At 63.0% G+C, this 57,671-nt stretch carries 46 protein-coding genes and 1 tRNA gene (1 of these 47 running past the window's edge); 27 read left to right on the top strand and 20 right to left on the bottom strand.

Annotation, left to right across the window (positions count from 1 at the left end; all coding sequences use genetic code 11):
* Both ACFCU0_RS08695 and ACFCU0_RS08690 read left to right on the top strand, forming a co-directional pair.
* Nucleotides 1-517: the 3' end of a DUF1152 domain-containing protein gene (locus ACFCU0_RS08695; RefSeq protein WP_434973273.1), read on the top strand. The gene continues 680 nt to the left of window position 1, outside the view; the window shows 517 of its 1,197 coding nt (coding positions 681-1,197); its start codon lies beyond the left edge, outside the window; the stop codon is at nt 515-517.
* Between the two features lie 112 nt (nt 518-629).
* Nucleotides 630-1,241, top strand: a complete 612-nt coding sequence (locus ACFCU0_RS08690; RefSeq protein WP_434973272.1) for a class I SAM-dependent methyltransferase — start codon at nt 630-632, stop codon at nt 1,239-1,241.
* A 16-nt stretch (nt 1,242-1,257) separates the two neighbouring features.
* Here ACFCU0_RS08690 and ACFCU0_RS08685 read toward each other — a convergent pair whose 3' ends face one another.
* From ACFCU0_RS08685 to ACFCU0_RS08660, 6 genes are all read right to left on the bottom strand, one after another.
* The gene (locus ACFCU0_RS08685; protein WP_434973271.1) at nt 1,258-2,322 is read right to left on the bottom strand and encodes a hemin-degrading factor; all 1,065 of its coding nucleotides are present in this window, start codon (nt 2,320-2,322) and stop codon (nt 1,258-1,260) included.
* Nucleotides 2,323-2,457: 135 nt separating this feature from the next.
* Nucleotides 2,458-3,282: a heme ABC transporter ATP-binding protein gene (locus ACFCU0_RS08680; protein WP_434973270.1), complete on the bottom strand. Its 825-nt coding sequence runs from the start codon at nt 3,280-3,282 to the stop codon at nt 2,458-2,460.
* Nucleotides 3,283-3,387: 105 nt separating this feature from the next.
* Nucleotides 3,388-4,446 carry a FecCD family ABC transporter permease gene (locus ACFCU0_RS08675; RefSeq protein WP_434973282.1) on the bottom strand — a complete coding sequence of 353 codons (1,059 nt, stop codon included), beginning with the start codon at nt 4,444-4,446 and terminating at the stop codon, nt 3,388-3,390.
* A gap of 239 nt (nt 4,447-4,685) precedes the next feature.
* Nucleotides 4,686-5,612, bottom strand: coding sequence for a heme/hemin ABC transporter substrate-binding protein (locus tag ACFCU0_RS08670; protein WP_434973269.1), 927 nt, complete (start codon nt 5,610-5,612; stop codon nt 4,686-4,688).
* 125 nt (nt 5,613-5,737) lie between these two features.
* On the bottom strand, nt 5,738-6,397 hold the full coding sequence (locus ACFCU0_RS08665) for an HmuY family protein (protein WP_434973268.1): 660 nt from the start codon (nt 6,395-6,397) through the stop codon (nt 5,738-5,740).
* A gap of 72 nt (nt 6,398-6,469) precedes the next feature.
* Nucleotides 6,470-8,602, bottom strand: coding sequence for a TonB-dependent receptor plug domain-containing protein (locus tag ACFCU0_RS08660; protein WP_434973267.1), 2,133 nt, complete (start codon nt 8,600-8,602; stop codon nt 6,470-6,472).
* 441 nt (nt 8,603-9,043) lie between these two features.
* Between ACFCU0_RS08660 and ACFCU0_RS08655 the strand changes: the two genes are divergently transcribed.
* Both ACFCU0_RS08655 and ACFCU0_RS08650 read left to right on the top strand, forming a co-directional pair.
* Entirely contained in the window at nt 9,044-10,117 is a 1,074-nt protein-coding gene (locus tag ACFCU0_RS08655; protein WP_434973266.1) for a S1C family serine protease, read from the top strand.
* Nucleotides 10,118-10,162: 45 nt separating this feature from the next.
* On the top strand, nt 10,163-11,230 hold the full coding sequence (locus ACFCU0_RS08650; RefSeq protein WP_434973265.1) for a hypothetical protein: 1,068 nt from the start codon (nt 10,163-10,165) through the stop codon (nt 11,228-11,230).
* 252 nt (nt 11,231-11,482) lie between these two features.
* On the opposite strand, the gene ACFCU0_RS08645 is transcribed toward ACFCU0_RS08650, so the two are convergent.
* Nucleotides 11,483-11,971 carry a hypothetical protein gene (locus ACFCU0_RS08645; RefSeq protein ID WP_434973264.1) on the bottom strand — a complete coding sequence of 163 codons (489 nt, stop codon included), beginning with the start codon at nt 11,969-11,971 and terminating at the stop codon, nt 11,483-11,485.
* A 412-nt stretch (nt 11,972-12,383) separates the two neighbouring features.
* Between ACFCU0_RS08645 and ACFCU0_RS08640 the strand changes: the two genes are divergently transcribed.
* The 7 genes from ACFCU0_RS08640 (at nt 12,384) to ACFCU0_RS08610 (ending at nt 18,850) form a co-directional block, all read left to right on the top strand.
* The gene (locus tag ACFCU0_RS08640; protein WP_434973263.1) at nt 12,384-13,937 is read left to right on the top strand and encodes a magnesium chelatase; all 1,554 of its coding nucleotides are present in this window, start codon (nt 12,384-12,386) and stop codon (nt 13,935-13,937) included.
* 417 nt (nt 13,938-14,354) lie between these two features.
* The gene (locus tag ACFCU0_RS08635) at nt 14,355-14,885 is read left to right on the top strand and encodes a GNAT family N-acetyltransferase (protein ID WP_434973262.1); all 531 of its coding nucleotides are present in this window, start codon (nt 14,355-14,357) and stop codon (nt 14,883-14,885) included.
* 147 nt (nt 14,886-15,032) lie between these two features.
* Nucleotides 15,033-15,806 carry a glycosyltransferase family 2 protein gene (locus ACFCU0_RS08630; RefSeq protein ID WP_434973261.1) on the top strand — a complete coding sequence of 258 codons (774 nt, stop codon included), beginning with the start codon at nt 15,033-15,035 and terminating at the stop codon, nt 15,804-15,806.
* Nucleotides 15,807-16,024: 218 nt separating this feature from the next.
* Nucleotides 16,025-16,969: a branched-chain amino acid transaminase gene (locus ACFCU0_RS08625; RefSeq protein WP_434973260.1), complete on the top strand. Its 945-nt coding sequence runs from the start codon at nt 16,025-16,027 to the stop codon at nt 16,967-16,969.
* A gap of 233 nt (nt 16,970-17,202) precedes the next feature.
* Complete coding sequence (locus ACFCU0_RS08620; RefSeq protein WP_434973259.1) at nt 17,203-17,448, top strand: Rho-binding antiterminator; 246 nt, start codon at nt 17,203-17,205, stop codon at nt 17,446-17,448.
* Nucleotides 17,449-17,534: 86 nt separating this feature from the next.
* The gene (gene yhbY / locus ACFCU0_RS08615) at nt 17,535-17,867 is read left to right on the top strand and encodes a ribosome assembly RNA-binding protein YhbY (RefSeq protein ID WP_434973258.1); all 333 of its coding nucleotides are present in this window, start codon (nt 17,535-17,537) and stop codon (nt 17,865-17,867) included.
* Between the two features lie 200 nt (nt 17,868-18,067).
* Nucleotides 18,068-18,850, top strand: coding sequence for an enoyl-CoA hydratase-related protein (locus ACFCU0_RS08610; protein WP_434973257.1), 783 nt, complete (start codon nt 18,068-18,070; stop codon nt 18,848-18,850).
* A 107-nt stretch (nt 18,851-18,957) separates the two neighbouring features.
* On the opposite strand, the gene ACFCU0_RS08605 is transcribed toward ACFCU0_RS08610, so the two are convergent.
* The gene (locus tag ACFCU0_RS08605) at nt 18,958-19,602 is read right to left on the bottom strand and encodes an outer membrane beta-barrel protein (protein ID WP_434973256.1); all 645 of its coding nucleotides are present in this window, start codon (nt 19,600-19,602) and stop codon (nt 18,958-18,960) included.
* Nucleotides 19,603-19,781: 179 nt separating this feature from the next.
* Here ACFCU0_RS08605 and ACFCU0_RS08600 point away from each other — a divergent pair, with 179 nt between their 5' ends.
* Complete coding sequence (locus ACFCU0_RS08600; RefSeq protein WP_434973255.1) at nt 19,782-21,866, top strand: prolyl oligopeptidase family serine peptidase; 2,085 nt, start codon at nt 19,782-19,784, stop codon at nt 21,864-21,866.
* A gap of 116 nt (nt 21,867-21,982) precedes the next feature.
* Here the strand turns inward: ACFCU0_RS08600 and ACFCU0_RS08595 are convergent, their stop codons facing one another.
* Entirely contained in the window at nt 21,983-22,546 is a 564-nt protein-coding gene (locus ACFCU0_RS08595; protein ID WP_434973254.1) for an HD domain-containing protein, read from the bottom strand.
* Nucleotides 22,547-22,728: 182 nt separating this feature from the next.
* Between ACFCU0_RS08595 and ACFCU0_RS08590 the strand changes: the two genes are divergently transcribed.
* A complete protein-coding gene (locus tag ACFCU0_RS08590; RefSeq protein ID WP_434973253.1) occupies nt 22,729-24,687 on the top strand; it encodes a M1 family metallopeptidase in 1,959 nt (652 codons plus the stop codon).
* Between the two features lie 155 nt (nt 24,688-24,842).
* Here ACFCU0_RS08590 and ACFCU0_RS08585 read toward each other — a convergent pair.
* Nucleotides 24,843-24,917 (bottom strand) — tRNA-Asn (locus ACFCU0_RS08585).
* Between the two features lie 297 nt (nt 24,918-25,214).
* On the opposite strand from ACFCU0_RS08585, the gene ACFCU0_RS08580 reads away from it, so the two are divergent.
* The 9 genes from ACFCU0_RS08580 (at nt 25,215) to ACFCU0_RS08540 (ending at nt 33,365) form a co-directional block, all read left to right on the top strand.
* Entirely contained in the window at nt 25,215-25,784 is a 570-nt protein-coding gene (locus ACFCU0_RS08580; RefSeq protein ID WP_434973252.1) for a fasciclin domain-containing protein, read from the top strand.
* 203 nt (nt 25,785-25,987) lie between these two features.
* The gene (locus tag ACFCU0_RS08575) at nt 25,988-26,731 is read left to right on the top strand and encodes an SDR family NAD(P)-dependent oxidoreductase (protein ID WP_434973251.1); all 744 of its coding nucleotides are present in this window, start codon (nt 25,988-25,990) and stop codon (nt 26,729-26,731) included.
* Nucleotides 26,732-26,881: 150 nt separating this feature from the next.
* Entirely contained in the window at nt 26,882-28,450 is a 1,569-nt protein-coding gene (locus ACFCU0_RS08570; RefSeq protein ID WP_434973250.1) for a cryptochrome/photolyase family protein, read from the top strand.
* A 67-nt stretch (nt 28,451-28,517) separates the two neighbouring features.
* Complete coding sequence (locus ACFCU0_RS08565) at nt 28,518-29,909, top strand: TIGR01777 family oxidoreductase (protein ID WP_434973249.1); 1,392 nt, start codon at nt 28,518-28,520, stop codon at nt 29,907-29,909.
* 148 nt (nt 29,910-30,057) lie between these two features.
* Nucleotides 30,058-31,323 (top strand): NAD(P)/FAD-dependent oxidoreductase, encoded by a 1,266-nt coding sequence (locus ACFCU0_RS08560; RefSeq protein ID WP_434973248.1) that lies wholly within the window; start codon nt 30,058-30,060, stop codon nt 31,321-31,323.
* A 15-nt stretch (nt 31,324-31,338) separates the two neighbouring features.
* Complete coding sequence (locus tag ACFCU0_RS08555; protein WP_434973247.1) at nt 31,339-31,800, top strand: hypothetical protein; 462 nt, start codon at nt 31,339-31,341, stop codon at nt 31,798-31,800.
* 85 nt (nt 31,801-31,885) lie between these two features.
* A complete protein-coding gene (locus ACFCU0_RS08550) occupies nt 31,886-32,167 on the top strand; it encodes a DUF427 domain-containing protein (RefSeq protein ID WP_434973246.1) in 282 nt (93 codons plus the stop codon).
* Nucleotides 32,164-32,556, top strand: coding sequence for a 2Fe-2S iron-sulfur cluster-binding protein (locus ACFCU0_RS08545; protein ID WP_434973245.1), 393 nt, complete (start codon nt 32,164-32,166; stop codon nt 32,554-32,556). The genes ACFCU0_RS08550 and ACFCU0_RS08545 overlap by 4 nt, the downstream gene beginning before the upstream one ends.
* Before the next feature lie 317 nt (nt 32,557-32,873).
* On the top strand, nt 32,874-33,365 hold the full coding sequence (locus ACFCU0_RS08540) for a GAF domain-containing protein (RefSeq protein ID WP_434973244.1): 492 nt from the start codon (nt 32,874-32,876) through the stop codon (nt 33,363-33,365).
* A gap of 300 nt (nt 33,366-33,665) precedes the next feature.
* Here the strand turns inward: ACFCU0_RS08540 and ACFCU0_RS08535 are convergent, their stop codons facing one another.
* Nucleotides 33,666-35,105 (bottom strand): phosphoglucomutase/phosphomannomutase family protein, encoded by a 1,440-nt coding sequence (locus ACFCU0_RS08535; protein ID WP_434973243.1) that lies wholly within the window; start codon nt 35,103-35,105, stop codon nt 33,666-33,668.
* A 376-nt stretch (nt 35,106-35,481) separates the two neighbouring features.
* Between ACFCU0_RS08535 and ACFCU0_RS08530 the strand changes: the two genes are divergently transcribed.
* On the top strand, nt 35,482-36,219 hold the full coding sequence (locus ACFCU0_RS08530) for a hypothetical protein (RefSeq protein ID WP_434973242.1): 738 nt from the start codon (nt 35,482-35,484) through the stop codon (nt 36,217-36,219).
* A 57-nt stretch (nt 36,220-36,276) separates the two neighbouring features.
* On the opposite strand, the gene recN is transcribed toward ACFCU0_RS08530, so the two are convergent.
* Both recN and secA read right to left on the bottom strand, forming a co-directional pair.
* The gene (gene recN, locus ACFCU0_RS08525) at nt 36,277-37,995 is read right to left on the bottom strand and encodes a DNA repair protein RecN (RefSeq protein WP_434973241.1); all 1,719 of its coding nucleotides are present in this window, start codon (nt 37,993-37,995) and stop codon (nt 36,277-36,279) included.
* A gap of 128 nt (nt 37,996-38,123) precedes the next feature.
* Entirely contained in the window at nt 38,124-41,642 is a 3,519-nt protein-coding gene (gene secA / locus ACFCU0_RS08520; protein ID WP_434973240.1) for a preprotein translocase subunit SecA, read from the bottom strand.
* A gap of 496 nt (nt 41,643-42,138) precedes the next feature.
* On the opposite strand from secA, the gene porQ reads away from it, so the two are divergent.
* Nucleotides 42,139-43,140, top strand: a complete 1,002-nt coding sequence (porQ, locus tag ACFCU0_RS08515; RefSeq protein WP_434973239.1) for a type IX secretion system protein PorQ — start codon at nt 42,139-42,141, stop codon at nt 43,138-43,140.
* Between the two features lie 92 nt (nt 43,141-43,232).
* On the opposite strand, the gene ACFCU0_RS08510 is transcribed toward porQ, so the two are convergent.
* Nucleotides 43,233-43,709 (bottom strand): nucleoside deaminase, encoded by a 477-nt coding sequence (locus tag ACFCU0_RS08510; RefSeq protein ID WP_434973238.1) that lies wholly within the window; start codon nt 43,707-43,709, stop codon nt 43,233-43,235.
* Between the two features lie 219 nt (nt 43,710-43,928).
* Here ACFCU0_RS08510 and ACFCU0_RS08505 point away from each other — a divergent pair, with 219 nt between their 5' ends.
* The gene (locus ACFCU0_RS08505) at nt 43,929-45,119 is read left to right on the top strand and encodes a pyridoxal phosphate-dependent aminotransferase (RefSeq protein ID WP_434973237.1); all 1,191 of its coding nucleotides are present in this window, start codon (nt 43,929-43,931) and stop codon (nt 45,117-45,119) included.
* A 93-nt stretch (nt 45,120-45,212) separates the two neighbouring features.
* On the opposite strand, the gene ACFCU0_RS08500 is transcribed toward ACFCU0_RS08505, so the two are convergent.
* Both ACFCU0_RS08500 and ACFCU0_RS08495 read right to left on the bottom strand, forming a co-directional pair.
* Nucleotides 45,213-46,196 carry a 3'(2'),5'-bisphosphate nucleotidase gene (locus tag ACFCU0_RS08500; protein ID WP_434973236.1) on the bottom strand — a complete coding sequence of 328 codons (984 nt, stop codon included), beginning with the start codon at nt 46,194-46,196 and terminating at the stop codon, nt 45,213-45,215.
* 140 nt (nt 46,197-46,336) lie between these two features.
* A complete protein-coding gene (locus ACFCU0_RS08495) occupies nt 46,337-47,047 on the bottom strand; it encodes a hypothetical protein (protein ID WP_434973235.1) in 711 nt (236 codons plus the stop codon).
* Nucleotides 47,048-47,449: 402 nt separating this feature from the next.
* On the opposite strand from ACFCU0_RS08495, the gene ACFCU0_RS08490 reads away from it, so the two are divergent.
* Entirely contained in the window at nt 47,450-49,576 is a 2,127-nt protein-coding gene (locus tag ACFCU0_RS08490) for an elongation factor G (protein ID WP_434973234.1), read from the top strand.
* Between the two features lie 121 nt (nt 49,577-49,697).
* On the opposite strand, the gene ACFCU0_RS08485 is transcribed toward ACFCU0_RS08490, so the two are convergent.
* The 3 genes from ACFCU0_RS08485 to ACFCU0_RS08475 all read right to left on the bottom strand — a co-directional run bounded on the left by ACFCU0_RS08485 (nt 49,698) and on the right by ACFCU0_RS08475 (nt 52,717).
* Nucleotides 49,698-50,579, bottom strand: a complete 882-nt coding sequence (locus ACFCU0_RS08485) for an energy transducer TonB (RefSeq protein ID WP_434973233.1) — start codon at nt 50,577-50,579, stop codon at nt 49,698-49,700.
* Between the two features lie 222 nt (nt 50,580-50,801).
* Nucleotides 50,802-51,266: a type I restriction enzyme HsdR N-terminal domain-containing protein gene (locus tag ACFCU0_RS08480; RefSeq protein WP_434973232.1), complete on the bottom strand. Its 465-nt coding sequence runs from the start codon at nt 51,264-51,266 to the stop codon at nt 50,802-50,804.
* A 182-nt stretch (nt 51,267-51,448) separates the two neighbouring features.
* Nucleotides 51,449-52,717, bottom strand: a complete 1,269-nt coding sequence (locus tag ACFCU0_RS08475; protein ID WP_434973231.1) for a lipocalin-like domain-containing protein — start codon at nt 52,715-52,717, stop codon at nt 51,449-51,451.
* 294 nt (nt 52,718-53,011) lie between these two features.
* Here ACFCU0_RS08475 and ACFCU0_RS08470 point away from each other — a divergent pair, with 294 nt between their 5' ends.
* Complete coding sequence (locus ACFCU0_RS08470; protein WP_434973230.1) at nt 53,012-55,915, top strand: M16 family metallopeptidase; 2,904 nt, start codon at nt 53,012-53,014, stop codon at nt 55,913-55,915.
* Between the two features lie 249 nt (nt 55,916-56,164).
* On the opposite strand, the gene ACFCU0_RS08465 is transcribed toward ACFCU0_RS08470, so the two are convergent.
* Nucleotides 56,165-57,671, bottom strand: a 1,507-nt coding sequence (locus tag ACFCU0_RS08465) for an ABC transporter permease (RefSeq protein ID WP_434973229.1), incomplete at its 5' end; no start/stop codon positions are given.

Raw genomic sequence — 57,671 nt, 5'->3', positions numbered from 1 at the left:
GCTGGGGCACCGGGGGATTGCGGAGATCCGGAGCTCCGGTCTCCGCGTTGAACTGTCGGACGAAAGCCGCACCGTACGGTCGTTCACGCACGAGGACGTGTATCGACGGAATGAGATCGCCGAAGCCTTCGGCGGAGCCACCTCTATTCAGGCGTGCGAGACCGTCCTGAATGACTTCGGCCGAACGTCGGAACTGGAGTTCGAGCGGCGTTCCCGAGAACGCCTCCAAGAGTCTGCCTCTGCGCGATCCGACGGCAATCTTCCGATGGAAGACCTCGAGCGCGAACTCCTGGCCTACTCGTCCTCCGTAAACGATGAGGACGTGCAGTACCTCAGCATCCGCCGCATCGCCAAAGTGCTGGATCTGCAGCGGCACGAACTGGAGGCCTTCAAGACCTACCTCGCGCATCAGCACGGCGATCGCTTCCAGCCGCCGATCTGGACGTGCTCGGCCGGCGCGGCGACCGCCATTCCCGACATCGAGGTCGACGCCACGTACGCAGCCTCGGGTACGTAAGGGGTCGAGTGATGTCGGTCTGTATGTGTGCAGGGTCGGGAGGGATACACGTTGGCGATGGATGCGTACGCTCTGCACATGGAATCGCGAACCTTAAACGTTTGTCCTCCTCGTGTCGCTTTATAAGAAGCTTTTCGCGCACAGCCTGGCGCTCGGCGACGAGACGCAGCACCGTCTCTACGGCGACCGGAAGCGGCAGCTCTTTGCCGACCTGGAGGGCACGGTCGTAGAAATCGGGCCCGGGACCGGCGTCAACCTGCCGTATCTCCCTGATCACATCCGGTGGATCGGTCTCGAGCCGAATCGTCACATGCACGATCTGCTGCGCCCTAAACTGCAAGGGCGAGAGATCGACGCGGAACTTCGGACCAACCCGGCGCAGGATACCGGCCTGCCGGATGCGAGCGTCGACGCGGTGATCAGTACGCTCGTGCTGTGCTCCGTGCCCCATCTCGACGAGACGCTCGCCGAGGTTCGGCGCATCCTTCGCCCGGGTGGGCGGCTCTACTTCATCGAGCACGTCGCCGCGGAACCGGGTCGATGGCTACGCTGGCTGCAGTCCGGGATCCGTCCCCTCTGGCAGCCCCTGGCCGACGGCTGCCGGCCCGACCGAGATACCGGGACGGCGCTCGATCAGGCCGGATTTGCCGAGGTCAACGTTGAGCGGTTCGATAGCGGCCTCCCCGTCGTGGCGCCGCACATCATCGGGACCGCGGTACGCTGAACAGGAGGCAGCGACGCTATGCCCGGAGGTCGTCCAGGATGGCGCGCCAGTCTTCCCGCTCGGGAATCCCGGGCTTCCGCTTCCCGAAGAACCTTGCGATCGGCCAGCCGTCGGCATCGTAGAGCTCAAGAGATGTCACCGTGCCGTCGCTGGTTGGCTTCTCGACGACCCACGCCCGGTCGATCATCGTCTCGTTCAGGTGCAGGTTGAAGCCCGGATCCAGTACATTGTACCACGGGCCGGTCTCCTTCAGCTTTTTCACCGGTCCGCTGTGGATCTGCAGGCACCCTTTGTTGCCGACAAAGACCATGATCGGCACCTCGCCGTCGCGAGCCGCCTGAAGCGTGAACCGTAGCGCTTCCGCCGGCACGGGCGTCGTGAAGCGTCCTTCAGCCAATCCGAGCGCCTCCGTTCGACCGATGTCGTAATCGCGCAGGAGCGGGAAGAAGTCGTGCGTGTCTTCGAGCTCTGCCCACGCCTCAAGGAAGTTCTCCGCGTCCGTCTTCGAGACCGTCGAGGCCTCGTCGCTGTCCGCATCCGATTCTGCCGAGACCGTCTGCTCGGGCGACTGGTCGTCGTGCCGGTATTTCTGCACAAGCCCGTCGTACGCCTCGCGGTCGCTCTTGCGCGTGAGGTACACCTTGTGGACGGCGGTCCCGGCGGCGTCGAAGAACTGGAGCGCATGGCGCGTACCGGCCTTCGTCTCTTGCTCGACGGCGAACCCGTAGTGCCAGTGATTAAGGAAGAGGCGGAGGTCGATATCGTCGTCCAAGACGAGGCCGACGTGGCTGTCCTCGGGAAAGTTCGTATTCTGGTAGAGTCCCGTTTTCTCGTGGACGGCTGCATCGTTGCGGGTGAGCGCCATGACCGGGCCGAGGGTTTCAAGCTCGCCCAGAAGGGCGCGCCATGAGCCGCGGAGGCGTGTCACGTGGTCCCCGCATCCGGTGGCCAGAAGCTCGACTTCACTCACACCGAGATCGGCGGCGGCGTTGCGGGCATACGTGTTCGGGTTCTCCTGCCGGTACTCGCGCCACCGGGTGCGCAGGTCGTTGGAAGCATGAACGTCGGAGGTCGAAGGCATGAGGGGAATGTGTGAGAGTGTGAAGGTGTGAGTGTATGAACGTGTGAACGTGTCAACGTGTCAACGTGTGAGCGCATTACATTAACGGACAGACGCATCAACGCATGAACGTATAAGGCTGTATGGGAATGACGGTCATGCCGCTCGGTGTTCTGGGACCTTGGGGATGTCTGTTCCGGCGTAAGGAACGACGAGCGGGCAGTCGTGGCAGGGGTGGGGCTGCACGAGGACGGACACGTCGAAGATGTCTCGGATGAGCGGCGGCGTCAGGACGTCGTCCGGTGGGCCCTGCGCGGCAATAGACCCCTTTCGCATGACGACGACGTGGTCGGCGTACTGGGCCGCCAGGTTGAGGTCGTGGAGCACGGCCAGGACCCCGGCACCTTCTGCGGCAAGGGCCACCGCGATTGAGAGTACGCCGTGCTGGTGGGCGAGGTCGAGGCTCGCGGTCGGCTCGTCGAGCAGGAGGTACCGATGACCGTCGTCAGGCGGGTCCCATACCTGCGCGAGGGCCCGGGCAAGGTGAACCCGCTGCTGCTCGCCCCCGGAAAGCGTAGCGTAATCGCGGTCGGCAAAGTCGGTCATCGCCACCCGGTCGAGCGCGGCGAAGGCGATCTCGAGATCGGACTCCGACTCGGTTGCTCCGCGGACGTGCGGCGTGCGTCCCATCAGGACAACGTCGATGACCGAAAACGAGAACGGAAGGGATACCTTCTGCGGCAGAACGGCCCGGCGGAGTGCCTGTTCGTGAGCGGTAAAGGCAGTCAGCGCCCGGTTATCCATGCGAACGCGACCGGCGGAGGGGACCTGCGTCCCGCTGGCGGTCCGGAGCAGCGTGGTCTTGCCCGCTCCGTTTGGCCCGATGACTACCGTTACGCGCCCGGGCCGCACGCTCGTCGTGACGTCCTCGAGCAGGACGGCCTCGCCGATTCGTACGGTTACATCTCCTACGTCGATCATGGCAGAGGTTCGGTTCGGTGAAAAGAGGTTGGTGCCTGTTCGTTCGGGGGGCGAACCGACCGTCACGGATCACTCGCGACGCGGCTCATCGCCTCGAAGAATTGCTCATAGCACGGGGGAGCGGCCGCGCTGGCGAAGCAGGAGCCAGAGGAAAAAGGGGCCCCCGACGAGTGCGGTCACGATCCCAATCGGAAGTTCTGCCGGGCTCACGACGATGCGTGAGAGCAGGTCGGCACCAACCAGGAGGGTGCCGCCGAGCAACGCCGATCCCGGGAGCAGCATCCGGTGGTCGGGACCGGCGGCGAGCCGGAGCAGGTGCGGCACGACGAGTCCAACGAAACCGATGATCCCGGATACGGCGACGGATGCGCCGACGGCGAGGGCAGCGCCGCCGATGACGACTCGCTTGACCCACTGTGTGTTGATACCGAGGTGCTGTGCCTCCGCCTCGCCGAGGAGCATCGCGTTGAGGGACCGCGCCAGCATGGGGGCGGCGATAACGCAGAGCAGGACACAAGGCCCGACTACGGCCAGAGACGACCACGTCGCCCCGCCGAGGCTTCCGAGGGACCAGAACGTGAGATCGCGAAGCTGATCGTCGTCCGCGATAAAGGTGAGCATGCCGGTTCCTGCGCCGGCCACGGCATTGATCGCGATGCCCGCGAGGAGCATCGTCGCCACCGATGTGCGGCCGTTCGACGTCGCGAGGCGGTAGACCACCACCGTCGCGATCACGCCCCCCGCGAAGGCGGCCAGCGGAAGCAAGACGGCGCTGCTCCACATGGCCGTTGCGCCTGCCGATGCGGCGGGCAGGAGAACGATCGTTGTGACCGCTCCGAGCGCGGCTCCGCTCGACACACCGATCAGTCCGGGGTCGGCCAGCGGATTCCGAAACAGGCCCTGCATCATCGCCCCGCTCACCGACAGGCCGCCGCCGACGATTAATCCGAGGATGACGCGTGGCAGGCGGATGTTCGTCAGAACGAGCGCCTGCCGGGTCTCGAAGCTCCACGGCAGGCTCAGGCCGATCCGGTCCGCCAGGATGGCGAGCACGGCACCGGCCGATATATCGACCGCGCCTGTGCCGAGCGCGAGAATCGCCGTCATGCCGAGCAAAATGCTCAGGCCGGAAAGCCACAGCAGCGTCGTCCGCTGGCGGTGCATCACGGCAACATGCGTGCCTTCTGTTCCAGCGGACGCCTCGCGTCGGACCCATGGGGACGCCCGCCCGGCACCGTCCGCCCCGGTCAAGCGCGGGCCGCTGACCGGACCATCGTCGGTGCCGCGACCGCTTGAAGCCGGATCTGCAGATGGGCTCGGACGGGACGAAACGGATTCGCGTGTTTCCATAGATGCCGAAAGACTCGCCGTGAACGAGGGAGTACCTGCGTCTCGGTAAACAACTATCGGACGCCGGCAGATGAGACGTTCGGGTGGAGCTTCTGTGTGAGCGTCTTTACCGCCTCCCCGAGTCGCGGCCCGAAGCTCAACATGAGCAGGTCGTCCATCGCGACGATCCGGCGATTCTGCCCTGCGGGCGTGAGGGCGATGCCCGGCTCCTCAAGGAGTCCGTCGATCCCGCCGATGCTGTCGAGTCCGCGGTCGAGCATCAGGATCACGTCCGGCTCGGCGGCGGCAACCGATTCGGCGGACATGGGCTTGAACCCCTCAAATCCCGTTACCGCGTTCTCCGCGCCGGCCAGTTCGATCATGGCTTCCGCCGACGTGCCGCGACCCGCCACCTGCATGGTGCCTGCGCCCCGCGCATACACGAACAGCACACGCGGCTCCCGGTCCGAGGAAGCCCGCAGGCGTCGCGCCTGCTCGAGGTCCGCTTCCATCTCGCGGAGTAGACGGTCTGCCGCTTCCTGGCGATCAAGCACGGAAGCAATCGCTCGGATTTTCTCCCGGGCACCGTCCACCGACGACTCCTCCGGGATGACGTAGACGTCGACGCCCGCCGAACGAAGCTGGTTCAGGGTTTCCGGCGGACCGGTTTCCGCCGACGCCAGAACGACCGTCGGCTCCAGCGACAGGACGCCCTCCGCCGGGACGCGCCGAAAATAGCCGACGTCGGGCAGCTTCCGGGCCGCTTCCGGGTACAGGCTGGAGGCGTCTACGCCCACTACGGCATCGCCGGCGCCGAGGGCGTAAACAATCTCCGTCACCGATCCGCCGAGCGATACGATGCGCATGGCGCCCGACTCTCCGTTTGTGCCCGTGGCCGAAGCGGTGTCAGAGTTCTGGGCGGTTAGCGGCGCAGCGGCGCCCGAAAGCGACAGCGCCGCAACAGCCAGACAGGTGATGATACGCGTGAGAAGAGAAGGCATACCGGTCGTAGTTCTCGTCGAAGATGTCAGATGAGAGCGGGGAGAGACCGTTGCGAACCGGACGAATGGGCGTCGCACGGATGCAAGGAGGGCGGCGTCGGCCTCAAGCGTGGCAGCGAGCCCGCCTACTGCAGGCTCGTCCCGTCGGACTGGTAGACGTACTCGAACGTGTAGTAGCGCCCGGGGTGCTGATCCCGGTTCTCCATGGGAATGTCCGGGTTGCCCTGGTAGTAACTCACGATCCGGATTTTGGCAAAGCCGTTTCCGTCGCCCGTGCGGACGATGATCGTGCGGCCGGGAATGGGACGGACGTAGTTATCGCCCCCGGAGTTGTAGGTGTACCAGCCATTGCCGGACCCCGGCGGAACGGCGAACGTGCCCGCGTCCGCGTCGTCGACGATCAGGTCGTCTTCATCGACCATAGCGACCTCCTCAAATCCGAGTTCGGCAACGTATCCGGCGCCGTTGCCGGGGCCGCTCGTCCCGCCGTTGATGAGAATGTTTGTCGACTGCAGTGCGATGTCCCATTCCGTGGAGGTCGAATCATCGACCACGCGGTCTTCGCGGAGACTGTAGAACGTATACTCCCCGGTGCCGACGGGGCCTCGGGGGCCAATGGATGTCGCCGGATCCGCCGGCAGATCCTGCACCGTGATCGGGTCGGTCAGCGTTTCCTGCTCGTCAGACATCGAGTCGGTGCTATCACACCCCGAAATCGTCAGCACGAGCGCGAGGCCCAGAATCAGGGTGGGGAAAGAACGAAGCGTAGAGATTACGGTCTTCATGGTAGGTGGGAAAGTGAAACAGGTGATGCGTGAAGTGAACCTTGAGTGGAGGTGCCGACGATTGGGCATCGGTTAGAACGACAGCTTCAACTCGGCGAACCATTCACGCCCGGATAAATGCGGCGTGTGGATCGCATCGCGGTGGTCGGTGACGTTGTTCACCCCGATCACGACAGCATGATCTTGGAATACGGTTTTGGTAAGCACGGCGGCGAGGGTGCCGTGTGCAGGCGCATATTCGGCATCCGTATCGACGATGCCATTGCCGTTGAGATCGGCAAAGCCGTACCGCCCGCGGTACCGTCCTTGAACGGAGGCGGTGAGGCCGATCGGGTTGATCTCGTATGCGAACTGAACGGTTGCCGTATGCCGGGAGCGCCCGGTCAGGCCGCCGTAGTCGCTTTTCGTGACCCGAACATCCCGTCCGGACGCGTTCCGCCGGTATATCCGTCCGGCTTCAAGGTCCTGAAGGACATCCCGGTCTCGGGCCTGAAGGAACGTGTAGCTGATCGTTGCCCGGAGGGCGGACGTGGGCTGAAGCGTCGTCTGCGCCTCGATGCCGCGGGTGTAGACGGATCCGCGGTTGAAGTAGGTGAAGACCTGCTGCCCGTTGGTTTTCGTCGCGACCGGTTGCGTGTCGATCAGGTTGTCAATCTCGTTGTGAAAGAGATTGACCTCGGCCGAGACGGCGTCGACGGGCTGTACCGTTGCGCCGACGTTGAACGCCAGGGATCGCTCGGCTTCCAGGGCGCCTCCCAGCCCGGATGGCTCGCGGAGGAAGGACTGAATCTGACCGTTCTCCTCGATCTCGGCCAGTTCAGACCGAACATATTCCGCGCCGAGCACGGTGTAGCCAACCCGTGCGTTGGTGAAGTTGAGGTACAGCTGGCGGAAGGCCGGTGCTTTGTATCCGCTGCCGACCGATGCCCGCAGGCGGACGGTGTCCGACAGGCGATAGAGCGAAGACAGGCGCGGGCTGAGACGGGTTGCGTAGTCGGTGTGGATGTCAAGCCGGGCTCCGGGGACCACCGTGAGACGCTTCGTCGGCGTCCATTCGTCCTGGACGAAGACGAAGCCGCCGGATCGGTCGCCGACAACGCGGTCGGCGTCGACCGATTCGTGAATGAAACCGGTGCCGGCGGTCAGCAGGTGCCGGCGTCCGAGCGTGGCGGTCCCCTCCACGTCGGCCTTGGTGAAGAGCTGGTTGTAGCCGCTGTTCTCCAGGGTCGCGTTGGCGTCTGTTCGCTGCAGATTCCGCCGCGTATGGTAGCCGGCTGCGTGCACGGATCCGGTCAGTTTCGTGCCGGGGCGCACCGTATGCGTCACTTGCGGGGTTACGCTCCAGTCCGTCCGCTCGGCAGACTCGTCGAACAGGCCGGTTTTGCCCCGCACTTCGACCCGGCTGTTCTGCTGCTCGTGCGTCGCGCGACCCCGAAGCTGGACGTGCGTCGAGTTGCTCAGGTCGCGGCGGACCGAGGCACGCGCCGTGTAGTCCGAGAAGGATGGGACGGTCGGGGACACGGTCTCGGGGACGAGGTCGTATCCGGCCGATGCGTATCGCTGCAGCGTCATGGACGCCTGCGTGCTTCCGCCGCTCTCCGCATGAACGGCCACATCGGAGGTGCCGTGCGTCCCGTACCGGGTCCGGACCTCACCGCCGAGCTTGGCGTCGGGGGTTTTCGTGATGATGTTGACGACGCCTGCAAGCGCCTCACTGCCGTAGAGCGACGACGAGGGCCCGCGAACCACCTCTACCCGCTCGATGCCCCGGACGGAGATCCGGTCGAGATTCAGCGTTCCCGCGGTTCGCCCGACGACGCGCTGCCCATTCACGAGGACGAGCGTGTAGTCGGCGCCGAGGCCCTGAATCTGCAGACCGGCGCCGTGGTCGTAGTTGAGCGTCAGGCCTGGCTGTACCGCGAGGAGGTCCGATAGACGCGTGGCGCCCTGCCGGTCGATGATCTCCCCCGTGATGACCGAAACGGGGACGGAGAGGTCTTCGGGAGCGGTGTAGGTCTTCGTTGCGGTCACCACGAGTTCATCCATTTCCACCGGTGCGCCCAGGGCCGCCGCGGCGCTCGTGTCGTCAGCCGTCGTATCCGGTGTGGCGGTTTCCCCGGATGACTGCGCCGCCGCCCCGGTGACGGTTGCAGCAAGTAGCATCATGCCGACAGCGAAGGCGAGAACCGAGCGAATCGCACGCATCGTATCCTTATCTGGATTAGGTCTAAATAACTATTACTACGATATCGATCGGGGCGTACCTCGTCAACCGGATGGATGGCCTTTTCTGTGAAATAAAAGTTAAGGACAAGTGCGGGCGCGTTCCGGAACGTGGTCCGATCCGCGTAGAAGATGCCAACGTGGACGTGTCGGGCTTCTCGAATCTATTCCGCCGCAACCCCCACCATCGAAGGTTTCGATCAGGCGAGGAAAGGCACCGGTGCATCCCGCATGGAACCCATCTGCTTCCGCAGACTAAACGCCTCGATTCCCCGCCCGAGCATTGGTGAAGCACGCCGGGCGGCGGCCCCCCAAGGATGTGCATCAGATGAACGAAGCGATATGCAATGGGTACGGTTGTGCTGGGTCCTTTTCTTGGTGCTCACGCTCGTGGGGTGCAGAACGGAGGTCCAGTCTCAGGAAGTGCCGCCACCGCAGCGCCCGGATGTTTCCGATACGACGCCGGTCCAGGAAAACGTCAGCCAGTCGCGTCAGAATGCCATCACGCGCGCTGTATCCGCCGTCTCTCCGGCGGTTGTGAACGTCAACGTGGTCGAGGTCCGGCGCGTCCGCGACCCCATGGCGAGCTTCTACGACGATCCCTTCTTCCGGAATTTCTTTCGCCGTCCCCGCGTTCGTGAGCAGCAGGTCGAAAGTGTGGGTAGCGGGTTCGTCATATCTCCCGACGGCTATATCGTGACGAATGACCATGTTGCTGGCAATGCGACCGAGATCGACGTATACATGCCCGACGGCCGAACCATGCCAGCCGAACTGGTTGGAAGCGACGCAGCGACGGATCTGGCCCTCCTGAAAGTGGAGGCCGACGAGGCGCTACCCTACCTCGCCTTCGACACGACGGCCGCGCCGATCGTCGGGGAATGGGTGATTGCGCTGGGGAATCCGTTCGGCCTGTTCGAGTCGGCGGAGCCGTCGGTCACCGTCGGTGTGGTCAGCGCCACCGACCGAAACCTGCAATCTGGACGGCAAGGACGCCTTTACCGCGACATGATCCAGACGGATGCAGCCATTAATCGTGGAAATTCAGGTGGCCCGCTCGTTAACGCAACCGGGGAGGTGATCGGCGTGAACACGGCGATCTACAGCGAATCCGGCGGGTCGATCGGGATCGGCTTTGCCGTTCCGGCGCAAAAGGCCTCACGAATCATCGACGAGCTTCGGGAAAACGGGAGCGTCGATCGGTCGTATTACACAGGGCTTTATCTGACGACGATAACGCCGCGAATTGCCAACATCCTGGAGATCGACCAGGTCCGCGGTGTGCTCGTACGCGACATTGATCCTGGGTCGCCTGCCGACGACGCCGGCATCAAACCGTACGACGTAATTTTGAGCATTGATGGGGAAATGGTCGACACGCGTGAGGACTACGTGGCCCGTATTTACGATTATCGCCCCGGCGACGAGATCCGCATTCGAATTCGGCGAAACGGCGACGTGCTGACTCTCCCGATGCGCCTCGGTCGCCAGGAGTAGCAGATCCCCCGTCTCGCAGCCCCCTCTTTCCGAACTCCTCCCTCCATGCGTCCTATCCTCCTGCTCCTGGCCGTCACCGTATTTATTGCCGGCTGCACGCCGTCCGGTTGTCGGCGGCAGCAGGAGGAGGGGTTGACGCCGGCCGACTCGACGTCGCGTCAGGTCGCGCAGGAGGCGCCGACCGTCTCGCTTCGCCTCGTCTGGACCACGAGCGGACCGGAGGGTCAGCCGATGTCGTTCCCGCGGAGCGTGCGATTTCTCCCCGGGGGCGATGTCGTGGTGAGCGATGCCGAGCAGGATCTGCTGTACCGATACACCGCGGACGGACGCCACGTGGCAACGCATGACCCGGAAGGACTGGACGTCCCGTACCTGGCGGGAATCCGTGGCGACACGGTTCTCGTGTTCAATGCCGGCGCCAACCGGATCGATGCCCTGGTGGATGGGGAACGGGTCCCGGATGCGTCAACGCCGCTGCAGCGCCCGTCCGAGCAGTCCCTGGCGTACGTCGTAGCGACCGACACCGCCCTGTATGCGAAAGTCGTCGGGACCGATATCGCAAGTACGATCGGCCGCGTGACGCCGTCCGGGCACATGTCGCCGACCATGGAATTGTCCGGTCCCTTCTGGCGGCATGCCGGCTTCCTGCGCATCTGGGACGATCGGCTCGTCAGCCTGACCGGGTATCGGCCGGTTGTGGACCTCTTTTCCCTGCCGGCACCGAGCGCTCCGCCGGACACCCTCGCACTCCTTGGGTTCGACTCGCCGATGCTCGAGCGCAGCTATCGCTTCCTCCAGGGCGACGTGGACAACGCCCCGGTACTGTCGGCCTCGGCGGCTCCCGTGGGCAATCACCTCTACGTCTTGAATCTGCGACCGAGCATCATGCGCGTCGACGTGTACGGCCGCGACGGGCGCCTGCAGCGGATCCTTTCCGGAACCGGAGCACCGCGAGAGGGGAGTCTCTATCCGCGCGACGTGGACGTGCGCGTGTCAGGGGATACGGTGGACGTTGCCGTGGCGCTAACACTGCCCGATCCCGAACTCCGCCTCTACCGGTGGGTCGGCGACGAGCCGGTCGACTCCCTCGACGCCGGCGACAATGTGCAGTAGGATAGACGACCGATCGGTTTCTGACCACCGCATGTTTGATCATTGCGTGTCTGACCACGGCATGTTTGCTCCGCAGGGTGCCGCCTGGAATTGCACGGGGGTCGAGAAGGCGAACCACAGCGCCGATTCACTTGGTCTCATGAGTCCCGACCCACGAACGACCCGGTCCACCGGGGACGGAGGATCCGGGTCGTCTTCGCGGGTCATCCGGCAGATCGCATCGGAAACGGGTCCCGACGCGTGAGTCCCGACTTAGAAGAAGTAGCGGAAGCCAAGTCCGCCGCCGAGATCCCCGTCGGTTTCCGGTACGAGATTGAATCGGGGAGTCAGCTGGGCAAACAATTCAAAGCGTTCCTCCAGCAGCAGATTCAGGCCGATGCGACCGCTGATGCCGAGAACGACTTCATCGTCGTTTACACCTGTATCCTGAAAGCCGATAAACGCGCCCGGCCCGAAGAAAAGCTCGAGTCCGTCCACGTTATCCGCGTTGATGGGACGGCTGAACTGTGCGTGGCCGTTCAGGAAGAAAAAGTCATCGAGGTCCCAGGCCGCGAGGAAGTCGTACGACGGCCCGTTTGCATCATGGAATTTCAATGTCACGCCAGACGGCGAGCCGACCTGCCCGCCGAGGCCCACCGATCCATCCGTGCGCTGAGCGAGCGCATCGGCGGGTCCCAGGGTGGCTCCGACGAGGAGGAAAAGCGCAGCGAAGCAGGCGATGCGGTGATAGATCTTCATCATGTGGATCGAGGTCGGGGAAGAGGACAGAAACGAGTCGTGTGGAAACCGCAGCGTTCGCCGGCACCCGGGCACCCGGATCGGTGACCTGGGAGGAGAGAGCGTGAGTCCGGTGCCGTCAGCAACGCGCCGTGCGCCACGGTATTTGATACGTTCGGACCGTATGAGGGACCGGTGTTGCGGGTCCCTGTAAAGGAAACGAATGCGTAAATGGCGGATGGTGCGTCGCAGAAAGATGGCATCGACGGGGTGGCGTCGGAGGGCGACTGTTGCGTCTCCGTTGCGGGCGAAGGGGGAACAGCGCATTATACCTCGCGTGACACCGGGCGCTAGTACGATGTACCGAAACGAGATGCACTATTCCCCGCTCGTTTCGCCGGTTTTTCCACCTCTGCCGTACGAACTCTCCCGTGTTATGGCACGCCTGTCTCCCGAAGCACCGCCCCCTGACATTTCCACGCTCGGCGAACTGAAAGACTCGGGGTATACGGTTCGACCCGTGAAGGCCGAGATGAGGGCGAATCTGATGAAAAAGCTTCGGTCGGGGGACGACATCTTTCCAGGGATTATCGGGTACGATCGGACGGTCATCCCTCAGATCCAGAACGCGATCCTGGGGAAGCACGATATCATTCTCCTGGGGCTGCGCGGGCAGGCGAAGAGCCGTATCATCCGGATGCTCCCGCGGCTTCTGGACGACTATATTCCCGTTTTGAAGGGCACGCCCCTCAACGAGAATCCCTTCGCGCCCGTCACGAAACAGGGTCGTGCTCTTGTTGAAGAGCATGGACACGACGCCCCCGTCGCGTGGATGCCGCGCTCGGATCGCTACGGCGAAAAGCTCGCGACGCCCGATACAACGATCGCGGACCTGATCGGCGACATCGACCCGATCAAGGCCGCCAACCGACGCCTGACGTACGCCGACGAGGAGGTCATTCACTTCGGCATCATCCCGCGCACGAATCGCGGGCTCTTCGCGATCAACGAGCTGCCCGACCTGCAGCCCCGCATCCAGGTCGGCCTGCTTAACATCATGGAGGAGCAGGACATCCAGATTCGCGGCTTCAACGTGCGGTTTCCGATGGATGTCATGATGGTATTCTCGGCGAATCCGGAGGACTACACGAGCCGGGGCAACCTCATCACGCCGCTGAAGGACCGGATCGACAGCCAGATCATCACGCACTATCCCCGGACGATCGACGTCGGCATCGAGATCACCGAGAAGGAGGCGTGGCAGCATCGGGCGACGGACGGGGAGAAGCCCGACGTCGATGTCTCCGTCCCGCACTACTTTCGAGAAATCATCGAGCAGGTCGCGTTCGAGGCGCGTGATAGCGAGTACATCGATCAGAAGTCCGGCGTGTCCGTCCGCGTGACCCGCGCCGCGCTGGAAGACTTGATCTCAGCGGCCGAGCGGCGTGCCCTGCTAAACCAGGAGGACGAAACGACCGTCCGGATTGGCGACCTCATGCACATCGAACCGGCCATTACCGGGAAAGTCGAACTCGTGTACGAAGGCGAGCAGGAAGGTGCTCAGAACGTGGCGCTAACGCTGATTGGTCGGGCCGTGCGCAGCATCTTTACGCGCTACTTCCCCGACCCGTCGGACAAAGAGTCCGGTCGTCCGGCCTATCGGGACGTTCTGAGCTGGTTTTCCAAAGGCAATGCGATCGACCTCGAGCAGGACCTGTCCTTCACCGACTACGCGCAGCGACTGGATCGCATCGACGGCCTCAAAAGCGTCGTCGACACCCATACGAGTGCAGGAGGACCGGCGGAGACGGCGTCGATGATGGAGTTCGTCCTTGAGGCGCTCCATCAGAATTCGCTGATCGGGAAAGAATTCGACGACGGCTCGCAGTCATACAACGACATCATGGGATCGATGCTCGGAAGCTTCGGCCCTCCAGATGGCAACGATTTCGACGGCGAAGACGACGACCCACTGGACCGGTATCGATGACGCGGAGAGGGGGGAAGGGGTGAAGGTGTGAAAGGGTGAAAACGTGTTTGGCGGATAGCCTTCGGCACTCCAAAGGTACGGACCTCCCGACGGTCGGTCCTCGCGACGCTTTCAACACGGGGCTTGATGTTGCGCACCGTGACGACCGTGTCGGTGAAATAGGGTAACCGTCACGCCTATGAGTACGCATCGAAGGCCGAACGTACTTCTTTGAAATACATCCGCCAAACAGGTTATGAAGGTGTGAAACGGTAAGGGGGCAGATCTGGATATCGGGGATGATGCGTTGGTCCGGGCGGGAACAGGGACATCCAAAGTCCCAAATCCGCAATTCCCAATTCTCAACTCAACCTTCCAACGATCCAACGCCTCAACGCACAGACGCTGTAACGTCCCAGTCATCAAGCGCACGCAGTAATGCCGACAGTTCGGATTCGCAAGGCTACGCCGGATGATGCCGACGTGCTTGTGACGCTGATTCGGCAGCTGGCTGCGTACGAGAACCTGTTGGACGAGGCCCGTCCGGACGCGAGCCGCCTTCGGTCTCAACTGGATGAAGACGCACAGCCGCGGTGTGAGGCGCTGATCGCTGAGACCGTCGAGACGGAGTCCGAACCGGTCGGGTTTGCGCTGTTTTTTGCGAACTACTCGACCTTTCTCACTCGCTTCGGCATCTATCTCGAAGATCTGTTCGTTCGACCGACATTTCGGGGGAAGGGCGTCGGTTTCCGGCTCCTGCGCCGAGTCGCGCGGGTCGCCGCGGCCCGCGGATGTGAGCGGGTCGACTGGGCCGTGCTCGACTGGAATACCCCCGCCATCGACTTCTACCGACAAATCGGAGCCGAACCGCTGGACGAGTGGACAACCATGCGCCTCACCGGCAACGCCATCCAACGCCTCGCCGAGGAAGGAGGAAGGGGTGAAGGGGGTGAACATGGGAAAGGGTGAAGGGGGGAAAGGGTGAAGCGAGAAGGTCCCTATGAACGGTTGTGCACTTCCGCAACCCGGCACCCAGAGCCCGGCACCCAGAACGCGGAACGCAGCACACGGAATCCAGAACCTTGAACGCTGAACATTGAACCAATATCCCGGACGTTGAACCTCACCCCCTCCCACACATCCATCCTCGTCATCATCCCGGCCTTTAACGAGGCGCGGGCGATTCGTCGGGTCATCAACGATGTGCCGGACATGGTAGATGAGATCGTTGTCGTCAACAACGCGTCGACCGACGAAACGGCGGACAATGCGCGTGCTGCCGGGGCAACGGTCGTGCGCGAGCCGAACCAGGGATACGGCTACGCCTGCCTTCGCGGTATCGAGTACGCCCGGGGCAAGCAACCGGACGTGATTGTCTTTCTCGACGGGGATTACAGCGATCATCCGGACGAGATGACGCGGCTCCTCGGACCCATCCTGGACGATGAAGCGGACTTCGTCGTCGGGTCCCGCATCCGCGGCGATGCCGAACCGGGAGCGATGCGTCCCCAGGCCCGAATCGGAAATCGCCTCGCCTGCGCACTGATGCGATGGATCTGGGGCGTAGGCTACACCGACCTTGGCCCGTTCCGCGCGATTCGCTTTCAGGACCTTCTGGCGCTGGATATGCAAGATCAGACGTTCGGGTGGACGATCGAGATGCAGATCAAAGCCGCCGAGGCCGGTCTCCGCATCCGTGAAGTTCCGGTTTCGTACCGCAAACGAGTCGGCGTCTCCAAAATCACGGGTACGCTGTCCGGGACGATGAAGGCGTCAGCCAAGATCCTCTGGACCATCGCTCGATTTGCCCTGCGTCGCGGTCGAAACGTCCCAGGCGCTTCCACGGCCGCGACGAGGCACCGGTCCACGCGCGAATCGGCGGTTGGGTGAGCGCGACTTGTCGAAGTTTTGGTCGAACCGTCTCCGTTAGGCCGACGACGTGTGTTTGAAAGCGGTTCCAAGACGGTCTGCGTCGACGAACCTTTCGGTAGGGGTCCCGTATCTTCTATGGTTATGATTGCGACACGCAATCAGCCGGCATCTGGAGCCGTTCGGTCGACCCTCCAGATGTCCCTTTTCGCCCCGTAACGTCGTCAAGAATGAGCCCCATGAAGAAGCCCGACATCTGGTTCAACGGTGAGTTCGTCCCCTATGAGGAGGCGAACATCCACGTCCTTTCCCACGTCGTGCACTACGGTTCGTCCGTATTCGAAGGCATTCGCTGCTACAATACGGACGAAGGATCGGCCATTTTCCGTCTGGAGGAGCACATGAAACGCCTGGTCGACTCGGCCAAGGTCCACCGGATGGAAATCCCGTACTCGGTGGATGAACTGTGCGACGCGGTCGTTGATACCGTCGAGCGAAGCGGCATGGAGTCCTGCTACATCCGGCCGGTAACGTTCCGCGGCATGGGACCGATGGGCGTGAATCCGCTCAAGAACAGCGTTGAAACGTTTGTCGCAGTCTGGGAATGGGGCACGTACCTCGGGGAAGAGGCACTCGAGCAGGGCGTCGACGTAGAGGTTGCAAACTGGAACCGACTGGCGCCGAACACCCTACCGGCAATGGCGAAAGCGGGCGGCAACTACCTGAACGCATCCCTCGTCAAGATGAACGCCGTGAAGAACGGCATGACGGAAGGGATCATGCTCAGCACGAACGGCTACCTCGCGGAAGGAAGCGGCGAAAACCTGTTCATCGTTCGGGACGGGAAAATTTACACCGCCCCCGTGGGTCTGTCCATTCTGCCGGGCATCACACGCGATGCGATCATCACGCTCGCTCGCGAGAAAGGTTACAGCATCGAGGAGAAAGTCGTCCCGCGCGAAGCGCTCTACATTGCTGACGAGCTCTTCTTCACGGGGACAGCCGCCGAGGTCACGCCCATCCGCTCGGTCGACCACTATACGGTCGGCAACGGTAATCGCGGTGAGATCACGGAAGACCTGCAGTCCGCGTTCTTCGATATCGTCCACGGCGGCAACGACCCGCACGACTGGCTTACGTTCGTCGACGTCGAAGAGCCCGAAGAAGCTACCGCTACGGCGTAGCGATGTCTCATCCGCCCGTCGCTGGCCTCCCGGCGACCTCCGACGTATACGGACACGCCCTCCCCAGATCGCACGGTGGAGGGCGTTTCGTTTGCCAGGCGGGTAGCACCGCCCTCGATCAATGTTCGACGCCCACCGTTAGCACCGCAGTGAACGTTCTGGCTACCGTTGGCGCCGGGAGACCGCTTGCCGATCGCATTGCGTATCTGTGTAAAACCAAACAGCCAACCGTCATGTCCGACGAATACCGTCCGATCGCCTGCGGTTTCTACGATGAACTCGGGATCCGAATGATGCGCGGTCAGACGTGCACCCTCTTGCTCAAGGACGGAGAGTCAACCGAAGAGTTCACGGCCGTCATCACGGACATCTACTCGGATGGAGACGAAGAGTACGCCGAGCTCAATGGCACGCGCCGGGTCCGCCTCGACCGCATCGCCCGCGTCGACCACGTCGACCGCCCCGGCGCCTGCTCCTAACGTGACTCTGCCTGCGTCGACGTCAATGAGGCCCTATGGCCCTCGAACGCTGAACTCTGAACCCTGAACGTTGAACCCATATCCCGATGCCCGAAGCCCCCGATTCCTCGTCGCAGGAGACCTCCCGTCTCACCTCCAAGCAGCGTGCTCATCTACGGTCGCTGGCCCATGACAACCCGACGGTTGTTCACATTGGCAAAGACGGCCTGTCGGATCCTGTCCTGACGTCGATCCAGGAAGCCTTCAACACGCGCGAGCTCGTCAAAATTCGCATTCTGGACAACGCCAACGAGCAGCCCCGCGATATGGCCCACGCCATCGCCGACCGCATGGATAACGTGCAGGTTGTCCACACCATGGGCTGGACGGTCACACTCTATCGCCCGGACCCGGACGACCCGCAGATCGAACTCCCGTAGCTCGACGGATTGCGTGCATGTTGAAAGCGCCTCAGCGGCATGAGGAGCTATCCTCGCCCGCGTATACGATGGCATTCCCCCTCAATCGCCCAACGCCTCAACGCCCCAACGCATCAACGCCCCAACGCATCAACGCCCCAACGCCTCAACGAAAGAACGCACCGACGCACAACCGCCATATCCCGGATTCTCAACCCGAAATGCCTGACGTCCTGTACGAATCGACCGGCCCGGTCGCCACGATCATGCTGAACCGCCCGGAGGCGCGTAACGCGTACTCCGACGCGATGGTCGACGAGTTGCTCAGCGCGATCGATCGTGCCGACGCCGACGACGCCGTGCGGAGCGTTATTGTCACCGGTGCAGGGACGGTGTTTAGTGCCGGTGGGGACCTGAAGGCGATGCGCGATCGCACCGGGATGTTCGAAGGCGATCCGGCCGAGCTGCGGAAACAGTATCGTCGGGGCCTCCAGCAGCTCCCCCGCAGATTCGATCAATTCGAGAAGCCGGTCGTGGCAGCGATCAATGGCGCGGCGATCGGAGCCGGACTGGACCTTGCGCTCATGGCCGACCTGCGTATTGCCAGTGAGGAGGCTCGCTTCGGTTCGACGTTCGCACGCGTGGGGCTGGTCCCCGGCGACGGTGGCGCGTACCTACTGACGCGGGTCGTCGGCTTTGCGAAGGCACTGGACCTGGTGCTTACCGCCCGGATCATCGACGCCCACGAGGCGCTCGCCATGGACCTGGTGACGTCCGTGACACCGGCGGACCAGGTCGTGGACACAGCCCTTGAGCGTGCCCACCAGATCGCCGAGCTCCCGCCGAAAGCCGTTCAGGCGGCGAAGGCCTGCCTGTATCGAAGCGTTGACAATGATCTGGAAACGGCGCTGCAGTTGACGGCTGCGCTCCAGGCTACGGTGCAGCATACGGATGAGCACGACGATGCGGTTAAATCGATGCTCGAGCGTCTCGGAAAGGCGTAGGACCGCCATGTTCTACGGAGGATGACAACAGAAAACGCCCCGTCCTGCAGGTTGCAGAGCGGGGCGGTCGGCGTGGGGGGCCGAGTCATTGCGTCAACCGTGCTCAATCAGCGGAGCGGGTAGAACGTGAGGCCGAAAGAGAGACGACCCTCCCCGTAGCCGAAGTCGTCTTCGTCCAGCCCGGCGGAGATGTTGCCGACCTGCACCTCGTTGAAGTTGCCGCCGCCGAAGCGGAGGCCGGCATCGAGTGCTATAGCCGGCGTCACGAAATAGGAAACCCCGCCGCCAAGGGTGAAGCCGCCGCCACGAAACTCAAGGTTGAGGTCATCTTCCGTGGCAGCCACACCCCGAAGTGCGACGTCAGCATAGGGAACGAGCGACTGGCCGGACCGAAAATTGAGACGAACGCCGAGCTCACCGCCCGACCAGCTGTACTCGTCGCCCGTGATGCCATTGGTTTCACCGTCGATCGTCGCACCCATGAATCCAGCGTAGATCGTTACGAGCTCCGATACGCCCCAGCCTGCACGGATCGATAGCCCGCCCCCGGTGTCTGTGTCCGAAAACGCTTCTTCGCGGTAGTCAAGCGACTGCCCGTCGAGGGATACCTGGAGGAAGAGGCGCTCCGTATTAGACTTAATCTCCGCGTTTTCCTGCGCCAGTGCGGTGCTCGTCGGGAGGAGCGCGACGGAGAGACCGAGCAGAAGCGCTATCAGCGCCGTCCGGGAACGTTGGATCATTTGGTTGTCCATGGGGAAAGGTAGGAATGCGTGAGGGGAAGAGGGCGAATATTCTGTCTTCGTACCAGCGAAGCCGCCCTCCAAGCGGAAAGAGTCACACCGGTCACCGATCTTGACGAGGTCTTTCGCGACTACGGTTCTGTCTTCGTAGTTTGGTCGCGATGTCGATCGTTTCCCCAGAGTCTACCTCCATGCGTGAACGCATCTGCACGGTCTTTCCCCTTCTCACCGGAGTGCTCGTTGGCGCGTTGCTCCTCGCCGGTCCGGGTCTTTCACCCCGCACGGCGCATGCGCAGTACGCGACCGACTCGCTCCATTTTGAGCTTACCGACGTCTTTGCGCTGGAATATGCCGCCGACCCCCAGATTCATCCCAGCGGCGAATCCGTGGTGTATGTTCGCACCTCGATGAACCGCATGACCGACCGACGGGAGTCACAGCTCTGGCTGGTGAATGCGGACGGCCGCGGACATCGGCCGGTGACGGATCCCGGGATCGATGCTTCATCGCCTCGATGGTCGCCCTCCGGGGACCGGATTGCGTACGTGTCGTCGACCGAGGAGGAGGGAAGCGAGATCTACGTTCGATGGATGGCGTCCGGCGAGACGGCGCGCATCACGCAGCTGGACGCGTCCCCGGGCCGCCTGGTCTGGTCGCCCGACGGGTCACACCTCGCATTTTCGATGATGAAAGAAGAGCCGTCTCGCCCCTTTGCCCGCATGCCGGCGCCGCCGGAAGGCGCGGACTGGGCCCCCGGCGCCCGGGTGATCGATGACGTGCTGTACCGATCGGACGGTGCGGGCTACATGAAGGACGGGTACCGCCAGGTATTCATCGTGCCCGATGAAGGCGGCACGCCGCGGCAGGTCACGTCGGGGCCGTACGATCACGGCGGCGCCATCGACTGGATGCCCGACGGCTCGGCGCTGATCCTCTCGGCCGACCGATCAGAGGATGCACCCTACGATCCGTTAGATACCGAGTTGCACCGGGTCGACCTGCAGACCGGGGACATCACGGCGCTGACCCGCCGTAAAGGTCCGGATGAGAACCCGGCAGTCTCCCCCGACGGCTCCCGGATCGCCTACACCGGCTTCGATGACGCGTACCAGGGGTATCAGATCACGCGCCTGCACGTGTACGACCTCGAAAGTGGGGAAAAGGAGGTGTTGACCGGTGAATTCGATCGGGACGTTCAAAACCCGACGTGGAGCGCGGACGGAGAAACGATTTACGTACAGTACGACGATGAGGGCACAACGCGGATCGGTGCCGTTTCCGAAGACGGAAATATCCGGGAGATTACCTCGAACGTCGGTGGGACCACACTTGGCCGGCCCTACGCGAGCGGGTCGTTTTCGGTCGCGGCCAACGGGCGCATCGCGTTCACCCACGTCGGGCCGCATCACCCGTCCGACGTGGCAGTGACACAGGGGCGGGGCGTTCGGCGCCTGACGCAGCTCACGCAGGACCTGTCGAGCCGCGTTCGATGGGGAGCGGTCGAGGAGATCACGTACACAACCGCCGACGGCACGGAGATCGAAGGATGGATCGTCCGGCCGCCGGACTTTGACGCGTCGCGGGAGTACCCGCTGCTGCTGGAGATTCATGGCGGGCCCTATGCCAACTACGGACCACGATTCAGTGCGGAGATGCAGCTCTATGCCGCCGCCGGCTACGTCGTGTTGTACACCAATCCGCGCGGCAGCACCAGCTACGGGGAAGCCTTCGGCAACGCCATCCACAGGAACTACCCGGGACCCGACTACGACGACCTGATGGCGGGCGTCGACGCCGTTGTCGATCGCGGTGGGATCGACACCGATCGGCTCTACGTGACGGGCGGGAGCGGCGGGGGCGTGCTGACGGCGTGGATTATCGGGCAAACCGACCGGTTCCGAGCCGCCGTGGTGGCCAAGCCGGTGATCAACTGGTACAGCTTTGTGCTGACGAGCGACATGTACCCGTTCTTTACCCGGTACTGGTTCTCCGGTCCGCCGTGGGAGCACCTCGACGAGTACATGGAGCACTCGCCGATTTCCCTCGTCGGCAACGTGACGACACCGACGATGCTGCTGACCGGGGAGAAGGATTATCGGACGCCGATGTCCGAGACCGAGCAGTATTACCAGGCGCTGCAGCTGGAACAGGTCGAGACCGTCATGGTCCGCATCCCGGGCGCCTCTCACGGAATCGCGGCGCGGCCCAGTCACCTGATGGCGAAAATCGCCCACATTCTCGAGTGGTTCGACCGCCACGGCGCCCGCGGAAACTGAGGACGGGAAAAGCTAAACGCTACGGGCCAATTCCGAAGCGCAGAGAGGGTGCAGATTCCCTAACGGTATGCCTCCAATTTCGCCTTCCCCATTCCCAATTCTCAGTCATATTCCGCTCACCCCTCCGCGTCCCGCTGGCGGGTTTCCTCGTCCAGGATCCGGCGAAACTCCGTGACGAGCGGATCGAGGTCGGTGTACTCCGTCCCGTAGTTCAGGTTGAAAGCGTAGTCGAAGTCCGGCGGGTTGTCGCCCTGGTTGTGCTGAAGGATGGTCTCAAGCTTGTCGAACGCCTTTGCCAGTCGCGCCTCCGCGGTCTCAGCCGCCTCGTACTCATCCCAGAGTTCCAGAATCTCGCGCCGGGTAGAGGCAGGCAGCGTCTCCGTCAGCGCCTGCAGGTCCTGCCGCTCCCGGTCTGCCCGCTCGGACCCCTCACCCTGCTCCGGAGCCGGGACGTCGCCGTGGATCGCCTCTCCGAGGTCGTGGACCACGCACATCTTCAGCAGCTTCGCAACGTCGATGTCCGGGTATTCGGGCGCCAGGACGGTCACGATCAATGTCAGGCGCCACGTGTGCGCCGCCACGCTCTCCGTCCGTCCCGTCGAGGTATACGCAGATCGGAGCGTGCTCTTCATCGCTTCAGCACGGCGGAGGAAGGTGATAATGCCTGAAAGGTCTGACATGCGTACCGCAGGATCGGGTGAGAAAAGAATTGGGGGGCCGAGAACCGGACACCCGTCGACCCATCCTACCGAACAGAATCCCGGGATGTGCCCAGACTGAACGCTGAACGCCCCGCCTGAACGTTCCCACAGGATCAGCCGTAGAGGCTATCCATCATTTCCCCACGAACCCACGCCCCTTCATGCATCGATTCATCTCATTTCTTGTCGTCCTGCTTGTTGTCGGGGCTCCGGCCCAGGCACAGCAGGCGTCCCCAGACGGCTCGGACGCCGCCGCCGTGGAAACGCGCCGTCCGATTCCGTACCCCATCCAGCCGCGCCCGCTATTTCAGCAGGCTGTCGAGAACGGAACCCGGACGCTCGATGGGACCCCGGGCGAAGCGTACTGGACCAACTACGCACGCTACGACCTGAGTGCTCGCATTTCCCCGTCCGACGCCATGCTCCACGGGTCGGGCACGATCACCTTCATCAATCGATCGCCGGACTCGCTCCGGACGCTCGCCCTGCACCTTCGGCAGAACATTCACGCAGAAGGAATGGAGCGAACCCGACGTGCGGAGGTCACCGGGGGAATGACGATCGAAAAGCTGGGGTTCAATGGCACCGACATGGTCGAACTTCAGACCCGCCGCGACCTGCGTCGGAAGGGTATGGGGTATGTGGTCGACGCCACACGGATGCGTGTCATCCTCCCTGAAGCAGTGGTGCCTGGAGACTCCGTCACCCTCAGCACGGAGTGGAGTTTCCGCATTCCCGGCGAAGATAATTTCCGGATGGGGCAGGACGGCGATGTGTTCTACCTCGCCTACTGGTACCCGCACCTCGCCGTGTACGACGACGTCGACGGGTGGGTCGCCGAACTGTACCAGGGCGACGGCGAATTCTACATGGGTTATGCCGACTACGACCTGTCGGTAACCGTGCCGGAAGGCTGGCTCGTCGGTGCCACCGGGACGCTTCAGAACCCGGAGACGGTGCTCTCGGAGCAAACGGCCTCTCGCCTTGAGAAGGCGGCTCAGACCGGCGACATCGTGAACGTCGTGACAGAGGACGATCGGGGCGCCGGCACGGCAACGGCTACGTCCGATAATGAAGACGGTACCCTGACCTGGACGTTTCGCGCCGACCGCGTGCGGGACGTGGCATTCGGGACCTCGGCAAGTTATGTGTGGGACGCCGCCTCTGCGAGTACCGGAGAAGGATCGGCCATGATTCACGCACTCTACCGACCGGGGACCAGCCAGTGGGACCGATCGGCGGAATTCTCGCAGTTCTCGGTCGAGCACCTGTCCGACATGCTGATGCCCTACCCGTATCCGCAGATGACGGCCGTGGAGGGCATCATCGGCGGGGGTATGGAGTTTCCCATGATTACGCTGATCGGTGGCAACCGTAACACGCCGGAGTCCCTGTTCGGCGTCACTTACCATGAGATTTCCCACATGTGGGTGCCGATGATCGTGGGGACCAACGAGAAGCGCCACGCCTGGCTGGATGAGGGGACCACGACCTTCAACGAAAATGAAGGCGCGTCCGAGTTCTTTGAAACCGACAACTGGGCTCCGTCCGAGAACTGGTTCTACCGGTTTGCCGGAACGGCTCAGGAAGCCCCGTCCTTCCGGCACGCCGACCTGTATCCGCCGGATGGACCGGAGCGCGTCTACGCCTCCTACGCCAAACCCGGGACCATGCTGCACGCGCTACGCGGCGTGCTCGGGAATGAAATCTTCTTCCGCGCTTATCGCGAGTACGTGGAGCGCTGGGCGTACAAACACCCGTCCCCGTACGACTTCTTTAATACCTTCGAAGACGTGGCGGACCGCGAGTTGGACTGGTTCTGGCGCGGCGCCTTCTTCGAGAAGTGGTCCATGGACCATGCGATCGCCGAGGTGGATGTGAGCGGCGACGAGCCGGTGGTCGTGGTTGAGGACCGGGACAACCTAATCATGCCGGTGATCGTCGAGGCGACGTATGCGGACGGCGACACCGTGACGCGGAGGTCGGACGTCACGCCGTGGATGAACGGCCAACGCAAGACGACCATCACGCTGCCGGCAGGGGATCTGCAGCGCGTGGAGCTGGATCCGGACGCGTACTTTCCCGACGTCGATCGGACGAACAACGACTGGACGAAATAAGCCTCAGTCGCCATCGTCCCGACACATAAGGCGCGCCCGCTTCCGGCATTCCGCCCGGAGCGGGCGTTTTATTATTCGATAATGACCCGGCAGGCACAAAAAAACCTGCGGGCATAAAAAACGCTCGACCGGTCGAAACCGATCGAGCGACGGTGTGGCTCCCCGGGCTGGATTCGAACCAGCGACCGTCCGGTTAACAGCCGGATGCTCTGCCACTGAGCTACCGAGGAATATGTGTGCGAGCCCTTTGGCTCGTCAGGACCCGCTATTACCTTGCTGCACATAGCGGGTTCCTGATTCACAGATGCTTTGCGCCTGGACAAACGCGCCGGGGCACTGAGCTTCCGGAACCGTACGGTACGATGCACTTGCCCTGCGTGTCAAGAGGTTGACCGTGTTTTCAAGAAGAACCGGTCGGTGGCGGACGCAACCTTGCAAGGAACAAAAAATCCCACGCGGCAGGAAAACAGCACGGACAGAAAAAAGTACAGCAATTGACGCATAAACGACCAGTACCCCCCTCGTTCATGGATACTCTCTCTCGCTTTCGGGCGCTCTCGATCTTCCTCATCGTCCTCGTCCTGACCGCGACGAGCGGATGCGGCGATTCGACGCCGTCGCAAGACGACGACCCGGCGTCAACGACCGTTCTGGGTGACAGCACAACCGTGGTGGGGGTTGTGCAAACGGACGATCGGTTCACCACGCTCGCAACAGCGATCGATTCCAGCGGACTCGACTCTCTCCTAACGCAGGACGGCCCCTACACCCTGTTCGCACCGACCAACAATGCCTTCGGCACGCTTCCGGAGGGAACCGTCCCAGACCTGTTGGACGGCGAGAATCGCGATCGTCTTCGGATGATTCTGTCCCAGCACGTCGTCGAACGACGCTTGATGAGCGAAGAGCTCGCCGGGATGTCACAGGTTGAGACGCTACGGGGTGCCCTCGTATCTGTGAGCGCTGATGACAACACCGTGCGCGTCGGGGGGGGCACCGTTCTGGATGCGGATATTGTCACCGGCAACGGCGTGATTCATGTCGTAGACACCGTGCTTCGCCCGCCTGTGTCGGATGACGAAGCGGTGGAGCCGTAGGGGGCGATCAATCAGATCGTGAGCCGATCGTGACGCACGCTTGAGGGCCGTAACGATCTACCTATTTCAGACGGCGCCATGAATCCTGCCCGATGCCGCTCGTTGAAGCGATCAGACACGGAGACACCTATCTGGTCTACACCTATCTGGGCTCCATTCGCCCGTTCCTTCAATCGCTTCCATCGACAATCGATCGGTTCACTATGGCAGACTCCAGCGCTCCCGTTTACGTACTCATCGGCGCCACGGGTGGCATCGGATCCGATGTTTCCCATCGTCTGGCCGATCGTGGGGCCCAGCTCGTGCTCGGTGCGCGCACGGAGGAGGATCTGAACGCGCTGGTATCAGAGACCGGCGGCGACGCATACCCTCTTGACGCCACCGAATTCGATCAGGTCCAGGGGATCGTCGACCATGCAACCGACACGTACGGACGGATCGACGGCATCGTGAACTTCGTCGGGTCGATTCTTCTTAAGCCGGCGCACCTTACTTCGATCGACGAATACCGGGAGCAGATCGCGAAAAACCTCGACACGGCGTTCAACACGGTCAAGGCCGGCGCTCGTGCAATGATGCGGGACGGAGGATCGGTGGTGCTGATGACGTCCGCCGTTGCGCGCACCGGCCTAAAGAATCACGAGGCGATCGCCGCCGCGAAGGGTGGTGTCACGGGCCTCATGCGGGCAGCAGCGGCCACCTACTCCGGTCGCGGCGTGCGCGTCAACTGCGTCGCTCCCGGCCTCGTCGACACGCCGATGTCCAAAAATATTCTCAGCAGTGAAGCCGGACGGAAGCAGTCCGAGAGCATGCATCCGCTGGGGCGCGTGGGGAAGCCGGAAGATGTCGGGCCGGCCGTGTGCTGGCTCCTCGACCCCGAGACCTCCTGGGTGACGGGGCAGGTGATCGGCGTGGACGGCGGCCTGGGAACGGTGCGCGCCGGGTAACACGTCAGCGGTCCACGACTCCGGGGGCGATCGGCGCGTCCGTTAGAATCTCGGGCGTACGGTGTGATTCGCGCGCGCCCCGGGTCGTATTGCCCTCCCATCTGGAGGCGCAGATCATGTGCATCTCTTCGATTCACCTCAATGTTCTCCATGCGTCTCCTCCTCGTTCTGCGCGACCAGTTAGATGGATCGGCGGCCCTGCTTGATGACGTCGATCCCGAGCGGGATGTCGTCATCATGACCGAGAACGACCGCGACCGCGGGCGCTTCCGGGAGCACAAGCAACGACTCGCTGTCGGGTTCGCCGCGATGCGTCACTTTCGGGACGGCCTGCGCGACCGGGGATTCACCGTGCACTATGATACCGCGACACCGCCTGAGGACGATGCTGATCCCTACCATGCGTCGGACGGGATCGGCGTTGCCGGTTTTCTGCGCCAGCAGATCCGTGACCACGGCGCCGGGGACGTTGCCGTCACGGAGCCAGGCCGGGCATCGCTTCTGGATGAACTCGAAGCGGTGTGCGACGAGGAAGGGGTCGACTTCAGTGTCTACGCGGACCGTCACTTTCTGTGCACGCACGAAGACTTCGACGCCTGGGCCGATGGTCGCAAGGAGCTCACACTGGAGTACTTCTACCGCGAGCAGCGGCGGGCGTACGATGTGCTACTGACGGACGATGGCGACCCGGTCGGTGGCGACTGGAATTATGATGACGACAATCGAGAGAGCTTCGGCGCCGACGGTCCCGGGATGATTCCCGACGGACCGTCTTTCGACCGAGACCCGGTCACGGAGGATGTGCTGGAGATGGTGCGCACAGACTTTGCCTCGGCGCCGGGCGACCTCGACACGTTTCGCTGGCCCGTCACCCCGGAACAGGCGCAAGAGGCTCTCGAAGACTTCATCGATAACCGGCTTCCCACCTTCGGGACGTATCAAGACGCCATGTGGACCGGACGGGCCTTCTTGTATCACTCCCGGCTTTCCGTAGCGCTTAACCTGAAGCTGCTGTCCCCGCTCGACGCTGTTCGCGCCGCGGAGCAGGCCTATGAGAACGGCCACGCGCCCATCAACGCGGTCGAGGGCTTTATTCGACAGATCCTGGGATGGCGAGAGTTCGTCCGAGGCGTGTACTGGCTTCACGCGCCGGAATACGGGCACAAGAACGCGCTTGATGCAGCGCTCGACCTACCGGACGTATACTGGACCGGTGAGACGCAGATGCGGTGCATGAGTGAATGCGTCGGCCAGGTCAAAGAGCACGGGTACACGCACCACATTCCGCGGCTCATGGTGATCGGCCTGTTTGGGATGATGGCCGGGGTGGATCCGGCCCAGATGAACGACTGGCATGAGGCGTACTACGTCGATGCCTGGGAATGGGTATCGCAGCCGAATATGATCGGCATGGCACTGTACGCGGACGGGGGGATCGTCGGAACGAAACCTTACACCGCATCGGGCAAATATATTTCGCGGCAGAGCAACTACTGCTCCCATTGTCGATTTGACCCCGCTGAATCAACCGGCGACGATGCCTGCCCGTTTTCGACGTTCTACTGGGACTTTCTGAATCGCCACCAGGAAACGTTCTCCGGGAATCGACGCATGAACTTCCAGCTCGCGAACGTCCGGCGGAAGTCGGAGGACGAACTGGAGGCGATTGCCGATCAGGCGGAGGAATACCGCGAGCGTCTCGCTGCCGGCGACCTGTAGCCTCGCGGTGTACCGGCGCAGGTCCCGTTCTCGTCCCGCTTCATTCCAGGCCCCAGATCACTCGATTGTGAGCACACTTCGTTTTTCTTCTGAGATGCCGGTATCGGCGCGTGCGCTGTTCGACTGGCATGCGCGTCCAGGTGCTTTTCAACGGCTCGTTCCCCCATGGGCCCCCGTGCGTCTGGCGTCGTTCGAGGGGATCGGAGAGGGCGACCGTGCCGTGATCCGGATTGGCCCGGGGCCCCTCAGTCTGCGGTGGGTGGCGGAGCACCACGACGTGGTCGACGGCGAGCAGTTCCGCGATCGTCAGGTCTCCGGCCCGTTTGCTCACTGGGATCATGCCCACCGGATGGAAGCCGTCGATGCGAAGACGAGCCGCCTCGTCGATTCCATCGAGTTTGCCCTGCCCGGCGGACCGATCGGTTCGCAGGTCGCAAAATGGTTTGCCCGTCCGGAGCTCGAGCGACAGTTCGCGTACCGGCATCGCATCACTCGACGCGACCTGGAGCTTCACCAGCGGTACAACCCGGACGGTCGAGCCCTCACGATCGCGGTCAGCGGCGCATCCGGCCTCGTCGGCTCCGCTCTGACCGCGATGCTGACCACGGGCGGACACACCGTGACGCCGCTGGTTCGAACCGGGCCGGCCGGGGAAGGGGAGATCCTCTGGGACCCGCGGTCCGGTGTCGTGGAGACCGAGAAGTTTGAAGACGTGGATGCGGTGATCCATCTCGCGGGCGAAAACGTCTTCGGGCTCTGGACCGAGCAGAAGAAGGCGCGCATTCTGGACAGCCGGGCCACCGGCACGCGGCTCCTGGCCGACGCGCTGGCCCACTGCGATCATCCCCCGGACACGTTTATCTCAACCTCAGCGGTCGGGTATTACGGAGACCACGGGACGGAGCCGATCACCGAGACGAGCGAGCCCCGGCAGCGAGGATTTCTTACGGATGTCTGTGACGCCTGGGAGGCGGCGGCCGACCCGGCGCGGGAAGCGGGCCTGCGGGTCGTACACCCACGCATCGGCGTTGTGCTAACGCCCGCCGGAGGGGCGCTCCAGTTGATGCTTCCGGCGTTCCAGCTTGGCCTCGGCGGGCGCGTCGGCGCCCCGGATCAGTTCTTTCCGTGGATCACAATCGATGACGTCATCGGTTCACTCTACCATATGCTGTGGACCGACCTCGAGGGGCCGGTCAACGTCACGGCACCCGATCCCGCACGCATGGACGAATACACTTCGACACTGGCGGACGTCGTCCACCGGCCGGCACTGCTGAATCCGCCCGTTCCTGTGGTCCGCGCACTCGGCGGTGAGATGGCCGAGGAGATGCTCCTGAAAAGCGCACGGGTTGTTCCAGAGAAGCTGATCGACTCCGGGTATGACTTCGCATATGATGATCTGGAGTCCGGCCTCCGGCACCAGATCGGCCGCACGCAGGAGCCGGCGACAGCGGGATGAGCGATATCATCAGGCGTCGCATTCGTATCAGGCGCCCCACTCGTGCTCGCCACCGCTGATCTCGGCACACGAATGTAACCAACTTGATCGCTGTCGTCTCGTTGTATCCGTCTGAGATTTCTATTTCTCAACCTATTGTGTCTGCACTATGTCCTCGCCTTCCGTCGTCATCATCGGGGCCGGCCTCGCCGGGCTCACTTGCGCCCGGCACCTTCAGAATGAAGGCGTGGAATGCACGATTCTGGAAGCCAGTGACGCCGTAGGGGGACGCGTGCGCACGGACACCGTCGACGGATTCAAGCTGGATCGCGGCTTTCAGGTCCTCCTGACCGAATACCCGGAAACCCGGCGAGAGCTGGACTACGGTGCCCTGGATCTGAAGCCGTTCTTCGACGGCGCGGTGGTTCGCTGTAACGGCGCCTTCCATCGCATTGCCGACCCCTTTCGACACCCGTTCGACGCACCCCGGATGCTGTTTTCTCCCGTCGGGACGCTCGGTGACAAGCTCCGCGTGGCCCGGGCACGACAGGCGCTGACCGGCGCGTCCGTGTCGCAGATCATGTCGCGCCCGGAGGTGACAACGCTGGAGGCGCTGCGTGATCGGTGGGGCTTCTCCGAAGTCATGATCGACCGGTTCTTCCGTCCCTTCTTCGGCGGAATCTTCTTCGACCGCGAGCTCCAGGCGTCCAGCCGGATGTTCGAGTTCATCTTCAAGATGTTCTCCGAAGGCCAGGCCGTTCTGCCCGCGGAGGGAATGCAAGCCATCCCGGAGCAGATCGCTTCGCATTTGGAGCCGGAGACCGTTCGGTTCAATACGGAGGTAGATCGAGTCGACGAGGCCACGGTCGTCCTTTCCTCCGGTGAAACGCTGACGTCGGAATCGATCGTGGTCGCCACCGAGGCGCCCGCGGCGAACCGCCTCGTCGGAGACGTGACGCCAGTCGACGCGCGCTCCACGGTTTGCGTTTACTACGCGGCGCCTGAATCGCCCCTCGATACGCCCATTCTTGTGTTGAACGGGGATGGCAGCGGGCCGGTCAATAATATCAGCGTCCCGTCCGATGTGGCACCGTCGTACTCGCCCGACGATCGCGCTCTGGTTTCCGTCGTGATTGTCGGAGAGCCCGATCGCTCGGACGCTGAGCTCGAGCAGGCCGTTCGGCAGCAGTTGATCGACTGGTTCGGGATGAAAGTCGGGGGCTGGGAGCACCTTGATACGGTCCACGTCCCGTACGCTTTGCCGGAGCAGGCACCGCCGTTTCTGTCGCCGCCCGAGCGGCCGATTCGCCGCCGGCGCGGACTCTACCTGTGCGGCGATTACACGCGGACGGCATCGCTCAACGGAGCGCTTCGGTCCGGCCGGGACGCAGCACGCGCCGTTCTGACCGACCGCAGGGCCCCAACCGCTGCCTGACCGAGCCAACTCGCTGTGACCACGCCGCTCCCGCATCCTTCAATCGGCCTCCTCCTGGCTCACCTCGCCTCGACGCTTACCATGTTCGGCGTCATTCTCGTCGTCCAGGTCGTGCATTATCCCCTGTTTGCGCAGGTCGGTACCGACACGTACGACGCGTACCAGTCGCGCCACATGGCCCGGATCACGTGGATCGTTCTGCCTGCGATGGGCGTCGAACTCGTCACCGCTGCCTGGCTCGTGTGGCACCCGATCGCCGGAATCCCGTTATGGATGGCATGGACGGGGCTCGGGCTCGTGGCACTCATCTGGCTCTCCACCGGCCTCCTGCAGGCGCCCCTGCACGCACGCCTGACGCAGGGATTCGACGCGAGACTGCACCGCCTCCTGGTCCGCACGAACTGGCTTCGAACCGTTGCCTGGGCGCTGCGGTCGGGCCTCGTTCTGTGGATGCTGACCCTCGTACTGAAGGGATAGACCGATCGCGCCAGATCCCGATCACGCCACATCCCGGCGGGCCGCTGGCACGAACCATCGATTCACTCAAACACCCCGATCTGTTATGAAAGCCATCTGGAAAAACACCGTCATCGCGGAAAGCGACGACACCGTCGTGGTGGAAGGCAATCACTATTTCCCCTCGGACGCAGTCAACCGCGACCTGGTCGAGGCGAGCGATCATACGTCGACCTGTCCGTGGAAAGGGCTGGCGAACTACTACAACGTCGTCGTCGATGGAGAGACGAATGAGAACGCCGCGTGGTACTACCCCAACCCGAAGGAGGCGGCCTCCGAGATCCAGGGTCACGTTGCATTCTGGAGCGGGGTGACCGTCACGGAATGATCGCTATGACCGGGAAGCACGGCGATCCGGACGAACCATCGCACGAACACCCTGAGTCGGCGGGCGAGACCCGTCATTCGGTTCGTGTTCACGACGGCACCGAGTGGCACGTTCTCACGTGTCGCACCGGAGCGAATCTCCGGGTGCTGTTGCTTCGGAACGATCTGTCGCCCTACGTTCGACTGACCGAGTCGGTGAACTGCGGCGGACGCGGCCTCTGCGCGACGTGCGGCGTCCGGCTGGAGGGCGACACCCCTGACCCCGAGCACTGGCACGACCGCGCTGCCGCCCGTTTCGGCTATCCTCGTCTCTCCTGCCAGATCACTGTGGATCGTGACCTCACCGTCCGCCTTCTCCCGGACAAGCGCGTCTGGGGGAAGCGGGCGTGAGGTCTGGGGGATGAGGGGCATGGGTGGACGATTCTCGGCGATGCGGGTTCGGGACCGTCATTCTGTCCGCTGCGTTGCGCCGTTGGATCGTTGGATCGTTGGCTCGTTGGATCGTTGGAGCGTTCGTGCGGTGGGGGCGGGAATTGTAGATCGAGGATAGCCTCGTGGGCCCGTAGGGCCCGTCCCGTCGGACGCTGATCCGGGATACATTCCCGGAGGATCCATCCGACAAACGACAAATAACCCACAATAAACCGGGTCAGACGGTTACCCAAACACCTGAGCACCCAAACATCTGAATACCAAAACCCCCGCCAATGGAGACGACTACGACGAAAGACGAAGCATACGAGGACGTTCGCCGTCGCATCGCGGCACTGCTCGACGGCGCAACGGACTGGACGGCTGCGATGGCGACGGTCGCCTGCGAGTTGCACCACACCTTCGACAACTATCACTGGACGGGGTTTTATCGGGCCGTGTCTGACGACCTGCTGATCGTCGGTCCGTACCAGGGCGGGCACGGCTGTCTCCGGATCCCCTTCGATCGCGGCGTTTGCGGGGCGGCGGCACGAACCGAAGAAACACAGCTCGTCCCCGACGTGGAAGCGTTCCCCGACCATATCGCGTGCTCGTCGAGCACCCGGTCGGAGGTCGTGGTCCCCGTCCTCACGCCGGACGGTACCCTGTTGGCGGTTCTCGATGTCGACTCCGACGACCTGGCTGCCTTCGACGAGACGGATCAAGAGCATCTGGAGGCACTCTGCGCCGATCTCGGGGCTCAATTCGAGGACACGGACCAGCGGTAGCACCCATCCGCATCCGTCTGCTCTCGCGCGGAGACGATCCGTGCCTCTTACCCTTCAGGCCCGTTTCTGATGTGTCCCCGTTCGATGTTCGCAGGGCTGGAGACCGGCGAGCCGTTTATCTTCCCCAGCCTCGGCCCCCGCCCTGCTCCTCGCGCCCAACCCCGGCGACCAATCCGTGCGGGAGATCATCGGCGGACACGCCTGTGGCGTCGCATGCGGACCGAGGCGAAAACGAAGGGTGATTGACGAGAGTGATGGTAGGCTCGCGGACACATTCGTCATTCCCGATTCGCAATCGGGTCATCCGACATCCAGCTGAGCCCGGGCGTCGTGAACTAGTGCTCGCGCCGCTTCCGGCGTGTCGGCTTCGGAGTAAACGCGGAGAACCGGCTCCGTGCCGGAGGGGCGGACGAGGAGCCAGCCGTTCTCCTTCGTGAGGTGCTTGTAGCCGTCGAGCGTGTCGAGTTCGACCACGTCGTGCCCGTTGACCGTGTCCAGGCCGCCTTCCTTCGAGAGTCGCTTCAGCGCCGACTGTTTCTGGGCATCAGAGATGTGAATGTCCTCGCGGTAGCAATGGTGAGGGCCGAACTGGTCGAGTAGTTCGTCGACGAGGGCCGAAAGCGGCATGTCTCGCTTCACCATCATCTCCACGATAAGGAGGCCGATGTAGATGCCGTCCCGCTCCGGGATATGGCCCTTAGCGGCGATCCCGCCCGACTCTTCCCCGCCGACGAGGACATCCCCCGTGGCGATCTTGGGCGCGATGTGCTTGAACCCGATGGGGACCGTCTCGATGTCAAAGCCGTAGGCTTCGGCCATCTTGTCGAGCATGTGCGTCGTGGAGAACGTTTTGACGATCGAGCCAGAGAGGCCGCGTTCCTCGTGAAGGTATTTTACCAGGAGGGCGAGAAGGCGGTGAGAGTCGACGAAGTCTCCGTTTTCGTCCACCATGCCGATCCGATCGGCGTCTCCGTCGTTCGCAATGCCGACGTCGTGTCCCGGCTCGGCGACCACGGATCGGAGCTTGCTGAGATTGCGATCGATCGGCTCGGGCGGCGTCCCGTGGAAGCCGGGATTCAGGTCGTGGTGTAGCTCGACGACGCGTGCAGTACCCAGAAGCGAGGTGACCACGCCTTGCCCGGCACCGAACATGGCGTCGTGAACGACGGTCAGGTCCGATCCGGCGATGGCCTCGATGTCGAGTATCTCGCGCATCGCGCCAAGATACTGGGTCTGAACGTCTTTCACATCCAACATGCCGCCCTCAATCAGCGCTTCGGCGGTTGGCGGCTCATCTCCCGACACGTCGACCGACGGAATCTGTGCTTCCACAGCGGAAATCATATCGGGGGTTGCCGGTCCCCCGAAGTGCGCTTTGATCTTGTAGCCGTTGTACTCGGGCGGATTGTGGCTCGCGGTAATGACGATCCCGGCATCGCATCCCATCGCCTGCGTGGCCCAGCTGATCGCCGGCGTGGACAGAAACGAGGTCGTCAGCGTCGTGTGGACGCCGGCGTCCGCCAGCACCCGGGCGGTAAAGGTCGCGAACTCGCGGCCCAGGAACCGGGTGTCATGCCCGATGACGATGCGCGGCGTGTCGCCGTATGCGTCGTGCAGCCATGCGGCGGTCGCCCGAGCGACGCGTTCCAGATTGGCAAATGTGTAGTCGCGGGCGATCACGGCGCGCCAGCCGTCGGTTCCGAATTTAATGGGCGAATCGGCCATGGGAAGGAGAGACATCGAAGCAGAAGGGGCAAGCGGACTCTGATCGGATAAGAAAGCCATGCACCTGCAAAATCGCCATCCAAATTCTTGTGACTGTGAGCAGCAGTCAACGTGCGATTGGAATCGCACAGAAACCTGAACAGGGGTCATTTAACAGAAAAGGCATTCCACGCAGCCCTAAGAGTTTCCCAGACATCGTATCCTTCTTGATGTTATCTTTTGCTGCTGAAAATGGCAGAAGAGACGATGGTATTCAGCTTGGACCAATCGATTGGCGCCGTGCGACACATCCGCATTGCGAACCGCCCGCCGATATCCTGTGCGGCCGAGCGACGAAAGATCGCCGCCAACCGCCGTTCCGTGTCCCCGATCCCCCGACGATATCCCCTCTATGTGGTCGTACCGCCCCCTTCGCTTCGCCCTTCGAGTCGTCGCCGTGCTCTGCCTCATCGCTGGATGCATGACGGCTGTAGCCCCCTCCGCCTCGGCGCAGCCCGAGCACCGGTTGGAGGTGACGGCATCCTACACCAACCTCTTTAAGGAGCCAGACCTCTTCAGCTGGCCACTGTCGTCTCGAAAGCCCTCTTCGTTTATCGAACCGGGCGGCTTTGCCGTGGGATTCTCCTGGCAGCGCACACTGGATCGACCGTGGTTGGCCTTTGCATCGTCTTTTCGATACGGTCGCTTTACGGTGCAGACGGAATCCATTGTGGATGCACTCGTGACCTGTTCAAGCGATTGCATTCAATCCAACACCCTGGCTTTCTCGGATTTGACGACGTTGGACTTCACCTTTGGCATCGGAATGGTGCCCTACCCGACGTCTCGTGTGTCCCCGTACGCGGACATTTTAGCAGGTGTGGGACTAACCCAGTTGAATCGCTCCGGCGACATCCTGTATGAGAGCGATCAGAACCTGCCGCGGGACTACTCCGCGGAGGAGATTCTTCCGGTGCAGGACGCAGGTACGCTCTTGGGCGGTACGACGGAGGCGGAGGTCGGCGTGCAGGCTCGGTTGATCGACCGCGTGGCCGTTCGACTGGGGATTGCGCATCGCTACCAGTGGATCCGCGGCAATAGCGCGCAGGTGTTCTCGACGCGGCTATCGATCGTTCGCGAGATTTACTGATCGGGCGGAGGAGGGGCGGGTTGCTGGGACGCCCGATCGGGCGCAACCCGATACGTCTCACTCCTCCCGCTTCCCGGCGGCCATTAGCTCGCGTGCGTTTTCGAGCGCGGCATCCGTGATGTCGGCACCGCTGATGAGCGTGGCAACCTGAGCAGCCTGCTCGTCTTCGTCGAGGCGCCGGATGATGGTCTTCGTCTGCTGCGATTCCACCCGTTTCTCCACCTTGAAATGCACATCACCGAGCGCGGCGATCTGGGGCAGGTGCGTGATGACGATGATCTGGTGATAGCGGGCGAGGTCGTGCATGCTGTCGCCGACCTTCCGGGCCATGTCCCCGGAGATGCCGGTGTCGATCTCGTCGAACACGAGGATCGGGAGCCGCTCGCTCTTGGCCAGAATCTGCTTCAGAGCGAGCATAATACGGCTGATCTCGCCGCCGGAAGCGACGTCGGCGAGGGGCATCGGGTCGACCCCCACATTCGTGGAGATGAAGAACTCGATGTGGTCCATCCCGTGGGCGTATGCCCGGTAGTGCGTGTCGTTGTCGGTTCCGTTAATCCAGCCGTCGGGATCCTCGTCCTGCTCGAAGCGGACCTCGAACTGGCTGTCCGGCATGCCAAGATCAGCGAGTTCGCGGACGATCGCCTCTTCGATCCGGTCGGCGACCTCCCGGCGTTTTGCTGACAGGCGGTGGGCGGCGTCGGATAGCCGGGCCTGCGCGTCTTCGATGTCGTTCTCGAGGCGTTCGAGGTTGCCCTCGAAGTCTTCCGCCAGCTCGTACTGCTCCCCGATCTCGCGCCGGTGCTCAAGGACGGCTTCGAGCGATCCGCCGTATTTCCGTTTCAGCCGTTCGAGCTCCGACATGCGGTCCCGGATGTCCGCCAGGCGCTCCGGGTCGAACTCGATGTGGGCGTTGTAGTCCTGCAGGAAGCTGGCCAGCTCGCTGACGATGATCTGGGCCGACTTGATCTCTTTGAGCTGTTCCTCGAAGGCGTCGTCGATCCGCGCGAGGTCCTGTAGTTCGTTGCGGGCGACGACGAGCTGGTCGTGGACGGCGTCCTCGCTCTCGTACAGCATCTCGTAGAGGCCAGAAGTCGACGCGTACAGCTTCTCCGCATTTTCCAGCACGCGACGCTCGGCGTGGAGCTCCTCTTCTTCGCCCTCCTGCGGGTGGACGTCGTCGATCTCTTCGATCTGAAACTCGTAGAGCTCTTTTTGTTGCTGAAGCTCCCGTTCGCGGGCGGCCAGCTCGTCCCGTTCTTCAACCAGGTCCGCAACGCGCTCGTACTGGCGACGGTAATGTTGCGTGAGCCCGGAGAGCCCCCCGAAGCTGTCGAGCGTTCGGCGGTGCGTTTCCGTATGCAGGAGGTTCTGGTGCTCGTGCTGACCGTGAAGATCGATCAACTCCGACGCGACCTCCCGGATGACGTCCAGCGTTGCCGGGGTGTCGTTGATGAAGCCGCGGCTGCCGCGGTCGGTGATCTGGCGGCGGAGAATGATGCGCGGAAGGGGCTCCGTGTCCACCTCCGCATCTTCGAGGAGGGTCCGGATGCGCTCCGTATTGGCCTCGTCGAAGATGCCCTCGATGATAGCCTTTTTCGCGTCCTGTCGGACGACGTCCGTGTTGGCGCGTTCGCCGAGAATCATGTTCAGTGCGCCGATCAGAATCGACTTTCCGGCTCCCGTCTCGCCGGTAATGATGTTCAGACCGCTTCCGAACTCGACGTCGAGTTCTTCAATCAGGGCGTAGTCGCGAACGTACAGCGAACGAAGCATGTGTCACTGGGAATTGCGAGCGGCAGGAGACGCGCTCGTGCCGCCCGGACCGGAGACCGGCGGCATCGAGCACGGGGTGGGGGCCGGGCGCGACGGAGCGTGCATGCCTTCGGGTGAGACGCCGGGCGTCAGGAGAGCTCGGGGTCTTTCACGCGGATCCAGCTACCGTTTCGAACCTTCTTCTTCGCGTACTTCCATTTCTCGGTCTTTTCCTCCCCTGTGGAATTGTTGCGAATGGTCACCTTGTCGTTGCGGCCGGGCTCGTCCTCGACGACCACCGGCTGCTTCGGCGCGTCCGCGGACGGGTCGCGCTGGGCGGCTTCGTTGTTGCCTCCGCCGCCGTTCTTGACGTTGTACGTCGGCTCCATGGAATCGTGACGCGTTTTCGCACGGCGACGGTCGAGGCGGCCCTTCGGCTCCTGGCCGCGGCCGTCGGCCTTCGACAGGTCTTCCTGCGTGTCCACGACCGGACCGGACCGGAAGACGAGCGACACGACGTCGCGTCCGATGTCGGCCATCAGGTCGGCGAAGAGCTCGTACGCCTCCATCTTGTACTCGACGACCGGGTCCTTCCGGCCGAACGAACGGAGGTTGATGCCCTCCTTTAGTTCATCGAGCTCACGCAGGTGCTCGGTCCATTTGGCGTCGACCGTTTGAAGCATCGCCGTGCGCTCGAGCGAATCGCTGACTTCGCGCCCGTTCGTCTCGACGGCCTCTTCGGTCTCCATGACCGTGCGGATGAGGCGCTGCCCGTCCGTGAAGTCGATGTAGATCTGATTCGGTGCCTCATCACCGCGCTCATCCACCAGCTGCTGAAGCGGCTGATAGAAGTTCTGCGCGATGGCGCGCCGCTTCTCCTGGTAGTAGTTCGTGGCGGCGTCGAATGCGCGATCGGTGACCCCGTCGGCGCCAACCTTCATGAACGTCTCGCGGTCCATGTCGAAGTCGAAGGCGAGGACGCGAAGCATCTCCTCGCGAAGCCCGGCGAGGTTGCCGTCGCCGTAGTACTTGTCGACCATCGCCTCAATCACCTCATGCAGCATGCTGAGGATCTGGCCGTGGAAGCGGTCGCCCGTGAGGGCTTCGCGGCGGCGCTTGTAAATGACCTCACGCTGTGCATTCAGCACGTCATCGTATTCGAGCTGCCGCTTCCGGATGGCGAAGTTGTTCTGCTCGACCTTCGACTGGGCCCGCTTGATGCTCTTGTTGATCCACGGGTGCGTAATCACGGCGCCCTCCTCAAGATTCAGGCGGTCCATGATCTTGGCCACCCGGTCGGACCCGAACAGACGCATCAGCTCATCTTCGAGCGACACGAAGAACTGGCTTTCGCCGGGGTCGCCCTGACGGCCGGACCGACCGCGGAGCTGCAGGTCGATTCGGCGTGATTCGTGTCGTTCCGAGCCGACGATGGCCAGTCCACCGAGTTCGCGCACCTCGTCCGTGATCTTGATGTCGGTACCGCGACCGGCCATGTTCGTCGCGATGGTGACCGCGCCCTTCCGACCGGCCTCGGCAACCACATCGGCCTCTTGCTTCGCACGATCGCGCTTCGCGTTCAGCACGTTGTGACGAATGCCGGCTCGCTTGAGCATCCGGCTGATCTGCTCGGACACCTCGACCGACGCGGAACCGACCAGGACCGGCTGGCCCTTCTCGTTGTACTCCTCGACGCGCTCGACCACCGCGTTGTACTTCTCGCGCTTCGTCTTGAATACCAGGTCGTCCAGGTCGTCCCGGCGAACCGGCTCGTGGGTCGGTACGACCACCACGTCCAACTCATAGATGTCGCCGAACTCCTCGGCCTCCGTCTCGGCCGTACCCGTCATGCCCGACAGCTTGTCGTACATGCGGAAGTAGTTCTGGAGCGTCACCGTGGCGTACGTCTGCGTGGCGGCCTGAACTTCGACCTCCTCCTTGGCCTCGATCGCTTGGTGCAGGCCCTGCGAGTACCGGCGGCCTTCCAGCACACGACCGGTGTGCTCGTCCACGATCTGTACCTTGCCGTTCTCGACAATGTACTCCGTGTCTCGTTCGTACAGCGTAAACGCCTTCAGAAGCTGCTCGATGCCGTGAAGCCGTTCGGCACGCTCGGAATACGTGTTGTAAATCTCGCGCTTCTTCTCCTGCTGCTCCTTCTCCATCTTGCGCTTGTCGTTGAGCAGCTTGTTCTCGCGCTTCTCCGCGCTGATGTCGCGCGAACGCAGATCCTCCTCGAGATCCTTAACCTCCTGCGCGTACTCTTCTTCGATCTGCGCGATCTCGTCGCCGATCACGGGCAGGATAAACATGTCTTTCGTCTGCCCCATGATGTCGGCCATGAACTCCTGGCCTTTCTCCGTCATCTCGATGGAGCGCTGCTTCTCGTCGATGGAGAAGTAGAGCGCCTCGTCGACGAACGGCATCCGCTTGGCATTCTCCTGCAGATAGAAGTACTCCGTCTGCTGGCGGAGACGCTCGACGCCCGGCTCCTGGAGGAGCTTCTGGAGACGCCGGTTCTTGGGGTAGCCGCGCGTGGCTCGGAGGAGCGCGAGACCCGCCTCTTCCTCCATTTCGCGGGCTTTGCTCTTGTTGCCCGACTCTTCGGCTTCGCGCATGACCTCAATCTTCTCTTCGGCCTCCTTGGTCAGCCTCCGGACGATCTTCCGCTGGGCGCGAACGAGTTTCTCCACCGGGTCGCGAAGCTCGCCGAACTGGTTTTCGTCGGCATCCGGAACGGGGCCCGAGATGATGAGCGGCGTCCGGGCCTCATCGATGAGGACCGAGTCGATCTCATCAATGATGGCGAAGTGGTGGCCGCGCTGCTGCAGCTGGTCCGGGCGAACGACGAACGAGTTGTCGCGCAGGTAGTCGAAGCCGAACTCGTTGTTCGTTCCGTAGGTGATGTCTGCTTCGTAGGCAGCCCGGCGGTCCGGCGAATGGGGTTTATACTGGTCGATGCAGTCGACCTCCAACCCATGGAACTCGAAAAGCGGGCCCATCCACTCCGCGTCACGCTGCGCCAGGTACGGGTTCACCGTCACCAGGTGGCAGCCGCGACCTGCCAGCGCGTTCAGGTAGAGCGGTAGGGTCGCGACGAGCGTCTTACCTTCCCCCGTCTTCATCTCCGCGATACGCCCCTGGTGCAGGACGACGCCGCCGAGGAGCTGAACGTCGTACGGGACCATGTCCCATTCGATTTCCGACCCGCCGGCGCGCCACGTCTCGCCAATCATCCGGCGGCACGTTTCCTTCATCACCGCAAAGGCCTCGGGGAGGATGGCGTTGAGCTCGTCCTCGACCCGGTCATGCCACTCCTCCTCAAGTTCGTCGAGCTCGTCGTACAGAGCGTCTCGCTCCTGCATCGACAGCGGCTTTAGATTGGTCTCCGGCAGCGTCTCCGCCATGGCCCCGTCTCCGCCGATCGCGGGCGACTCGGCGTCGGGCGCATGCGTCAGCCGCTCATTGATTTCTTCCTGGCGAGCCTCGATGTCTGCGACGGACTCGCGGATGCGCTCGCGAAAGCGCTCGGTCTTGCCCCGGAGTTCCTCGTCGGAGAGTGCGTCCAGCCCGTCGTAGTATTCGTTGATCTCGTCAACGATCGGCCAGAGCTCGTCGAGTTGACGCTGGTTTCGATCTCCGAATAAATCCTTGAGCCAGTTGAGCATGTGTGCAGTCGGCAGCAGATACGTGCAAGAAAAAACAACGCCCGGTTCGGGGCTCCCGGTCCTGGCGGGTCGCCTCTGAACGAGGCGCGGTGACGCGGGGAAGGTCCGCAGCGTCGCACTGTTGGGAACGACACCGGATCGGGGAGTGACAGAGGCCGTCGTGGAATAGAGACAGCCGGAAACTGGTGTCAATCGATCCATTTACCACGTCGTGAGTAGCACGCGATGCATCTTCATCCGTTCCCTTTGGAGGGGTTCATCGAATGCCGTAGGCGGAGGATCGTCCAGAGTTCAATGACGAGGGATCATCTGTACCGGTCGTGGTCCGGCAGCAGGCGTTTCCGGGATTCATGCCGAGGGATGATCCGGGCCTCCGCTGAACCGCTGCGGGGGATGTCGGGTTGGATAGCACGTCATCGGGACGGCATGCGTCGTGCCGGTGTTCGCATCCTGGGAAAGACGCAGAGCCGCAGTGAGCCGTAAACATCAACATCCAATGGACTCCGACCGCGTTCGATTCGGTTCTGCCGCAATTGCCCTTCTGATCGTGTTGCTGGCCGGTGTCGGCGTCGCGGACGTTCGTGGGCAGGCGACGACTGAGCTCTCCAGCTTTCCCTTCCTTCGCATGGAAGCATCCGCGCGCGCCGCCGCTCTTGGCGGAGCATTCGGTGCTGTCGGAGGGGGCGACGTGAACGTGCTCTTCTACAATCCGGCCGGCCTCGATTCCCTTTCGCATCGTACGGTATCTGCGTCCTACATCAGCCACTTCGCCGGTGCCGACGCCGGGTCCGTCGTTTACGGGCACCACGTCGATCGCTGGTCCACGACGCTCGGCGCCGGCATCCGGTTTCTGTCCTGGGATGATTTTGACGGTCGAAACGTGCAGGGCGAACCCACGGGCAGCTTCGGTGCGGGTGATCTCGCCTTGACGCTCGGCGCCGCGCGTGCCTACCGGTCCCGGTGGCGCTTCGGGGCCAACGTGAACATGATCTACTCGTCCATTGAGACGGCCCGAGCGTCTGCGCTGACGATGGACGCCGGCGTCCGCTACCACCGTCCGGAGCAACTTCTGACGATCGGCGCGTCCGTCCACCATGCCGGGGTGACGCTGGACGGGTTCGCCGGAGGCAGCGAACAGTTGCCGTTCGACGTGCGTGTGTCGGCATCCAAGAAACTTGCTCACGCTCCTTTTCGCTTCGTCCTGACCGCCTACGACCTGACCGGCTGGGGGACCGGCGTGATCGGCGGCTCCACGGTCGATCACGTGCTCGGGCATCTGGTCCTGGGGACGGAGCTCTCGCTCGGCGAGGTCGTCGACCTACGCCTTGGCTACAACCACCGCCGTTCCACGGAGCTCGCCGTTGCCGAACGACTCGACCTCGCGGGCATCGGCGTGGGTTTTGGACTGCACATCTCCCGCCTGTCCGTCGATTACGCGTACAACTCCTGGTCGACGACCGGCGGGCTGCACCAGTTCACGCTCCGATCGAGCATCTGACGAAAGGATCGGTCCGGCACCCCCGCCTTTTTCCGGCGCCGACCAGACGGGGGAGCGGTACCGGGCAGTGACGACAATCCGCCCCGGTGGCATCAGTACTCCGTCCGATTCTCGTACGCATCCCAGGCATCGAACGGCCGCCCGGCCTCGTCCGCCAGCAGGTTCTGCATTGGCAGCGTGCGCTCGCCCGGCGGCTTCTCAATCTCGCGGTAGATGTGATCATCGTCGAAGCCGGCCTCGGCCGCTTCCTGTCGGGTGGCGGCATACAAGACGCGGTCCAGGCGCGACCAGTAGATGGCACCCATACACATCGGGCACGGCTCGCAACTCGTGTAGAGCGTGCATCCTGTAAGCTCAAAATGCCCGACGGCATCGCAGGCCGAGCGGATCGCGACGACCTCTGCATGAGCGGTGGGGTCGTGGGAGGCCGTCACGCGATTGGTCCCGCGGGCGATGATCTCCCCGTCGGAAACGACGAGGGCGCCGAAGGGCCCGCCGCCCCGCTCGACGTTTTCGACGGCAAGGGAAATGGCCGCACGCATGAACCGCAGGTCAGAGTCCGTTGGCATAAGGAAAGGGGAGTCGGAGAAGGGACGGAAAAACGGTCGTCGCGGCGATAGGGAAAGGGCAATTCGGCCCTGCGTTCCAGGCGGGGTGCTTGACTCCGCCCGAAGCGGGTCGTTTCTTCACATAGCCGATCCGGTCACCGCGGGCGTTCGTGCATGTGCGATCCCGTGACGGACGGATTCAGGCGTAGACGGCCCCGCCATTGTCTCCTCCCCCTTGCCATGGAGTCTTCGCCCGACATGATTTCGCTTGCCGATCGTGCCCGCCCGCTGAAGAAAAGCCACATCCGGACGATTTCGAAGGCGGTGAAGGCCGTCGACGGCATCAACCTCGGGCAGGGGATCTGCGACCTCCCCACGCCGGCTCCCATCAGGGAACGGACGCACGAGGCGATCGCAGCCAACCGTTCGATCTATTCGCATCACGCCGGCATCGAAGCCCTGCGTGAGGCCATTCTGGAGAAGGCCAGGACGTTCAATGAGCTCCCCGCGTCCACGATCGACGAGGTGGTCGTGAGCGCCGGGTCCACGGGGGCCTTCGTCATCGCAGCGATGACATTGCTCCAGGAGGGCGACGAAGTGATACTATTTGAGCCGTACTACGGATACCACCGTAACATCCTGAAGCTGACCGGAGCCACCGTTCGGTACGTCCCGCTCGGGAGTCCGGACGATGCGTTCGACCCGGAGGCAATGGAGGCCGAACTGACCGACCGGACCCGGGCGGTGATCGTCAATACGCCGGCCAATCCGAGCGGAAAGGTGTGGCGGAGAGACGAGCTGGAGGCGCTGCTCACGGTGATGCAGAAGCACGATCTGATTGCTATCACCGATGAGATCTACGAATACATGACCTACGACGATGTCGAGCACGTCTCTCTCGGTGCACTACCCGGGGCGTATGAGCGAACGATTACCCTGTCGGGATTTTCGAAAACGTACAACGTGACCGGGTGGCGACTTGGCTATGCGGTGGGACCGGGTCCGCTCCTGGAGAAGATGGGTCTGATGAACGACCTGCTCTACATCTGTGCACCGCGACCGTTACAGCACGGCATGCTGGCCGTGTTCGGAGATCTGGATGATGATTACTACGCGTCCCTGCGGGCCGATTACCATGAGCGGCGCTCGCTCATGTGCGAGACGCTCGAGGCGATCGGGTTCGATGTCCCGTGGCCGGAGGGTGCCTATTACGCGTTTGCCGACGTGTCCCCGATCCAGCACCGTCCGGGGTTCTCCAGCGACGAAGAAGCGGCCGAGACGCTCATCTGCGAATCGGGCATCGGCTGCGTGACCGGCCGGTCGTTCTACAGCGATCCCGCCCGCGGGGCGACGAAGCTCCGATTCTGCTTCGGGAAGGAACTGCCGGTCCTGAAACAGGCATGCGATCAGTTGCGCACAGCGTTCGGATGAATTAGGGACGTATGTGCGGTGGGTTGTTTGTGGTCTGTCGGATCCAGATCCAACATTCCCCAATCCCCAATTCGTAATCTCCGATCCCCATCCTTACTTCTCGACGAGGGCCTGAAGGACGTCGTCGTGGAAACGTCCGTTCGTCGCCACGATGCCGGTGTTTTCGGAGAGGAGCGGTGCGTGGGTGAAGTCGAGGGCGTTCCCGTTTACATCGGTGACGGTGCCTCCGGCGGTTTCGACGACGAGCATGCCGGCGGCGTGGTCCCAGATTTTCTCCGTATAGTCGCTTCCGGGACGAGGCAGGCGGAAATAGATCTCGGCGTCCCCGCGGGCTACGATGGCGTACTTCGCCTGGCTGTCCATGCGGATCGGTTCCGCCTCGATGCCGAGTCGGTGGCCCGTTTCTTTGGCCGTGTCGTGCGACGAGTGGGCGGATACGAACGAGTCCGTAAAGCGGCCGTTGGCCGGCGTCTCGGCGTCGGAGGTTTGAATGGCGGTCCCCTCGTCATCGTCTCCGTTCAAGGAGACCTGGTACGCGCCATCGCCTCGTACGGCGATAAAGACCTGTCCGGTCGAGCCATCGTCTGCGTCCAGGTCGGCCGGAAGGTTCGGACAGGCGAGGGCGGCGACCCGCGGGGTGCCGTCCACGATCAAGGCGAGGGCGATCGCGTACTGGTCGCCCCGCACGAACCCTTTGGTGCCGTCAATCGGGTCCAGCGTCCAGAATCGGTCGCTGTAGGATCCGGCATTGCCCTCATCGATCCAGGCGCAGACCGTGTTGGGGGTGACGCCCGACCGGATCTGCTGAATCTGCTGTGTGACCTGAAGGAGTACGCCCTGATTGGAGCGAAGGTCGGACGAGTCTTCCTCGGCGATGATCGGGTCCTCGGGGAAGGCCTCCCGTAGCGCGTTGCAGATCAGCGCCTGGCTTCCGAAGTCGGCTACGGTCACCGGCGTCCGGTCGTCCTTCTCGATGATGGCCGGGTCGATTTCGGACTGGACGGCCTGGCACAGAGTCGCCGCTTTGCGGACGGCCTGAAGGGCAACCTCACGTTCGCGATCGTACGAGGTAGGCATCGGGGAGTCGGGTCGTTGGAGGGCAGGGCGGTGAGAGCGGCGTATACACCGATGCCTTACGCCGACTGCCACGCGCACGGTTCACCCGGCAGACGGATTCGCGATGAGAAACGGGGGGGTGTCGGGCGAGCGGGGAGATGCTAGTTCGCCTCCGGCCGGTCCGGTGCGTCTTCCTCGTCGAACGTCTGCATGATCAGGGTGGCCAGTTCGGTCGTACGCTCGGGGTCCGGCTCGTCCAGTTCTTCCTCCTGTTCATCCTCCGGACCACGGTGGCCGAAGAGGTAGGGGTCGTCCGTGTCCGTCCGATCGCGGAGCCGGTCGAGGTGCTTTTTCAGACCGCTGCGGAGGCTGGCGGGGACCTCGATGACCTGCGATTCGTCCGACTCGCGATCGTGTACCGTGACGGTCGAATCGCCCAGCTTCACGTCCGTCGCCCGTAGCTGCATGGCCTGAGTGAGCTGGATGTCGCACCGGAGCAGAAGCTGGCCGAACAGGCTTCGCGTCGACGACGGGACGCGCGACGGCTTCATTTTCTCCTTATCGTTCTCCTCGTCCTCCGCCTTTCGCACGTCGGCAAGGTAAAACATGATGCCGTCCAGAGCCCGGTTGCGCTCCGGGTCGGACACCTCCGAGCGCGTATCCAGGAAGTCCATGAAGTCGGATACGCTACTCATCCAGAGCCAGGGCCGGTCGTGCACCTTGCAGTAACGCCGGTAACAGACGACCCAGACGCCGTAGGCCTCCGCTCGCTTCGAGGGCACGCCGAACTGCGGAGCCAGCGAACGGATGCTCGACAGCACTTCGAATTCCGTCTGATCGAGCGCGATCGTCGGCTTCTCGGTAGAGGTCATAGATGCGCCGGAACGTGATTCGAGGAGGACGGCCGGGTAGGATGCGGGCAGAATGGCCCGTCGGATGCCGTGCGAACGACGTGCCAGTCCGCGCCGGTCCGGGGAATCGGCGGCTGCGCGCCGCAGGCGGGGTGTCACGGTCCCATTGGAGATATCCGTTTGGAAATATTCTTTACGAAGCTTCCGGTGAAATCGATTCCTGATACACGGATTCGCCTGTAACGCTTCGAGGGCGGCCGTGCGACGATTGGGTGTGTGTCTGCGATCATCGGCACGAAGCGCCCGGTTCTCTGCTTGACAGTTTCTTCATCATCGCGTTATTTTGCAAACCCTGGAACGAACGGTGCGGGGTTGGCTGCCGACGGGACGGGCCACGACTCACGAATCAGATCGGCTATCTCCATGCGTGTATACGATGCTGACCACATTCGCAACGTCGTTCTTGCCGGGCATCAGGGCAGCGGAAAGACGGCTCTTTCCGAAGCCATGGTGTATGCCAGCGGTGCGCTGGACCGTCTTGGGTCCGTTTCGGAGGGCACGACGCTGAGCGATTATCACCCGAGCGAGAAGGAGCGGCAGATGTCGATTTTTACGTCGATGCTGCACGCTGAGTGGCGCGGTCACAAGATCAATATCTTCGACACCCCGGGATACCCGGATTTCGTGAGCGAGGTGATTGCGCCGATGAAAGTGGCCGACACGGCGCTCTACGTCATGGACGCACGGGCCGGTGTGCAGGTGGGGACGGAGCTCGCGTGGACGTACGGCGAGATGACGCAGACGCCCTCCATGTTTGTGATCAATCACCTGGACCACTCGGATGCCGATTTTCGCCTTCTGGTGGAGCAGATCAAGGAGCGGTTCGGGCGCGGGGCGACGGTTGTTCAGATTCCGGGCGGGGCGGGGACGCGCTCGATCATCGACGTGTTGCGAATGGAGGAACTGCATTATCCGGAGGGCGAGCGGGAGCCGGAGATTCGCGAGATCCGCGATGCATTCCGTGACGAGGCCGAAGAGCTTCATCGGACGCTGGTCGAGGATATCGCCGAGAACGACGAGAGCCTCATGGAGCTCTACTTCGACCAGGGCGAGCTTGACGAAGATCAAATGCGGGAGGGGTTACGCGCCGCGATGATCCGGCGGCAACTCTTCCCGATTTTTGTGACCAGCGCGACCGAGGCCCTCGGCGTATCGCGGCTGATGAGTTTTATCGATAACGTGTGTCCGTCCCCCGCGGCAAAACCCGCCGAAACGGTGGACGAGGAGACCATTCTCGCAGACGAAGAAGCCGACGAGCCGCTGGCGTTCGTTTTCCGCACCATGAGCGAGGAGCATGTGGGGGAATACTCCTTCGTCCGCGTCTACGACGGAATGCTGACAGCCGGGCAAGACCTGCTCAATCCGCGCACCGGCAACACCGAGCGCATCGGGCAGATCTACTCGATCAACGGCAGCACACGGGAGAGCGTCCAGAAGATGGTCGCCGGCGACATCGGGGCGCTCGTGAAGCTAAAAGATACCCACACGAACGATACGCTCCGTGGAACCGGCCGCGACGAACGGGTGAAGCCGATTGAGTTTCCGGAGCCACGCTACCGAATGGCGGTCAAGGCGAACCAGGACGGCGTGGAAGACAAGCTCGCGCAGGGACTTCACCAGATTGCCGCAGAGGATCCCTCGCTCGTGTTTTCGCACGACCCGCTCCTGAACCAGCTCACGCTGAGCGGACAGGGGGAGATGCACCTTCAGATTGCGCGCGGTCGTCTGCAGCGCCGATCGGGCGTGGAGATCGAGTTTGCACGGCCCCGGGTTTCGTACCGGGAGACCGTGCGGTCGCGTGCGAGAGCGTCCTACCGTCACAAGAAACAGACGGGCGGTGCCGGGCAGTTTGCGGACATCTCGCTGATGGTGGAACCGCTCGACGGTGCGTTCGATGTGCCGTCCGACGTGAAAATCCGCGGGGAAGAGACGGTGATGACGGAATGGGACGCCGAGGTGCACTTCGTCGACGCGATCGTCGGGGGGGTGATCGACATGCGGCGCTTTTTCGGCGCCATCCAGAAGGGGGTCCTGGACGCGATGGCGGAGGGTCCGGTGGCCGGCTTCCCGGTCGGGGATGTCCGCGTCGTGATCTATGACGGCGGGATGCATCCGGTCGATTCTAACGAGGCCGCGTTCAAGACCGCCGCGTTTCAGGGCTTTCGCGAGGCCTTCCGGAAAGCAAAACCCGTCATGCTCGAGCCGTTGCACGACGTCACCGTCACCACGCCGGACGACTTCACCGGGGACGTTATTGGGGATCTGAACACGCGCCGGGGCCGGATCCAGGGAATCGAGACGGAAGGCCCATTTCAGAAGATCATCGCCCAGGTTCCAGAGGCGGAGCTCTTTCAGTACTCGACGGCGCTTCGCTCGCTGACTCACGGGCGCGGCATTCACCATGCGCGGTTCAGCCACTACGAGGCGATGCCCGCGAATGTCCAGGAGCAGGTGGCGTCCGCCGACGCGGAAGATGCGATTCCCGCGTGATGTGGACCGTCCGGCGGCCGACCGGTCGCGCGCACATTTACCTCAACAAATGAAGGCGGACCCGACCGAAGTCGGGCCCGCCTGTGCGCTTCGGGATAATCACTCGCGGAAGCGAGGGGAGTTACCTCTTGATCTTCAGCTTGAAGGTGATGGGCATAGCCATCTGAACCTTCACGGCTTTCCCTCGCTGTCGGCCCGGTTCAAACTTCGCCAGGCTTATGACGCGAAGTGCCTCGGCATCGAGGAGCGGGTGACGCCCTCGGATGACGGTGGGGTTTACGACGTCTCCTTGTTCGTTGACGACGAATTGGACGAACACGCGTCCCTCAATACCGGCCTTCTGCGCAAGGATGGGGTACTCAATTTGGCTCTGCAGCGCGGCCAGGCCACCGACCAGTTCAGGCTGGTCTTCGACGACGACGAAGATCTCATCCTCGTACGTCTTCTCGTCCTCCTGCGACTCCGGTGCGGGAGGCGGAGGCGTTGCGGCAACCTCGAGCGACTCGTTCAGATCGAGGGTCGCGTCGAAGTCGAAGGTTTCATCTTCCAGCACGACGTTGTTGGCCACTTCAATCGGGGCAGCCGGGCGCGGCGGTGCCGGCGCACGAATCTCCTGCTCCGTTTGGGCGACCTCCTCCATCACCACGACGTCCTGCTCGCTAAGGGTGATGTCGAAGCTGTCATCCGTTTCGAACCGTAGAGCCGTGAGGCCCAGCAGGATCGCAAGTGCAAGGACGAATCCGAACTGGAGCGTCGGTCCGTACTGCGACTTCACGCTCACGCCGTCCTTCTTCCAGGGCTTTCGGGAAGGGGCCGTACGATTCGGAGCTGTTGCATGGAGGGTTGGAATCCCGTCTTCTCGGCTCCGGATCGTCTTGCCGTCGCCGCTCTGCACGCGCTCCTTGCGCGGAGAATCGGATGGTCGTTCCGGCCTGGGCGGTCCCGTAGCCGGTGTGCGTTCGGTGACGTTTCTGCGCTGTGTGTTATCTTTGGTCGCAATCATGACAGTCCCCACCGTCTAACCTCATTGGATGCGAATGGCTTATCGGGGAGCCGAGGGGCCTGTCCCGAGAAGCTCACTCAAAACATCATCTATGTGCGGCAGAGGCGATAGCAGGGCCGTTCCGACACGCAGGTGGGGAGATCCTGAGGAGAACTGTACGGACGTCGTACGCGGTCTTGTGGGGGAAACCCGTACGCTGGAACTCCCGGCGAGTGCTGGCGCCTACGCGGTCCGACACATGTCGTCGAAGTCCGGCAGGTCGTCCAGAAAGTCGATTGGGGCGGACGAACGATCGATCCGGCAGGCGTAGTGCTCGATGCCGTTGGTGACGGCCAGAAAGGGGGCGCCGAGCGCAAGATTATACCGCGACGCCTGATCGAAGACCGACTGGTTGATGGATTGTCCGGGTGCCTTGCATTCGACGAGCAGGAGGGGCTGGGCCCGGCGGTTATGAACGACGACGTCCGCGCGCTGCGGCTGCCCCTGAATATCTACACGCTGCTCGATGGACACGAGTCCGCTCGGTACGCCGTGCGCGTCGACGAGGTAGTGCACAAACTGCTGGCGAACATGCTCCTCGGGGGTCAGGCGAACGTACTTCCCACGGAAGACGTCGTACACCATGCGTTTCCCGCCTCGATCCGTCGTCCGAAGCTCGTAGACCGGTAAGTTGAGCTCAGCGTTCAAGGGGATACGTTCAACGTTCAGGGTTCAACGTTCAGGGTTCAACGTTCAGCGTGGCCACCACGCCACCCGTCATCAATCACTCTCAACCCCACATACAAACCTACATGCATACAAACCCCCCACATTCACACCTTAACACCCTTAACACATTAACACCGTAACACCGTAACACCTAAGCCCCGTCACTCCATGCCGGCGGTCGGCGATGCGGGGCCTTCGCCGTAGCCCGTCATTTCGACGAATCCGTGTCCGCGTACGGGGCTTCCCTGGGACGATCCGTCGACAGTTACCGCGCCTTCCCAGTAGCGAACGGAGACGTTCAGTTCTTGGTCATCAAATGTCGCGTCCACGTGGAGGTCAAGGTCCTGGTCGGGGATGTGCAGGCGCCACTCGGTGGGGTACTCCCGCGACCCGTCGGGCGTGCGGTACGTATCCAGAACCTGCAGCGAGGCGTCTTCTCTTTCGATGCGGGTGGTGGAGCCGTCCGGGCCGACCACGATCCCGTCGGTGTACATGCTGGCGGATCCGTCCCGGTTGCGAAGCTGATAATACATCAGATCGCGGCCGTCGTCGAGTTGCAGGGCGAACCAGTCCCAGCCGACCTGGTTCTCGCTGAGGGCCGACGTGCTCCACTCGCGGTCCATCCAGCTCAGACCGGATACCTCGATGCTGTCCCCGTCGATCACCACCGTGCCCTCGGTAGCAAGACGCGGGTACGTATAGTAGTAGGACGCATTGCCTTCGCCCTCGCCCTTCTTCGACAGGCCCCGATCGCCCTGCAACACCATTGGCTTGGTTGGTGTCAGCACCAGGTCGGCGGCGGCGCCGTTGCCGTGCGCGCGGAGGCGAATTGGGAATGCGCCGTCGATGAGGGGACGCGAGGCGGTGTCCGCCGTGGCGATCATCCAGTCGTCGAGCCAGACGCGGAACGGGTCGGCCTGAGCACCGGCGAGGCCCAGGGCACCTCGACTGAAGCGCTCAACGTCATACTGCGTTTCGTTCGTGATGTCGCTCACCGCGAAATGCGCCATGTACATCTGGTCGGTGGACCAGGCCGACCGCCCGGTGTCTGCCGCTACGGGACGCACCGGCGCCTCTCCCGCCGGCGGCCGGAGAGCAATTTGGAAAATGGTGAGCTCGAAGCCAACATCGCGCGCCCCGGGACCCGGCTGCCGGCCGGGGGTTCGCGCCGCTCCCTCCGAATCCAGATTTCCTGTAATGTACCACCACTCGGTTTTGAACGCGGGATGCGGGCCGTGGTCGTCCGGAAACGTGAAATCGACCACCCGGTCCGCGCGGGCGTAGCCGGTGGTGTCGCTATCGCCCATGGCGTCGGCAACGGCGACGGAGGTGTCGAGCGGGTCGTCGTCCTCCGTTCGGGTCGTCAGCCAGTAGACGGCGGCACCGAGAACGGCGACGATCAGGGTGAACACGAGTGCAGTGCGACGCATGAATCGGACGAGTGGATGGCGGCAATGACGAACGGGCAGGCACAGCACGGACGATTCCGCGCTTCCGGAGATCCGCAAGAACAACATCCTTACGAAGCGGAGCGAGTGGTGCGTACGATTTTCATGTAACGAGACGAAGACCTGCAGCGTAGGTGAAATTGGAATGTAAAAATAAGATGTAATGCATGTAAGAACACGTGCCTGTCTACGTCCGGGATAATACCGTGGCGAAGACCCCCCATGCGCCATCCCGACCTCGTTCGATTCTTTGCCCCTCACCGATTTCACGCTCTCATGCGACAACCCGCACGATTTTTCTTGCGCGCCGTCTTTGGCCTTGCGCTCCTTCTGCTGGTACCGGCAGACGGAGTTGCGCGGGCGCAGCAAGCGCCGTCACAGGATACCGAAGAGCCGCTTCCGACCGATCCCGCCGTCCGAACCGGGACGCTGGACAACGGGATGCGGTACTACATCCGCCAGAACGACGAGCCGGAGGATCGGCTGCAGCTTCGTCTCGCACTGAACGCGGGATCCATTCTCGAAACGGATGCCCAGCGCGGGCTCGCGCACTTTCTCGAGCACATGCTCTTCAACGGTACCGAAAACTTTGAGGAGCAAAAGCTGATCGACTTCCTCGAGCGTACGGGCATGGAGTTCGGTCCGGACGTGAACGCGTACACCAGCTTTGACGAAACGGTGTACAAGCTGCGGGTGCCGACCGACAGCATGGACCTGGTGGAGACCTCGTTTACTGTTCTCCGCGACTGGGCGTCCCGCGCGACTCTCGCAGAGGAGGAAATCGATAAAGAACGCGGCGTCGTGATCGAAGAGTGGCGCCAGAGCCAGGAGACGGCACAGGGGCGCATGCAGGACGACATCGTGTCGACCCTCTTTTCCGGCTCCCGTTACGCGGATCGTCTCCCGATCGGCGACACGTCGGTCGTGAAGAATGCCCCGTACAGTGAAGTCCGCGACTACTACCGCACGTGGTACCGCCCCGACTTGATGGCGATCGTTGCCGTGGGCGACATGGATCCCGATACGCTCGAGGCGATGATTCGCGACCGTTTTGCCGATTTTGAAGCACCGGACGATCCGAAGGAGCGGGAGACCTACGACGTCCCGGCCCACGAGGACACGAAGTACGCGGTGGTCACCGATCCGGAGTACCCGGTTTCGACCGTCGCGACGATTTTCAAGACCGATGCTGAGCCGGTTCAAACCCGAGAGGACTTCCGCCGGATGCTGAAAGAGCGGCTGTTCTTCAGCATGTTGAACGCCCGGCTGTCGGAGAAAGCGCAGACGGGAGACGTCCCGTTCGTGGGGGCGGGCGCATTTAATTTCTCCCTCGCGCGGCCGATGAAGGGCTACGGACTGCAGGCGCAGGTGCCCGAAGACAGCGTTGTTGCCGGCATGGAGGCCCTGCTGACGGAAGCAACGCGCATTCGCCAGCACGGCTTCACGGATACCGAGTTGATCCGCCAGAAGCGTGACCTACTCCGCTCGTACGAGACATCGTATCGCGAGCGGGAAAACATCCCGTCGCAGTCGCTTGCCCAGCAGTATGTGCAGCTTTTCCTGACAGGGGAGGCGGTGCCCGGTATTGAGACCGAGTACGAGCTCGCCCAGGAAATCCTCCCAACGATCAATGTGTCGGACGTGAATGCGGTCACCTCGACCATCGTTGCCGACCGGAACCGTGCAGTGCTGGTCCAGATGCCGGAGAAGGACGGCCTTGAGGCGCCGTCGACCGATACACTTGCCGCCGTGCTCGACCGTGTGCGCAACAAGGAGGTCGAGCCGTATGAGGACGAAATGTCGGATGTCCCGCTGCTGGCGAACGTGCCGGAACCGGCGGGTGTCGCGTCGACGGAAACGATCGACACGCTGGGGACCACGGTCTGGACGCTTGAAAATGGCGTGACCGTCGTTCACAAGCCGACCGAGTTCAAAGACGACGAGGTACGCTTCACGGCCACCAGCCCCGGCGGCACGTCGACGATCGACGATGAGGCGTACCGCTCGATGCGCTTCGCGCCGAACGTGGTGCGACAGAGCGGGGTGGGGCCGTTCAACAACACGACGCTGAACAAATACCTCCAGGGTAAGACGGTGAGCGTCAATCCGTACATCTCCGGCCGCGAGGAGGGGATGAACGGATCGGCGTCGCCGGACGACCTTGAGACGCTGTTTCAGTTGATCCACCTGTACGCCACGGAGCCGCGGGTCGATGCCAACGCGCTGCAGTCGTTTCAGCAGCAGGTGGTGGCCCGGCTAAAGAATCGCTCCGCCACGCCGACGGCCGCGCTGCAGGATACGCTGGTGTCGAAGGTCTACGGTAACCACCCGCGTGTTCTGCCGCCGACCGTCGAAGAGGTCGAATCCCTCGACGGGGAGGCGCTTCTCGACTATTATCGAACTCGCTTTGCCGATGCGAGCGACTTCACCTTTACGTTCGCCGGCAATGTATCGGTTGATTCTCTTGCTCAGTATGCACAGACGTATCTGGGCACGCTCCCGACCACCGATCGGGCGGATGAGGTGCAGGCCGTAACGCCCGCCCCGCCGAACGACGTGGTGGAGGCCGAAGTGCGTGCCGGCCAGGGGCAGCGCTCGATCGTCATTCTGACGTACAACGGCGATCTCGAGTACACGCGTGAGAACCGTCATGCCCTGACGACGCTGAAAGACGTGCTCTCGATCAAGCTTCGCGAGGAGCTGCGAGAAAATCGCGGGGGTACCTACAACGTGGGCGTGCGTGACAACACCACCGGGCCGCCGTACAACCGGTACAGCTTCACGGTCTCCTTCGTATGCGACCCAGACCGGGCCGCAGATCTGCTTGCGGCAGCGAAAGCGGAAATCGACTCCGTCCGAACGGGCGGCGTAACGGCGGATGACGTCGCGAAGGTGCAGGAGCAGCAGCGCCGGAGCCGCGAGACGGCGATGGAAACGAACGGCTTCTGGGTCAGCGCCCTGGATCAGGCTTTCACGAGCGAGAGCGTCGAACCGCTCGACATCTATCGCTACGAAGACCTCGTGTCGAGCAGTTCGCCGGAGTCCATCGCTGAGACCGCCAACACGTACCTGAAGGAAAACCGGTACTACCGGATCATCCTGTATCCGGAAAACTTCGATGCCGACGCCGCGGCATCGACGGATAGCGACGGCGCGTCCGCCGGCGAGGACGAGCAGTAATCGCCAGGCACGACGCAGCGATTCACGTCGCCGACCATCACCGACCGCCGGTGCTCATCCCAGGGCATCGGCGGTTTTTACGTTTATGCGTTTTTGCGCTGATGCGTTAGGACGTTGACACGTTGGCACGTTAGTCCGTTATCACGTGAACACATCAACGCTCAGGCCCACGAAACCCGGAACCCAGCACCCGGAACCCAGAACTCAGAACCCAGAACCCAGAACTCAGAACCCTGAACCCTGAACCCCTCACTCCTCCCTGAGCGCCGTGGACGGGGACGTGTTTGCCATCTTGTACGCGGGGTAGAGGCCGGCCAGGACGGCGGCGATGACGGCCAGGGCGACCGCCTGTAGGAGCACCTCGCCCGGCACGTCCAGTTGCAGCGTCCACCCGAAGGAGCGTTTATTGATCACATAGACGAGGACGTAGGCGAGAGCATAGCCGAGAGGCAGCGAAGCCAGTCCGGCGATCAGGCCCATGAGGCCCGTTTGCATCGTCACGTAGCGACCCACCTGTCCTGGCGTCATACCGGTGGCGCGGAGCACTCCGAGTTCGCGTTCGCGTTCCAGCTCCAGCGCCATGAGGGCGCTCAGTACACCGATAAAGGCGACGAGGATGGCCAGCAGGCGCAGGACGGTTGTGATCGTAAAGGTGCGGTCGAAAATCTCGAGCGAGGTTTCCCGGAGGTCGCGATTCGAGCGGATGAACACGTCTTGCATGCCGGCGACGGCGGATCGCATGGCCGGAATGATGTCGTCCGGATCAAGGCCGTCGTCCAGATACAGGGCGATGCCGGAGTAGCCTCTGTCGTCGTAGTGCGACGTGTACGTCTGTCGACTCATCATGACAACCCCGATGTCGGACCCGTAGTCGTAGTACACGCCCCGTATCGGGAATCGGGTCGGCCCGCGGTCGGTCTGGATGCGGAGCGAGTCCCCGACGCCGACGCGATGCTTGTAGCTGTACGGTTCAGAGACCAGCACAAATTCCCCTCCGGCGAATCGCGGCCAGATCTCGTCCGGATCGCCCGATTTGAACCGGTAAATGTCCGGGGTGCTGGGCCCCATTTCGATCGCGACAAGTTCGGTAGATCCGTCCTCGCTCTGAACCTCCGTGCGGCGAACGGAGTGCGCACTTTCGACTCCGTCCATTGCCCGAAGCGTCGTGACCACGCCCGGCTGCAGCGATGCGTCCGAGCGGCGAAAGACCAGGCTCGGCGGTTGGACGTACACGTCTGCCTGCAGCGACTGGGACAGCCATGTGACCACCGTTCCGCGGAAGCTGTCGATCATCACGCCGACGCCGACGGTGGAGGCGATTGCGATGGTCAGGGCAGCGATGGCAATGCCCGTCCGGCTGAGCGTCGTTGCGACGCCCCGCGAGGCCATCCGTCCGATGACCCCTGCGATCCGACCGAGGATCGGTCGCGCCACGCGTGCGGCGGCCAGAACGAAGACCGGCGTGATAAGGGCGGCGGCGACGAGCACGAGCAGCAACGATAGGTAGCCGACAACGATGCTGCGCGTCGGAATCAGCAGCAGTCCCCCGGCAACGGCGCCGAGGACGGCCCCCACCAGTGCGAGGCGTGGGGCGAGCTTCTGGATGCCGCTTTCCTGCGTGGACCGCCGGAGCACCGTGCTGACGGGCGCGTTGGTCGCTTCCCGGGCCGGGGCCAGCGCGGCCGCGACGGTCGTGCCCACCCCGAGGGCGGCGCCTTTCAGGAGCGTGAAGGGGGCGATCGTGAGCTCTCGCACG

This window comes from Longibacter sp., assembly GCF_051155795.1.
Taxonomy (GTDB): Bacteria; Bacteroidota; Rhodothermia; order Rhodothermales; family Salinibacteraceae; genus Longibacter.
The sequence above is the reverse complement of the archived record's forward strand: the minus strand, read 5'-3'. Positions and strand labels throughout refer to the sequence as shown.

Bases quoted from the DNA above. Each gene is read 5' to 3' on its own strand.
- ACFCU0_RS08670 (WP_434973269.1), bottom strand. From the start codon at position 5,612: ATGCCTTCTCTTCTCACGCGTATCATCACCTGTCTGGCTGTTGCGGCG.
- ACFCU0_RS08645 (WP_434973264.1), bottom strand. From the start codon at position 11,971: ATGATGAAGATCTATCACCGCATCGCCTGCTTCGCTGCGCTTTTCCTC.
- ACFCU0_RS08505 (WP_434973237.1), top strand. From the start codon at position 43,929: ATGGAGTCTTCGCCCGACATGATTTCGCTTGCCGATCGTGCCCGCCCG.
- ACFCU0_RS08535 (WP_434973243.1), bottom strand. From the start codon at position 35,105: ATGTCTCTCCTTCCCATGGCCGATTCGCCCATTAAATTCGGAACCGAC.
- ACFCU0_RS08610 (WP_434973257.1), top strand. From the start codon at position 18,068: ATGCCTGACGTCCTGTACGAATCGACCGGCCCGGTCGCCACGATCATG.
- ACFCU0_RS08685 (WP_434973271.1), bottom strand. From the start codon at position 2,322: ATGCCTTCGACCTCCGACGTTCATGCTTCCAACGACCTGCGCACCCGG.
- ACFCU0_RS08665 (WP_434973268.1), bottom strand. From the start codon at position 6,397: ATGAAGACCGTAATCTCTACGCTTCGTTCTTTCCCCACCCTGATTCTG.
- porQ (WP_434973239.1), top strand. From the start codon at position 42,139: ATGGACTCCGACCGCGTTCGATTCGGTTCTGCCGCAATTGCCCTTCTG.
- ACFCU0_RS08605 (WP_434973256.1), bottom strand. From the start codon at position 19,602: ATGGACAACCAAATGATCCAACGTTCCCGGACGGCGCTGATAGCGCTT.
- ACFCU0_RS08680 (WP_434973270.1), bottom strand. From the start codon at position 3,282: ATGATCGACGTAGGAGATGTAACCGTACGAATCGGCGAGGCCGTCCTG.
- ACFCU0_RS08545 (WP_434973245.1), top strand. From the start codon at position 32,164: ATGATCGCTATGACCGGGAAGCACGGCGATCCGGACGAACCATCGCAC.
- ACFCU0_RS08600 (WP_434973255.1), top strand. From the start codon at position 19,782: ATGCGTGAACGCATCTGCACGGTCTTTCCCCTTCTCACCGGAGTGCTC.
- ACFCU0_RS08540 (WP_434973244.1), top strand. From the start codon at position 32,874: ATGGAGACGACTACGACGAAAGACGAAGCATACGAGGACGTTCGCCGT.
- ACFCU0_RS08530 (WP_434973242.1), top strand. From the start codon at position 35,482: ATGTGGTCGTACCGCCCCCTTCGCTTCGCCCTTCGAGTCGTCGCCGTG.
- ACFCU0_RS08590 (WP_434973253.1), top strand. From the start codon at position 22,729: ATGCATCGATTCATCTCATTTCTTGTCGTCCTGCTTGTTGTCGGGGCT.
- yhbY (WP_434973258.1), top strand. From the start codon at position 17,535: ATGCCCGAAGCCCCCGATTCCTCGTCGCAGGAGACCTCCCGTCTCACC.
- ACFCU0_RS08500 (WP_434973236.1), bottom strand. From the start codon at position 46,196: ATGCCTACCTCGTACGATCGCGAACGTGAGGTTGCCCTTCAGGCCGTC.
- ACFCU0_RS08475 (WP_434973231.1), bottom strand. From the start codon at position 52,717: ATGCGTCGCACTGCACTCGTGTTCACCCTGATCGTCGCCGTTCTCGGT.
- ACFCU0_RS08575 (WP_434973251.1), top strand. From the start codon at position 25,988: ATGGCAGACTCCAGCGCTCCCGTTTACGTACTCATCGGCGCCACGGGT.
- ACFCU0_RS08485 (WP_434973233.1), bottom strand. From the start codon at position 50,579: ATGATTGCGACCAAAGATAACACACAGCGCAGAAACGTCACCGAACGC.
- ACFCU0_RS08470 (WP_434973230.1), top strand. From the start codon at position 53,012: ATGCGACAACCCGCACGATTTTTCTTGCGCGCCGTCTTTGGCCTTGCG.
- secA (WP_434973240.1), bottom strand. From the start codon at position 41,642: ATGCTCAACTGGCTCAAGGATTTATTCGGAGATCGAAACCAGCGTCAA.
- ACFCU0_RS08490 (WP_434973234.1), top strand. From the start codon at position 47,450: ATGCGTGTATACGATGCTGACCACATTCGCAACGTCGTTCTTGCCGGG.
- ACFCU0_RS08495 (WP_434973235.1), bottom strand. From the start codon at position 47,047: ATGACCTCTACCGAGAAGCCGACGATCGCGCTCGATCAGACGGAATTC.
- ACFCU0_RS08560 (WP_434973248.1), top strand. From the start codon at position 30,058: ATGTCCTCGCCTTCCGTCGTCATCATCGGGGCCGGCCTCGCCGGGCTC.
- ACFCU0_RS08650 (WP_434973265.1), top strand. From the start codon at position 10,163: ATGCGTCCTATCCTCCTGCTCCTGGCCGTCACCGTATTTATTGCCGGC.
- ACFCU0_RS08635 (WP_434973262.1), top strand. From the start codon at position 14,355: ATGCCGACAGTTCGGATTCGCAAGGCTACGCCGGATGATGCCGACGTG.
- ACFCU0_RS08595 (WP_434973254.1), bottom strand. From the start codon at position 22,546: ATGTCAGACCTTTCAGGCATTATCACCTTCCTCCGCCGTGCTGAAGCG.
- ACFCU0_RS08660 (WP_434973267.1), bottom strand. From the start codon at position 8,602: ATGCGTGCGATTCGCTCGGTTCTCGCCTTCGCTGTCGGCATGATGCTA.
- ACFCU0_RS08570 (WP_434973250.1), top strand. From the start codon at position 26,882: ATGCGTCTCCTCCTCGTTCTGCGCGACCAGTTAGATGGATCGGCGGCC.
- ACFCU0_RS08550 (WP_434973246.1), top strand. From the start codon at position 31,886: ATGAAAGCCATCTGGAAAAACACCGTCATCGCGGAAAGCGACGACACC.
- recN (WP_434973241.1), bottom strand. From the start codon at position 37,995: ATGCTTCGTTCGCTGTACGTTCGCGACTACGCCCTGATTGAAGAACTC.
- ACFCU0_RS08675 (WP_434973282.1), bottom strand. From the start codon at position 4,446: ATGCACCGCCAGCGGACGACGCTGCTGTGGCTTTCCGGCCTGAGCATT.
- ACFCU0_RS08640 (WP_434973263.1), top strand. From the start codon at position 12,384: ATGGCACGCCTGTCTCCCGAAGCACCGCCCCCTGACATTTCCACGCTC.
- ACFCU0_RS08620 (WP_434973259.1), top strand. From the start codon at position 17,203: ATGTCCGACGAATACCGTCCGATCGCCTGCGGTTTCTACGATGAACTC.
- ACFCU0_RS08510 (WP_434973238.1), bottom strand. From the start codon at position 43,709: ATGCCAACGGACTCTGACCTGCGGTTCATGCGTGCGGCCATTTCCCTT.
- ACFCU0_RS08580 (WP_434973252.1), top strand. From the start codon at position 25,215: ATGGATACTCTCTCTCGCTTTCGGGCGCTCTCGATCTTCCTCATCGTC.
- ACFCU0_RS08625 (WP_434973260.1), top strand. From the start codon at position 16,025: ATGAAGAAGCCCGACATCTGGTTCAACGGTGAGTTCGTCCCCTATGAG.